Here is a 57,671-nt window from a genome sequence, read left to right on the forward strand (position 1 = left end):
AAGTCGGGTCGATATTCTTGAGGCCGGCCTTGCCACCGCAACCAATGAGGGAGAGGGAAGCTGCGCAGAGGAGAAGCGCTGCAAATTTTTTCATGATAAAGTCCTCCTAATGGAGATTTTTTTAGAAAACGACATTGTTTTCTTGACGGCACAAGATAGGAAAAATTTGTTCTAAAATTGAGAAGTTTGGACTGAAAACAGAAATTTTTTTAACTTTTCGAGCAGAAATTTTTCTATATGACTCAACCTGAGACATATACGACACAGAACGTCAAAGCAGTACAAAAAAGGATTCCTAAACCCTGTTTTAGCGATCTTACTCGTGGCAGATCGGCAGCGGGGCGAACGGCGGTTCAAGCTCGATGCTGATCGGGCAATGGTCCGAACCCATGACATCGGAATGGATTTCGGCACTCACGATATTCGGCACCAGGCCTTCGTCTACAAAGGCGTAGTCAATGCGCCACCCTACGTTGCGCTTGCGGGCGCCAAAGCGGTTGGACCACCAAGAATAGCGGTCGCGTTCATCGGGATGCAGCTTGCGGAACGAATCCACGAATCCATTTTCTACATACTTGTCCATCCAGGCGCGTTCGATAGGCAAAAAGCCGCTCACGTCCTCGTTATCCTTGGGCCGTGCAATATCGATTTCCTTGTGACAAGTGTTATAGTCGCCGACAGTCACCACATGCTTGCCATCCGCCACCCAGCGTTTGCTGTTCTCGAGGAACGCATCATAAAAGCGAAGCTTGTAGTCCAGGCGGTCGTCGCCCTGGCCACCATTCGGGAAATAAATGGAATTCAGCACCCAATCCGGGAACACGAGCTGGAGCACGCGGCCCTCTTCGTCGAATTCCTCGATGTCGAAACCGTAGTTCACACGGTCGGGTTCAATCTGCGTATAGATGCCTACCCCGCTGTAGCCTTTCTTGCGGCGGCACGGGTTCCAGTAGGCAAAGTATCCTTCGGGCTTAGCGACCTCGTCGGGAATCTGGTCCACTTCGGCACGAACTTCCTGCAAGCACAGGATATCCGGCTTCGTTGCGGCAAACCAATCCGAAAAGCCCTTCTTGAGGGCGGAGCGGAGGCCATTTACGTTCCAACTGTAAATATTCATATAAACCCAAATCTTAATCCGCGCCAAAAATACATTTTTTTACTGCACAAATGCGTAAAAACTTTTCGATATTGCCGCGAAACGGAAAACTGGCTCAAATTTCACTCAAACGGCAAGAGTGATAAACAAAATTTACAAACTTTATTCAAATTTTATCACAATTCTAAAGAAAAAATATGCCAAACTGAATAATAAAATTATATTTAGCGTATGAAATCTTCAATTTTGTTCTTCTCTGGTATCGCTTTGCTCTCCCTCCTTTCCGCCTGTGCCGGTTCAAATTCGGGCGAAAACCTGGAAGTTCCCACCAACATGCCTCCCATCTGCCGCGAAATTGACTTCGTCGAACAGCCCGACATGCGAGAAATGTGCGGGGTCCGCACGGTTCGCACTTTTGCCTATAAGAACATCCCGCAGCAGCGCTACCTGATCAAGCCGCAAGAAACCTCCATCGTCAAGTCCAACGGCCAGCTGGAGCTCCGTTTCCAGAACAACCTTCCGCTGTATCTGGACGGCCCGATTATGGACGAAATTGAATTCACCCAGCAGAAGCGACTTGAAAAAATCCGCAACACCTACGATTACCACGAAATTTACAACAAGGGTGCAGAACGCATCCGCATCTTCAAGATGGGCATCCCGACCGACAAGGGCAACACCTACGAATACTGCTTCCGCATTCCCGAAAAGAGGGGTAACGCCCGTACGCGTAGCGTCGCCATGGGTAACCACATCGAGGCCTTGAGTTGCGCCGACTTCGACAAGCTCGTTGCCGAAAACGCAAAGACGAAGTAATTTCAGATTTCTGAGTTCAGATTTCGGAATTGACGCCTACGGCGTATTTCATATTAAATTATTCCTAATTCGTCTAAGTAAAATTAGACGAATTTTTTTGATAAAAAACGAATTCTGAATTCCGAATTAACCCAAGTTCTTTTTTTATTGAATTTAGACGTTTTCTAAGTTCTAAGCTCTAAGTCCTAAAATCTAAAATGCTACATTTGTTCCCACGTCATGGCTGAAAGCAAGTACATTCATAACGCATTAAAGCAGGTTCACCTAGAGACTTCGTGCACGACCGTCTCCGGCTTTTCGATTTCGGGACTGGCGACCTACATTCAGCTTCCCGAGTTGGATTTCTGCATCGACATGGGCGAATGCCCGCTTTCGGCAACCTCCATCAACCATGTGTTCTTGACTCACGCGCACGGTGATCACGCGCGTTGCCTGATGCGTCACCACAGCCTGCGCAAGATGATGGGCGTTGAACGCGAAAGTGTCTACTACATGCCCGAATACATTTGCGACGGAGCCCGCGACTGGATCCGTTCCGAAGCCATGTTCGAAGGCGTGCCCGAAAACAAGTTCCGCTACCCCGACATCGTCCCCGTGACGGCGGGCGACATCCAGTTCCTGGAACACCGCAAGGACCTTGCATTCGAAGCATTCAACGTCAAGCATTCGATTCCTGCCATGGGCGGCACACTGTACTATTACAAGAAGAAACTCAAGGACGAATATCTGGGACTTTCTGCCGACGAAATCATCAAGTTGCGCACAAGCGGCACCGAAATCACCCGCGAAGTCTACGATCCGCTGGTGAGCTTCATGGGTGACTGCATGGGCGAAAGTCTCCTGGAAAACTATCGCGTATTCCAGTCCAAGGTGCTGATTACGGAATGTACCTTCCTCGCCCCCGAAGACTACGAAATGAGCCATAAGAAAGGACACACGCATATCCGCCAGATAGCCGACGCCCTGAACCGCATGGGTGACCGCGTAGAATGCGAAAAAATTATCCTCGCGCACTTTTCGATGAAGTATTCCGAAAAATACATCCGCGAAATGATCGCTAAAGAAATCCCGGAGAGGTTTATAGATAGAATCGTAGCATTTATTTAAAAGAGACCAATCAGGATCCCCTCCCGTTGGTCAAGGATGACGCATCTATTTAAGTCATCTTAGAATGTAGCGAAGCAAAATGACGGGATCCACAGGTGAACGATTTTTTTAAGAAAAAGAATATGAGCGATATCGAAAACATTGAAGACGTTGAAAAGGAAGTCATCATTCCCGAATTCTACCGCGACCTGAAGGAAGATCCGGAATCGAAGGGACTATGGCACTACGTGTTCCGCACGCACGGCGACCGAAAGCCGATTGCAACACCCGACGGACTCCCCCACAAACTTGACTTTGAGTGGAAGGACATGTTCCCGCAAATCGCAGGCAAGGCCGACGCCCGCGTGGAAGTCGAAATCGGAAGCGGCAAGGGCGGTTTCCTTTCCGAATACGCCCCCAAGCACCCGGACCTCGTAATCATGGGTAGCGAATGGGACTACACCTGGGCCAAGTTCGCCCAGCGCAAGATGGACAAGGCGGGCGCACTCGCCAACGCCACTATGCTCCGCGGAGATGTTTTCTACTTCTTGCGCGACTGCGTCAAGGACAACACCGTCGACGCATTTCACATGTATTTCCCGGACCCCTGGCCGAAAGAACGCCACCACAAGAACCGCCTCTTGCGTCCTGATTTTCTCAAGGAAGTCGCTCGCGTACTTAAGCCGGGCAAGCGCATTTTTTACTGGGGAACCGACCATCAGGAATACAACGAGGTCGCCCTCGAGGTTTTCGACAACTTCAAGGGCTGCAAGATTTTGCAACGCAACACGGCCGAACCCACCGAAGGAATCATGACCGGCTTCGAAAAGAAATATCGCAAGGAAGGCCGTCCCATTTACAGAAGCGTCATTGAGTTCGAAAAATGACACTTCGTGTCAAACGAATTTGCTAGTTTATAGTCACCATGCTCAAGCACCTGTCGATTAGTGGATTTACTTTGATTGCGCAAGCGGAAGTTCCCTTCCGCGAAGGTTTTACAGCGATTACCGGCGAGACCGGCGCTGGAAAATCGGTACTTCTTAAAGCACTCCGCATCGTATGCGGCGACAAGGCCCAGGCCTCGATGGTCCGCACCGGCGAAGAGAAAGCCGTGGTCGAAGCGTCCTTCGACATTTCGAACGAGCCGCAGGTGAAGAAGGTTCTTGAAGAACTGGAACTGGACGAGGGCGACGAACTCATTATCCGCCGCGAAATCCAGGAGAACGGCAAGAGCCGCGCCCGCGTGAACGGAGCGATTGTCGCACTCCCCGACTTGCAGCGTCTGGGCGAAGAACTTATCCAGATGCACGGCCAGAGCGAACAGCTCCTGCTTCGCGACACGCGTACCCACACCAAGATGCTTGACGACTTTGCAGGGAACGGCGAACTGCTCAGGGAATACGGGACGCACTGGACCCAGTGGAACAAAATCCAGGATGAAATCAGGGTGACCGAAGAACGGGCGAAAAATCTCGCCGCGCAAAAGGATTTTTTAAAATTCCAGTTCGATGAACTTTCGAAAGCAGCCCTCAAGGAAGGCGAAGAAGAAGCCCTCGAAGAAAAAGTCAACAGCGCAAGCAAGCAGGAAGCAGAAACCCGCTACCTGAACGAAATCCAGGGAATGCTCGGCGGAGAAAACGGTCTCCTGGACCAAGTGCAAATTCTCACGTCCAAGCTGCGCTCCTTGGCGACAAAGCTTCCCGACTACGAAGATTATTTGAAGTCGCTCGAAGAAGTGACCGACCCCTACGAAAGCGTCTGCAAGGACCTGCTGAGGCTCCGCCCCGCTGCGGCCATGAGTGCTGCCGATATCGACCGCGCCAACGCCCGCATCGCCGCGATCCAGAAACTCAAGCGCAAGTACCGCACCGACGTCGCGGGCCTAATCGCCTTGACCGAACAACGCGGCGAAGAACTTTCGAGTCTCGAGAACCTAGATGCCGACCTCGAAGAACTCGCAAGGCAATCCAAAAAGGCGCTCGATGCGTTGCAGGCGACCGCCCTCAAGCTGACGGCATCCCGCCAGGAAGCCGCCGCCCGTTACGACAAGGCGGTAAGCGACATTTTGCACACGCTCGGCATGCCGAAGGCCATCTTTACGACCGCGATTACAATGCAGCCCCTGTCGCCGAACGGTGCGGACAAGATTGAATTCACGCTCGCCCCAAACCCCGGCGAAGGTTTCAAGAGCCTGCAAAAGGCGGTTTCGGGCGGCGAACTTTCCCGCGTATTGCTTTCCATCAAGAGTGTCATGGCCGACCTCGACCGCGTCCCCCTCTTGATATTCGATGAAGTAGACTCCGGCATCAGCGGCGAAGTCGGCAACAGCATCGGCATCGCACTCAAGAACTTAGGCAAACACCACCAGGTGCTCACGATTACGCACCTGCACCAGGTGGCAAGTCGCGCCGTAAACCAGCTCGCCGTCAGCAAGGACGAAATCGACGGACGCACTTACACGCATGTAAAGGAACTCGACCACGAAGGCCGAGTGAATGAACTTTCTCGCATGCTCGGCGGCGAAAGCGACACCGTTCGCGAACACGCAAGACAACTTTTAGAGGCTTAAATGACAGAAGAACAGACATCCGACATCCGGTTACGCACTCGCATCTGGAGCGTATTGCGCGCGGCAGTCTTTATCGCGGTCATCGTATTTATCTGGATGGGCATGGCCAAAATCGCCTGCGCCCTGGTCGCTGTAGCCCTTATTATGGGTTGGGTTAACTTGTACCAACTCCGTTCGCAGGAAATTGAAAAGCCCTATTACAGACTTTGGCTGAACGTAATCGATGGTTTCCTTTCATTCGCCGTGATGACAAGCATTTTCGTGCGCGACCTGTTGCAAAACGACCAGACCGAAAAACTGCTCGCCGTCGGATGTGTATTCCTGCTCGCGCGCCTAGTCGCCCACACACTGTTCAGCCTCGGGGTTCTCCGCGAAGGAAAGTCGCTCCCCCGCAAGCGACGCTGGAGCAAGCTTTCGAACATCGTCATCACCATTACGATGGGCGTCTACCTGCTGAACCTCGAAGACTACCAGCAGATTTGCATGGTATCCTCGATCCTCCTGATTATCGCATCGACCGTCGCTTACGCCTACTGGTACTACCGCGATCCTGCTCACCGTAAGCCGCTTTCAATTGCAAGCCAGCTCACCATGAGCCGCATCGTACTCACGCCATTCTTTTTGTGGGTATTCTTCTACGACAACGACCTCGATTACAGCAACAACAGCATCGTTTTCAAGAGCCTAGCCCTCATCATGGTGCTAGGGTTCATGCTTACCGATTTTCTCGACGGAAAACTCGCCCGTGCAATGGGCGAAGTCAGCACGCTCGGCAAGTACCTTGACCCGTTCAGCGACAAAATATCGAACATGACGATTTTTATGTGCTTTATCGCTACGGGATACGCCCCGGTGTGGATGGTCGCCCTGATTTACTTCCGCGAGTCGAGTGTAGAGACGCTCCGCACGCTCGCCGCAAGCGAAGGCCTCATCATGCCGGCCCGCCGTAGCGGAAAATGGAAAACGGCCCTGCAAGGCATCGGGATTGTCGCCATTCTCGTTGGGGCACTCAACCCAATGGAATCAATTATCCCCAATTACCAGGCTTTCTGGAACGTATTCCCGAAGACCGTGATGGGGTGCATAACAGCGATTACCATCATTAGCGGAATCGACTATTTCGTCGCCAGCAAGCACATTCTGAAAAAATTCGTTTAGCAACCCTTGACATGGGTATTAAAAATTTCTATATATGGGCTAACTTCGACGCGGGGTAGAGCAGTTGGTAGCTCGTCGGGCTCATAACCCGGAGGTCGCAGGTCCAAGTCCTGCCCCCGCTACTAATAAGAAATCCGTCCTTCAAGGGGCGGATTCTTTTTTAATTATTGTATTACTTTAGACTGTACACCTCTTTTTTTTCACCACGAAAATAGACATTTCTGTTCTCACCCGCTTTTTTGTAAATTTACACCATATATGTCACGCCTTACAGAATCCGAAGCATTAGACTTATTCTTGAACGCCCCGCTCGACGAACTCTGCGTCCGAGCAAACGCAGAAAAAGAACGTCGCCACGGCAAGTCCGTGTACTGGGTGAATAACCGCCAGATTAATTACACCAACGTGTGCGTGCTACACTGCAAGTTCTGCGCGTTTTCAAAAATCAAGAAGGATTCCCCTACCGCCTACGACTGGGACTACGATACGATTCGAAACAAGGCTGCCGAAGCGATTGCAGGCGGAGCCCGTGAACTGCATATTGTAGGAGGGCTCCATCCGGACCATCCGTTCGACTACTACATCGAAATGTTGCGCAAGCTCCGCGTGGAATTCCCTAAAGTGAACCTGAAGGCGTTTACCGCCGTAGAAATTTGCCACTTCGCGAAACTTTCGGGGCAGACGCCGCTGCAAATTATGACGACGCTGAAAGAAGCAGGCCTTGACGCACTGCCTGGCGGTGGCGCCGAAATCCTGGTGCAAGACGTCCGCGACCAGATATGCCCTGGCAAGGAAACCGGCGAGGAATGGCTGGATGTTCACCGTGCGGCCCACAAGATTGGCATTCCGACAAACGCGACGATGCTTTTCGGGCACATCGAAAAAATTGAAGATCGCATTGCCCACATGAAGATGCTTCGCGACTTGCAGGATGAAGCTCCGGGCTTTTTCGCCTTCATTCCGCTGGTGTACCACCCGGAACATAACGCGCTGCACAAGATTGTCCCGAACATCACCAGCGAAGAAGACATTCTGCGTACGGTCGCCGTCGCAAGGCTTTTCCTCGACAATTTCCCGCACATAAAAGCCTACTGGATTCAAATGGGCATCGAGACCGCGATGAAGGCGCTCCACGCCGGCGCCTCTGATTTGGACGGAACGATTATCGAAGAAAAGATTACGCACGCCGCCGGCGCCACGGTCCCCGTGGGCATGAGCCCCGAGCGCATGAAGTCCCTGATTTTGAATGAAGGATTGGAACCGGTCGAACGCGATGCATTATATGAAAGATTCTCTTAACGAGAATCGTTCGTAGAAAAAAATGCGTAGAATTTCATCGAAAAAGGCCGCGATTGTTTCGCGGTCTTTTGTATGTAATCGTATGGATTCCCTCGTGCATAGCACTCGAGAATGACGCCAAAGGCGGCACTTCGGCAATGCTTCGACAAACTCAGCGCACCGGCACAGTGACCTTACTTCACGCTGGCGGTCAGCAGTTTTGTAATCGCGGACACGTATTCAGCCGGGTTGGGGAGCGGAGTGCCTTCGGCAAGCAATGCCTGACCGTAGAGGGCCTTCGGCCAATCGCCCAGGTCTTCCTTGGCTTCGGCTTTCTTCTTGAGCATTTCGCAAATCGGGTGCGTCGGGTTGATTTCCAGGATGCGCTTGCTCTTCGGCAAGTTCTTCTGGCCCATGGCCTTCATCATGCGTTCCATCTGGGCGCTCATGGCGTCTTCGCTGGTCACGAGGCAGCAGGGGCTATCTTTGAGGCGGCTAGACACGCGGACTTCCTTGATATCTTCGTCCAAGACCTTCTGCAGGTTTTCGCAGAGTCCCTTGAAGATGCCCTTGTTAGCTTCTTCGGCCTTCTTTTCGTCTTCGGTCTTTTCGAAGTCCACGTCGCCGCAGGCGATGTCGTGGAACTTCTTGTCGCCGAATTCGGTGAGGCTCGACATCATGAATTCGTCGATGCCGTCGCTCATGAGCAACACTTCGTAACCCTTGGCCTTGAAGGCTTCGAGCATCGGGTTAGACTTCACGGCGTTCTTGTCGCCGATGAGGTAGTAGATTTCCTTCTGGCCTTCCGGCATGCGCTTCACGTATTCGTCGAGGCCCACGAGAGCGTCGCCTTCCGTCTTGGTGCTTTCGAAACGGAGCAACTTCTTGAGTTCGTCAAGATGTTCCCAGTTCATGTAGAAGCCTTCCTTCAGCACCATGCCGAGTTCGCGCCACCAGGCATTGTACTTGGCGGCATCCTTGTCGGCCATGTTCTGTAAGGTGTCGAGCACCTTCTTGATCACGTGCTTACGAATGTTGGTGATAATCTTGTTGTTCTGCAAGATTTCACGGGACACGTTCAGCGGCAAGTCTTCACTATCCACCACGCCGCGCACAAAGCGGAGCCACGGCGGCAGCAAGTCCTTGCAGTCGTCCATGATAAAGACTTTCTTCACGTACAGCTTGAGGCCGTGCAGTGCGTCGTTGTGCCAGATGTTGAACGGGGCCTTCGACGGAATGTACACGAGGCTCCAGAATTCCTGGGAACCTTCGGCGTGGCTGTGGCTCCAGGCGGCCGGTTCGTCGGCTTCGTGGCTGATAACGTTGTAGAAGTCCTTGTACTGTTCCTCGGTGACTTCCTTTTCGCTCTGGCGCCACAAGGCCTGCTTTTCGTTCAAACGTTCTTCGGGCTTTTCTTCGAGTTCGCCCTTGTCATTCTTGGTCGGCTCCGGGTGGAAGTAGATGCCGTAGCTCACGAAGCCGCTGTACTTCTGGACGATGTCCTTGATCTTCCATTCGCTGGCGAAGTCGACCGCGTCTTCGTCGTCCTTCAGGTACAAGGTGATCTTGGTGCCCACCTTGTCGCGCGGGGCTTCAGAAATCTCGAATTCGCCTGTGCCTTCGGAAGACCACAGGTAGCCCTGCTTTTCGCCGGCCTTGAGCGTGAGGACTTCGACCTTCTTCGCGACCATGAACACGGAGTAGAAACCTACACCGAACTGGCCGATGAGATCGACGCTGCCCTTGTCGCCTTCCTTCAAATTCTTGATGAAGTTCTTGGTGCCGCTACGGGCAATGGTACCCAGGCAGTTGATCAAGTCTTCCTTGTTCATGCCGATACCGTTGTCTTCCACAACGATTCTCTTGCCTTCCTTGTTCACCGAGATGTCGATGCGGAGCTGCGTGCCCTGCGGAAGCAAGTCGGCGTTAGAAAGCGAGAGGAAACGGCGCTTGTCCAGTGCGTCCGCCGCGTTCGAAACGAGTTCGCGGAGGAAGATTTCCTTGTTGCTGTAAAGGGAGTTGATCATCAAGTTCAGCATGTCGCGAACTTCGGTCTGGAATTCCATCTTCTCTGTTGCCATATAGATCTCCTATTTGGGTCGCACTTCGTGCTTTGAGGTCGCTGCGCTTTGAGGTCGGACGTTGACCCTTTGAGGTTTGGGCAGCGAAAAGCTCTATTCGCGAAGGCTTGATGTTTAATTTTCGAGCGGTCTAGGCCACCATAATGTTTCAAAATGAAACAAAATAACGGTCCTGCCTTGTTTTCGCTATAGAAGATGCAAGAACCGTGCCAAACGAGACGTGAGAACGGGTCTGCGCCATGTCATCCTCGATACGATGCGGAGGGAATCTTTAAAACGATAAACGTGATTATTATTTTAAAGATGATAATCATAAATAGGATAAAGAGGGGGAGGAATCCCCCTCGCTTCTGCCGCCTGCGGCATACGCTACCCCTACTGCGGGTCTCAGATGCCGACCCGCAACGCCCGGCTTATCGTTTTCCTCTGCTCACAAAGAGCCTCTATAAGACCAAAAATAAAAACAAAATGTAATGTTTATCATTTTTTACTTTTTGTGTTTTTCAATAAACTTTTCTTTTTGCTTCCCCTATTGAATAATTCAAATATAAAAAGAAAAGGTGCTTTGTCAGCACCTTTTAAAAATTAGTTTAATGATTATACTTAGTTATAAAACTGTATTCTTTCAACACCCCTATCAGAACCCCATTTCCAACCAACAAAATTACTTTTATCATTTTCCGTAGCTGTAATGTTTTTTATTTCACCTCTACAAGTTTCTGCATTATTTTTAATTTCATAAATTGCTTTTTCCTTTACACTATTTGCTTTAATTGTGTACATAATGGTACTATCAGCAACACCGACTAAATTGCAACCAATTCTATAAGTTACATTGATTTGCATTGTGTAATTAGTGTTATTTTCCCAAGAAAGATAGGCTATGTTATTTTCAACTCTAAACCCATTAAGTTTCAATTCATCTAATTCTACATAATGAGGTTCTGTACTCTTCGGTTCATTTTCATCAATATAATCATCATTATCACTAGAAGAACTATTCACAATTTTTTCCGAAGAACTACTTTCAACAATTTTACTAGAAGAACTGCTTTCTACTTTCTTTTCGCTAGAACTACTTACAATAAGTTCACTAGAAGAGCTACTTTCAACATTCTTTTCACTTGAAGAACTAACGGTAACCTTTTCACTAGAAGAACTTACATTTTTCTTTTCCATAGAAGAACTACTTTCTTCTTTCTTATCATTGATACTGCTACTGCTTTTATCTTCAACCTTGCTACTACTACTTTCAACCACCGTATCTTTCTTTGTGCTACTACTTGTAACTTCGTTACTATTGCTACTTTCGATGCTGGATGAGGAAACTATTGTCGTTGACGAGGATGTTCCGATACTAGATGAAGATTCAATGGCACTGGAGAAGGATTCATTTGCGCTAGAATAAGATTCTGAGACATTGGATGGCACCGAGGATTCACTAGAGATAGTGTGCTGCCTGGAACTACTTTCGACAGAGTCGGAGTCAGCTGAACTATTGATTGTGGGCTCAATGTATTCTATGCTGCTAGAAGATTCTATTGGCGAATCTGTGGCACTGGAACTGTTATCGTCTCCGCATGCAGAGATAAAAATTGCAGACATCAGTGCGATACAAGAACTAAGAAATGGTCTACTTGAAATAGTCTTCATATAAAGATCCTTTTCTACATATAAAGTCTATTTCATGAAAATCAATCCGAAGATACCCACGGCCCATACGTACCAGGCGAAGTGCTGGAACTTTCCCTTCTGCAAGAAGGTCATGAGCCACTTGAGGGCGATGATGCCGAAGATGAAGGATACCAACATCCCCACCAGAAGTTCGGGGGTAAAACCACCGGCCATGGCGCACCTCATCGCCTTTTCAGAAATGTCCTGCGCCTGTTCCGGCGTCGCATTTTCAAGCGCAAGCTTGACACTTTCACCGGTCATCGACTGGCATTTGATCCACTTGATGCAGTCGAGGAGTGCGGCACCACCCACGGCAGGGATACTCATCAGGAAGCTGAATTCACCCGCGTACTTGCGGTTCACGCCCATGAACATCATCGCGCTAATGGTAGAGCCGCTGCGGCTGATACCCGGGATGCAGGCAATGCCCTGCACGACGCCCGTCACCAACGCACGCCACCAGTTCATCTTGACGCCTTCGTTATCCGGATGCTTGGCACCGGTTGCGCCCCACTGCGAGGTAAACAGGAGCAAGCCCGTAAAGAGTTCCGCCACGCACACGGCACGCGGATTTTCAAACAGGCCTTCAAGCAAGTCCTTGAAGCCGAGGCCGATCATCGCCGTCGGAATGCTCGCGAGAACGATGTAGCCCGCTTCACGGAGCTGTTCGGGATTCCTACGGATACAACCCACAATGATGTCGGTAATCTTCTTGTGGAACACCACGAAGATGGAAAGAAGCGTTCCGGCGTGGAGCATGATGTCGAAGAACATGCCCGCTTCGTTCATGCCTAAAAGTTCGTGTCCGATAACGAGGTGACCGGAACTGGAGATGGGTAGAAATTCAGCGAGGCCCTGCAAGAAGCCGAGAATAATAGATTCAATCATAAGTGGAAATTTAGCAAAAGTTGGTAGAACTTAGTTGGTAGAGCTTAGAATAATAATCTAAGTTCTAAACTCTAAGATCTAAGCTCTAATTACTATATTAATTGCATGGCTCGTAAATTTCTTCTCTGCTTTCACGATTTCAGCGTCTGGAATTACCAGAAGGTGACCCCAATCCTCGAAAAGCTCAAGGACCTTGCCGGAGCCCCATTCAGCATACTCGTCATTCCCGACACCGAGACCGCCCCTTCGGACACCGTCCGCGATTTTCGAGCCACACTCACCCAGCTAAAATCAGAAGGCTTCGAGCTCGCTCTCCACGGATTCAAGCACAAGGCAGAATTCAGCCAGGGCCGCAGCTACGCCGGGCTTATCGCCATGAATCTTACCCAAGGCGAAGCGGAATTCGCGGGCCTCAGCGAATTTGAATCCAGCAGACTCCTACATGCAGGACTCGACGCCTGGGAAAAACTTTTCGAGGTTCCGGGTCAGGTCCGGAATGACATTGAAAAGCCCACCGCATTCATTCCTCCGACCTGGTACAGCAACAAGTTCCTGCCCACGCAAGTCCACGCCGAAAAGATGCTCTACGAGGACAGGTTCGCGCTCGTGACTTCTCGTGGCAAACGCTACGCCTCACCTGTCGCAAGTTTCGCAGGCATCCCCGATTTCATGACGAAGACCGCTTTCAAATTCGGAGACATCATCCTGAAAGTTCCGGTGGGCCTCCCCCGCATCGCACTGCATCCGGTGGACTTTCCTCAGCACGAGATTCAAATCAAGAACCTCATCCGCACGGCCCTCGGTTGCGGAAGAAGACTTACACAATACAAAGACCTGTAATCAAGGACCAATTATCAGCAAATAGAAAAACCGGCTGCGAGAGCAACCGGTTTTCAAATTTCAAGCGAGACTAGATTACTTAACCAGGAAGTAGTAGGTCTGCAAGGTCTTGCCATCCTGAGAGAGCTGAATAATCTGCTTGCCCTTCGGAAGGTTGCCCGTCACCTGGAACAGGTTTTCAGCCTTGTATTCCACGTTCAGAGTCGTGCCCTTGGCCTTGTCCACAAAGAGACCGGTCTTTTCGTCGGCACCGAAGCCCTGGCAGTCAGCATGGTCAGCCACCTTGCCTTCCACAGCCGGGAAGGAAGTCACGACCAGCGGAGAAGTCACGGAGCTAGCATTCACGTAGAACACGTTGAGTGCTGCGTCCACAGCCAACGGAGCCGGGAGGTTAGAAACCTTGGCGCCCTTGTCAGCCTTTTTCTTCTTCTTGTCCTTCTTGCCCGGAACCTTGGCGGCATCCGTAGCAATGGGCATCGTCAAACGGTAACCGGCAACGGATTCGCTGCAGCTCGTAGAATAGACAACCCACTGGTTATCAATCTTTTCGGGGCCTTCGGTCGTGCCGCTCTTGTAGAGACCCGGCTTGATCTGGTCGCTGTATTCGTACAGAGTCACAGAGAGGTTCGGGTTCTTTTCGTCGGTCGTAATCTTCTGCTGGCCGAGAATATACTTGGAACGGCGAGCCTTGATCAGGTATTCGCCAACGGGAACCTTTTCAAACTTGAACTTACCCTGCTGGAGATCAGCCTTGTACGGGTACTTCGGGTTCTGCGTACCGAAGATGGTAGAATCCATCCAAACGGTCGGCATTTCAACAGCCTTGCCAGTAAACGGATCGAGGACGACACCTTCGATGGTGCCGGTCTTCTGGCAACCGGTCATAGCCATGGCCACGAGAGCGGCTGCACCAATAAAGAGTTGCTTCTTCATGAGAATCCTTTTTGAAAAAAAGGCCCCCTTCACTTAAGCAGGGAGCCCAATTTGTATGTAATTATTCGGCGTCTTCAGCCTTGGCGGGCGCAGCCTTGCGGGTCTTGCGCTTTGCACCAGTGATGTTGCCAGCGAAACGCTTGTTGAAGCGATCGATACGGCCAGCCGTATCCACGCGATGCTGCTTGCCCGTCCAGAACGGATGGGTATCAGCCGTAATTTCGAGAGAAATTACGCTATATTCAACACCATCGATAGTCTTCTTTTCGGCGGAAGACTTCGTGGAGCGGGTGATGTATTCTTTACCCGTATTCGCATCGACGAACACGACCGGTTGATAGTTAGGGTGGATACCTTCTTTCATTTTAAACTTCCTATGAAGTAGTTGATTTTGAGAGCCTAAATTTAGAAGAATTTAGCCATTTTGGCAAGGGAAATAGTATTTTTGGAAGCATGAAGACATTGTGGACGGCACTTTTTATTGGATTTCCAGCGATTTTCACCGGCTGCGGGAACGAAGCTCCCGTGGCAAAAATCATCGTCACAGATCAAAAGATGCCTCTCACCGAATGGCCCGACAGCGCCTACGTTGCAGGACTAGATTCAATTCTCGCCCTGGAGCCTATCAAGAAGAACGCCGAAACCGAAGCGAACATCAACATGAACGTTTTCGAGGTACCCGTCTTCAAACTGCCGGGGTCGGTCACCGGCAAAAAAGAGGCTTCCGCGAAGGCGAACCACGCAGGGAAGTCGGCGGGAACAAAACAAGCGAACGCAGCAAAGCCGGCCGACAACAGCGCCGAAGCGTTTGCCGACAAATTCGCCACGGCACTTTCCAAGTTGCAGTCCGATCCGAGTAACGCTAGCTTATACAAAACGGCCACCGCAAACGAAGGCGACGACCTGTTCAAGCTGTTGAAACGCACCTACGGCGCCGGAGTCCAAGGACTCCCCCGCTTCTATGTACTCTCCGCCCTACAATCAGTAAACGCCGGCGTCGTGCTGGAGCGCTTGAACGCCGGCGATAAAGTCAGAGTACCTAGGATATAGTATACAGTGGTTAGTAAACAGTGGTTAGTAAACAGTGGTTAGGCCGTCAGGCCGTAAACAGGATAAAATCCTAACCACTAACCACCAACCACTAACCACTAAAGCACGCCTTTGCTGCTGGGGATGCCTTTCACGTTGCGGCTCGGAGCAATCGCCATCGCAACGGCACGGGCAAATGCCTTGAAGATCGATTCCAGGCAATGATGGTTGTCGTTGCCGTAGAACAGTTCCACATGCAAGTTCATGCGGGCATTTTCGCACAGGCTCTTGAAGAAGTGTTCAAACATCGAGGCTTCGATACCGCCAGCCATGGCAGCCGGGAGTTTCACGTTCCACACAAAGCCGATGCGGTTGCTGAAGTCGATGCATACGCGACTCAAGGCTTCGTCCATCGGCACAAAGTAGAAACCGTAGCGTTCGATTCCCTTCTTGTCGCCGAGGCATTCCACTAACGCCTGGCCAAGCACAATCGCGATATCTTCCATGCTATGGTGCATATCAACATGCACATCGCCCTTGCAATTCAAATCCAGGTGAATGCCTCCGTGAATTTGGAACAAGTTAAGCATGTGATCCAGGAAACCATTACCGGAGCTGATCTGCCCCGGCGTAGAATCATCCAGATTCAGGGACAACGTAATGTCGGTTTCGCCGGTCTTACGAGAAATCGTCGAACTGCGCATAAACAAGGACCTCAATTATTTAACGATACGGCCACCGAACACGCGGAAACGCGTAACACGGCCAAACTTCATTTCGGGAAGCGGAGTTTCGACTCCGTTCAGGTACATTTTAGCAATCGCCTTGGGTTCGCCGATGGTCACGCACAAAGTATCGTTCGTGTTGTACACCATCTTGACACCCGCCCTGGAGATGTTCGCTTCCTTGAGGAAAGAATTCGAATCTTCACGGCGCTTGAGCCCAACCCAAGAAAGAGCTTCACCCGAACCGACCAGCAAGAAATTCGTCTTCTTGGTCTTCGGAGCTTCTTCAACTGCAACAGAATCCTTCTTGGAATCCGAAGAAATGAAAATCGTTGCAGATGCAGGCAAATCAGACTTTTTCACCGCTTCGTCTACCACCGCCTGGCTCACCGTCGCATTGACCGCAAAACGGTCTGCAGCGGAGTCCTTTGCGGCAGAATCATTCACCAGGGAATCGGCGGGCACCGCTTCGGCACCATCAGGAATTTCCTGAGTCATCGAATCTTCAACAGCGGCAGGAACATTTTCAGCGGGCTGCTGCTCGCTAGACTGTTTCGTCGCCAAAGATTCCAAATCAAGGAAGTGAGACGCAACTAGGAATGCCAGTACGAGAAGCACGAGCACCACAGGCACGGCCATGCTCTTTTTCTTGATTTCGCCATCCTTGAGGGGAGCAAGCTTCTGGCCGCCCGAAACGTCTTCAAAATCATTTTGAGCCGGGGCACCGCTTTCGGCATTGTAAGCCTTGAGCACCTGCTGCTGATCCAAATTCAACTTGTTACTAATGGAATGCAGATAACCGCGAACGTACGCCGCTACCGGGAAGGCCTTCCAGTCTCCCGCTTCAATGGACTTGATATAAGCGACAGACACCTTGGTCGCCGCAGAAAGTTCTTCGACACTCATGCCGCGTTCTTCGCGGACTCTTGCAATAAACGCGCCCAGCTTTTCATCGGGGCTTTTTTCTGCCGGATTCGACATTATACCTCTACCTTCAAATCACCCAACATCTGGAGCATCCTCGCCACAGGGAGTCCCACAACGTTGTAATAACACCCCCGAATTGCCTTGATAAGCCTTGCGCCACCAGTCTGAATTCCGTAAGCGCCCGCCTTATCCATCGGGTCCCTAGAATTTACATATTTTTCGAGTTCCTGATCGGAACAGTTTCTAAAAATGACCTCTGTTTCCTCGCATTCCGCCTTGAGAATTTGCCCACCATGGGCAATGGCGACACCGGTAATTACTTTGTGCGAACGATTGTTCAACTTTCGTAGCATATCCAGCGCCTCCGCTTCGGAGTGAGGCTTTCCGAGGGGCACTCCATCCAGAAACACGAGCGTATCAAAGCCGAGAACAATTTCAGCGGGCATCTTGCGCGAAACGGCAAGCGCCTTGATTGACGCATTTTCTTTCGGAAAATCGAGGGGATTCGTCGAAGTCGGCTTTTCTTCTTCGTTCGAAACAACCACTTCAAAATTGACGCCGATCAACTGCAAAATTTCTCTGCGTCGCGGCGACCCACTCGCTAAAATCACTTTCGTTTTTCCCATCATAGCATCCTTTTTTACTCAGAGGGAGCTTTCTGCGACCGACCTCACTGCTCAAAGCACCGCAGGTGCGCCCTCATCGCTAATTCGTCTCCGTACTACCCGCATTCAGCTTGATGTCCGGCAAATCCCTCACGTAAATCGAGAAACTCCAGCCTGCGGCAGGCCCCGTAGGCGTCCAGCTAAAGTCAAGCTGCCAGCAATGCAGCGTTCGGTTAAAGGTAAAGCTATGCGTCACGAAGCGGCCTTCGTTATAGTTGTAACGGGTGCTGTAAGTCATTTCCCAGTTGCGTGTCGGCTGCAGGCTCGCGCTGATTCCCGTCGAATGCGTCACACGATCCTGGAACAAGTCGCGCGCTACGCGAGTGCTGCTAAAGCTATAGCTATAGTCGAAGCCGAAGGTCCACTTAAGCATTTCGTACTTGCCCATCTGCGACGGAAGGCCTCCGTTGAAATCGCCACTCCAACTAAAGCGTTTCGAAAAATCGTAGCCCCAGTAGGTCAGCTCCGGCACCTGCACCTTGTTCGGCTCGTCCGTGAATTTATGGTAAACGCTATGACGCGTATTAATCGTAAACAGGTAATCGGGCAAAATCTGAAAACCGAAAGAAGATGTGATATCCGAGAACTGCAGGGAATCTGCCGCGAAGTTATACGAGACATTATGGCGAGTGGTGAGCAAGCGACGAGTCCCATACTGATCCTCGACCGCCTTCGCCGTATCGCCCTTGGTGGTATCGGCCGCATGTCCCACCACCTTCAGGTACTTGATGTCGAAATCGTTGTTGAGGCCAAAGCCCACCGTTTTCTGTTCAATCTGGTAAGGCGTCTGTCCCAACAGCGGATGCGGCGCAAATTTTTTCACCGTATCAATTTCAGGCGCATACGTATAGGACACGCTCGGCGAAAGCACATGTCGTGCCCCGGTAAACCGTCCGATTTCAGGGACCCAAATACCGTAAAGTTTTGTATCCGCCGTGATGCTGTAATTGTGGTTGTAGGCCACCTGGCCATATTCATCGTGTTCAGGATCAAGGCTCATATAGCGCTTGCGGTACTTCAGCGAATCCTCGGGATTGATCCACCCCGTTCCCGTCCAGTAACCCGTAAAGCTTGCGCGCGGCGTAATGTTGATGACATCGAAAAGCGAGCCCGAATAATCCAAGGAATATGTTCCCGTGTAGCCCACATATTCAGCAGTCGTATCGACCGCATTCACCGTGTCGCGCGCCCGCTTGGTGTAATAGTTGAAACGGTTGTTGAAGCTATAGTTGAACTTTTCCATGTAGCTGATGAACGAACCGTCCTCGTAGGCTTCCTCGTCCTCGTCGACCTCGAAGGTAAAAAGCTGACCGCTCATACGGTACTGGATATCAGGGATTTCGCGTTCCATCATGTCGGTCACCAGGTTGTGGCTCTGACGAGCCTTAATCGTCAGGCTCTTGTTAGTACCGAACTTTCCCGAATAAGTCAGCTGAGCGTTCGCCTGCTGGTTCAGGATGGTTTCCGCATCAAGCGCCTTGTCCTTACGGATACTCTGGCTCGAAACGAACGAGCCCGAACCGCTCAAGGTCTGCTTGCCGTCGGGAGTCAAGTTCTGGTTATGCGTAAAGCGGATGTCGTACCCACTATTTCCCAGATCAAACTCTTCAAGATACGCCGTATAGGAGAGGTTTCCATCGAGCACGTAGCGTTTCTTGTAGCGGACTTCACCTGTGAGTGTCGAACGTTCAAAGCGAGCTTCGTCGCCTTCAATAATGTCACCCTTGACCGTCGCATCCCAGTAGTCGTTCGGTGCATAATAGAAGCCGATATTACTCATGTAGTAACCCTGCTTCTGGTCACCGCCGAACTTAGGCGTCAAAAGACCCGACTTGCGCCCGCTCTTCAAGGGAGCAACAATCATCGGGAGCACCGCCACGGGCACATCGGCAATATTCAACACCACCGGACGCGCGGTAATGGTTTCCTTGGGCTTCACCACCATACGGCGGCCGTAGAAATAAAAGTGCTGGTGCGTCGAATCGTTACAGGTACTAAAGTCTCCGCGCGCAATTTGAATTCGCTGGTCCGGAAGCCTACGCACTTCCATGCCGTTCAGTTGCTGGTTGTCCTGATAAGTGGTCGCATAGTAGATTTCACCGATGCGACTTTTCATGTTGTACTTGAGTCGCATGCCCGAAAGCGACGGATTCTTGGTTTCGCGAAGGACCGGATCACCGCTCGCCGCCAAGATGCTGTTCTCCTGGTCGAACATAATCGTATCGGCATCCAGGGTCGCCGTGCGGTACTTGAGCTGAGCGCTATTGTTCAAGTTAAAGGTCGACTTGTCCACATCGTAAACGAGGTCCACCGCACGGTACTCGATCGTGTCGACACCGGTCGTGTCATTCATCCAGTCGACCTCGGTCGTGTCCTCTTCTTCCTGCACCCGTTCTTCGAGTTCAAAGCGGGTCATCTCCTGGCCGAAGGCGGTCGGAGCGGCGATGGACATAATCCATAATGCCAAAAAGGCCCACAGAATACGATGGGTTCCAGATAAAATCACGTTGCGGCATAATGTAGCAAATAGGAGACCATTAAAAACAACAAAAAACACTTTGTTCCCTAAGAATGAGCTTCTTGGAGGCCTCCAAAAGGGCATTTTTCCAACACTGTACCTATAAACGCAACCAAATGACAGCATTTATAGGCACGATATTACTTTGTACAAACTTGCCATGAGCATTGCATCATCTTTTTTTACCTATAAACAGCTAAAGATTCCGGTTTTTATAGGTACAACATTTCATTTCCTTTACAATAGGGCTTACAAAGAGCTGTTAGTTTATTCAAAAATTCTAAAATGTACCTATAAGACTCCGTGTTCAGACCATTTTATAGGTACACCCTGCCAAAAACAGGTCTTTTTTTTCCAATTACCCCCTCAACCAACACCATCCCAGCAGTTCGTACAAAAATGAGGCCCCCGACTTCGTCGGGAGCCTACATCAATAGCGACTAATCAGCAATTAAAGGCGATCAACTACTTCAGAACGGCGTTCTTGCCAGAGACAGAGCCGTTGTGGTCAATACGAACAAGGTAGCGGCCGCTCGGGACATTTTCACCGTTCCAGCGGAGCGTGTTGAAACCCGGCTGGGCGTTGTCGGCGCGGAGGGTTGCCACTTCAGCACCATCGGAGTTCAAGATCGTAACGACAGCATTCCCCGCAGAAGACAGGTTGAAGCTGATAGACTTGCGGTTGAAGCCCTTAAGCGAAGAAGAGGCAGGCTTGTTCAGCTGCTTGCTCGCCTTGGGAGCGAATTCATTCGCGCGTTGCACATAAATGCCGTTCAGGTTCGTGGCATTCACGTTCTTGTCGGTAGCGACCAGCGAACCCTGCTGGAGCACGGCAACGAGCTGCTTGCTATTGCTTTCGGTAGCGGCAGCATAGGTTTCAAGTTCCTGAGCGTTGAACTCAGACTTCTTGTACCAGGATTCCACCTTTTCGCTTTCCAGATCCTTCACGGTAATCTGGGCGCGGCGGATGACAGTCGTATAAGATTCACCTTCGCTCGTATAAGTAATTTCGAGAGGCTTGTTCACCTGACCGCGGAGCATAGACTTGGACTGTTCGATGTCGTTGCCCTTGAGGCTCACACCGTCGACGGCAGTAATCACGTCGCCGGCCTGAAGTTTGGTTTCGGCGGCGGGAGTGCCCGGAATAACTTCCGCCACCTTGACACCGTCGCGAGTCTGGTAAATTGTCACGCCGATACCGCCGAACTCTTCGTCAGCCATAATCGGAGCCGCAAGCATCGCTGCAACAAGAGAAGCCTTGATAAACTTGTTCATAAATTCTCCTTGAAAATCCATTCAACCTAAATATATATTATTTAATCGTTTCGGCAACTCCATTTGTCAAGAAAACATCCCAAAACGGCAAACAGTTGACAAAAACGAAAGAAGAAACGCATCCTTTATTCCATAACCGATCCTCAGGGGCCGGTTTTCACGATTTTAGGTCGCTTTTTTACAACAAAATCGACAAGTGTCATCTTTTGCCATTCCAAAAATCTATATTTTGGATGAAAATAGAGTTTTTGCTCTTGTTCTCCTCTTGAAAACTAGACACTTTCATGGTTGCGGAGAATGGGGCGGACGCTCACGTCTGCGACCGGCGCAAGCCTGCCGCATCGTTTTGGTACATGCATATTTTATAAATCTGCCTGTAGGCAAGCGGCCTTTATGGGGCGTGAGTTGTTTGCGCTTATTGTAACCAGGCAGTCTAGGCCTTCAAGAGGTAAGTGCATTCAACTCCACGCCTTTTTTATATCCAGAAAAAGCTTGGAAGAGTCTGCAAGAACGAGGGTGAACGCTCGTTGAGTATCGCTCTTGTTCTTCTCTTGAAAACTAGACACTTTCACGGTTATAAGAATAAGACAATGACTCGCCGTCGCCCATGGATTGCATGGGCGTAGTGTACCCTGGGCGTATTGTATCCGCCTGGGATGTTTTGCAACGTCATTGCGAACCCTGAAAGGGTGAAGCAATCCATTGCAAGATTGTGCGGGTGTATTGTATTCTTTTGAAAATGTCGCGCTTTTAGGCGAGGAGTGAGTCGGCTCCCCGCCTTTTCTTTTTTGCCCGCACCCCGGTCACGCGAATCGGCTAGAACCGCTCCCGCGAGAGTGAACTCGTTCACTTTCAAAATGGAGCGAAAAGTGCCGAGTAAAAAGGTTGTCAAGGACGACAAAAGCAAACCGAAGTTCAAGTTCATCGATTTGTTTGCTGGTATCGGAGGATTCCACACAGCAATGCATTCCGTTGGTGGGAAATGCGTTTTTGCAAGTGAATGGGACAAGAACGCTCGCATAACTTATGAAGAAAATTACAAGGCCATTGAGCCATCTCTTTTTGAAAAAGATAGCGAAGGTAATTACAAGTTTTTTAATGCTGACATAAACGACGTTCAATTGGATAAGGTTCCAGACTTTGATGTTCTGTGCGGCGGTTTCCCGTGTCAAGCTTTTTCGATTGCGGGGAAACGCAAAGGTTTTGAAGACACTCGTGGAACTCTCTTTTTTAACATCGCCGCTATAGTTGACCATAAAATAAAGACTGGAAAAAAGCCGAAAGTACTCTTCCTTGAAAATGTCAAAGGTCTGAAAAATCATGATCATGGGAAGACTCTTGAAACATTATTACGAGTGTTAAAAGATGATTTGGAATATGAAGTCAGAACGATGGTTTTAAATGCCAAGTATTTTGGCGTGCCGCAAAATAGAGAAAGGCTCTTTTTTGTTTGTTGGGACAAAAAGCAATGCCCCGTAGATGACTTTATGTTTCCGATTGGTTTAGATTCGAACTTGAAATCCATCTTTGATAAGGATTCTTTAGATAAATCCATACCGACAAAAGTTGGTGATATTTTGGAACCGGATGCATCCCTTCCTGAGAAGATGACCATCAGCGATAAAATGTGGATAGGACATCAGCTCAGGAAAGAACGAAATCGTGCAAACGGGAAAGGCTTCGGTTATTCGCTGTTTAAGGAAAACGCGACCTATTGCAGCACCATTTCAGCACGCTACTGGAAAGACGGTAGTGAAATTCTTATAGATCAATCTGATAAAAATAAAAATCCTCGAAAACTAACGCCTGTTGAGGCCGGTCGATTGCAGGGCTATAAGATTGTTGGCAATGGTTGGAAGTATGCTGAAGCGGCAGAGAATCAGAACAACAAGAATCGGCTGCCAACGATGAGAATTGTTGTATCGGATAAAGAAGCTTACCATCAATTTGGCAATAGTGTCGCTGTTCCTGTGATTAGAACGCTTGCGAAAGAAATTAAGAAACAATTACTGAAGGTGTAAGATGAAAACACTTGCAAACTATTTAAATGAATTGGAAAGCCTGTTTCCACTCAATATAACAACAACCTCTTTTTGTCTAAGCATGTCTAATAGCGGACGACGTGGAGCAGCAAAGGAATTTTATCTTACATCGGGAAGTCTTATGACTTCTTTAAAAGACATTCGAGATCATCTTGATGCATTCCCAGAGAATTATATAGAATCTCAATGGCGAGATTCTTCTGAAAAATATTTCTCAGATAATCATGCAAAATCATTATGTGGTGTACAGACAAGACCTTTTTTTGAAACGGTCAATAAAGTTGTTTCTTGGGCGAATGATTTAGAGTATCGTGAAGGTGTAATCCAATTGTCGGTAGAAACCGTTGACAAGGCCCTGCTGGAAATAAAAAAATGTAGCCATCAAAAAATTTTTAAGTATCCGTTGGTCGATGATTCTTTTCTTAATGGATTGAATGAAGATCAGGTTGTTGATGTTCTTGCGGAAAGATTAAAAGAAGCAAGAGAAACATCTCGAGGGGCTCAATATTATGGTTTTAAATATTCGCAAATTTTAGATCGATTTGAAAAAAAAGTAATAGATAAAACAATCGCTAAAACGGGAATATCCGATAAATTATATTCCGAAATAGACAAAGGTCGAGGTGTTTTTAAAAGGGCTGTTCAAGAAGGAGAGCTAACAGAATCTTTTTATCAAAATAGCGGCATTGTTTATCCTGATATTCAAGTACAGAATGATGATTTTGATGAAGATGATGAAATCGAAAATGATAATTCGACTTTTCAAGTTCCCTTCACCCCCACCCAAACCATCTACTACGGTGTTCCGGGATGCGGCAAGAGCCATGAAATAAAGAAAAAACTAAAAAATGTTCCTGATTACAACAAAATACGAACGGTCTTTCACCCGGAATATAGCAATGCAGATTTTGTAGGACAAATTCTTCCCGAAGTCAACATCGATACAAACGGTCGCTCGATAGTCGAGTATAAATTCAAGCCAGGTCCATTTACGGAGATTGTTCGTCGGGCCTACCTCAATCCCGATGAGAATTTTTACTTAGTAATTGAAGAAATTAATCGTGGTAATGCTGCTGCCATATTTGGCGAAATGTTCCAACTATTGGATCGACTTGATGCTGATGAAAATGCAGATGAGGTATCTTCGGAACACATCTATGGAAAAGGATGGAGTTCTTATGGCGTAGATAATCAGGATGTAAATGCATATATCAGAAGTCAAGTTGTCATTTCACAAGAAAAACCTGAGCATTGTTCGAATGTTACCGGCTCTGCGGGAGACTTAAATCCAAGACTTTATAAATCCATGGATATTGAATCTGAAAATGTGACGGTCACATGGAGAGAAAAGAACGAAAATGGCTTTACACCCAAATCTAAACATATTCATTTTACGGCCAATACGGCCATTCGTCTTCCGCCGAATCTTTCCATCTATGCAACGATGAACACCAGCGACCAGAATGTGTTTACGCTTGACAACGCATTCCAGCGCCGTTGGGAAATGAAACAAATCCCGAATGACTTGAAAAATACAGGAGATTCTGCTGCTCAATACGGTCGAATAATTAAAAAGGTCAAAAAGACCGAAAGCGGAGAAGAAACTATTGACACAAATGTCCAGTGGGGCGACTTCCGTAAGGCGATAAACGAAGTCATCATGGATTCCGCACAGGCGAATGGCCTTTCTAGTATGGAAGACAAGCGGCTTGGCGGATGGTTCTATACGGAATCGGACAATTTTGCCGAAAAGGTGCTCAAGTACCTTTGGGACGATGCGTTCAAGTTTGATAGGCCGAACCAATTCAATGATGTAACTACATTGGAAGAACTGGTTGAGAAATTCAATGGGGATGATGGATTCAATGTGTTTAAAGATGGGCGCATAAGCGAATTACAGAATGATTCTTTGACTACGCCTGACACCCCCGCTCAAAATGATACTTCCGTAACAAATGGCTAATCAGGAACCGAAACATTCCCGTCCGAAACTGAGCGATGTTTGTGTCTATGGACTCAAGCAGGAGGACGAGTTTGTCGGCATCCGTTATAATGACGGCGACTTGAAGGTCTATTTCCCATTCGGCTATTCAAGACCATCCTCTGATGAGGAACAAAAATATCGTGACGACATTTTGAACCTTGTCTCGGTGCTTTCCGCATATTCCAAGGAAAGCTTGGGCGTAGGTGAAAATCGCATGCTGAATGACGAAAATGTCCACTTCCCGATACATGCCTACATCCACGTCTTCAACTATTTTCTGAATCATGGCTATTACGTGGAAAACGAGCCGGTTTACAAGCGTGCGAAGGGCGGAAAAATAAATTGGTCGAAAACAATCAAGCAGGTGCGTCCGCAAATTGCCGGAGATTTTCCGAACGAGAGCGTTGTCTATCTTGATTTTGTGACAAAGAAGTCAGCTCACAATGAAAATGAACTGATAACGCAGATTCACAAGTTCTGCGTCTATGAGGCGTACGAAAAGATTGGCTGTCTTTTTGGCTTTATGCAGCCCGAGAAGGCGATCGTGCCGTTCAACGCGGAGCTTTTTGTCTCAGTGCTGCGCACGCGCATGGCGAACACTTTCAACGAAAAGCATCTGCTGCTATTCCAGAACATGCTCGACATCATCTGCTATATGGGCAAGCGCGAGGATAACCGCAAGGCGAGTTTCGGCACGAACGACTTTGAATATGTATGGGAAGGTCTGATTGACCATGTGTTTGGTATAGATGACAAGGATAAGTATTTCCCGCATTGCACCTGGAAAATCGACAATGATGAAAAATCGCTTGACTGGCGGAGCGAAAAGCGGACCGCCTTGCGGCCTGACACGATCATGGAGTTGACTGACGATTGCAAGAAGATATTTATTCTCGATGCGAAATATTACCAGTATCCAAGAACATTGCCAGGAACAGGGTCCATTCTCAAGCAAATCGCCTATGCGGAATTTATTGAGACCCAGTTAAGGGATATTCCCGACCAAGCCGGGAATGACATCTTTAATGCGTTTATTTTGCCGTATGCGGCAGAAGACGGGCGTAATGTTGAGACCAGTTATCGTCTAGAAAATTTTGGTTATGCGGAATGTGATTGGCGAAAGGGCGATGCGCAAGACGCAAAGCCCTATGAACGCATCTACGGGATCCTGCTAGATGTCCGCTCCATTATGCAGCGGCATCCCAAGTCCTCTGACAAGGATATTGCGGAGCTTGCCGCAAAAATTGACAACTATTCAAACATCATGCCTTCGTCTTCATCGCTTTCGCCGTCGTCGTAGTCATCCATAGACTTGTCGCCGCCGGGGACGATAATAAGGCCGAGCGTCACGGGATCGCCCTTCATGTTCAAGTAAGCTTCGAGCCACAAATTCGTGGAAAGGCGGAGTAGGCGCAAGTCAAGCATGGTGCCGCCCTTGTGGATGCTTTTCGGATTCAAGTTGAAGAAAAGGAACTTCTTGTTAATGTACTCGAAGCGATCCTGCTCATAGTTGATTGCCCATTCGGAGTTGCCGTCGTTTTCCTGGCGGTAGGTGCAGCGGTCGTTATCGAAGTCACATTCGAAGCTTGCACTTTCGTGGTAGCGCTTGTTCCATTCGCGGCTAAAGGCGCAGCTCTGCACGCGGCCAGCCCCGTTGCGTTGCTTGTTCAGCTGGTCGTTAATGACCACATAGTCCATCTTCTGATTTTTAACTTGTTCGTAGACATTCATCAAGATGATATACGCTTCGATATCCTTGGGGCATTTGCCGGTCAAGTTCACGTCTTCGTGGGCTTTCAGGAGCGTCTGTTGCAAGTCGATATCGATAGCATCGGGAATTTCGCTTTCCTTGATTTTATCGAGCACTTTCTTAGGCGGAACAAAGACAACCTTGTCACCTTTCTTGATGGCGTAACCAAGTTGGTCTCGCACATAATCCAGGCACTGCTGCACGTGAATGTGCACCGTATTGGAACCGCCAGAAACAAAGTCCACGCCAATGCGCACGTTCCACTCGCCGGCGGTATTGCCTGCATTCTTGTCAATTTCGCAGAAGGGGTCTTCGCGAATACCGTCAATAAAGATGACTTTTGCGTTAAGCTTGGTTACAAGAGAAGCTTCCTTGTCGAGCGCGCCACCCAAACTCCAAAAATTAGGATTCAGGCGAAGCACCTCGGCAAAGGCCTTGTCGCCATCAAGGGCAGGCAATAGTGAATCGTTGCGGGCATTCTTTTCTTTTAAAAGTTCAGAATACTCCGTCACGACAGTCATGTTGCTAAAGCCGTTGCGCTTAGCAGGTTCAGGCATTGCGGCGGCAAAAGACACCGCCAAAAGGCAAATTACAGCAAATAGAGTAGAAAACTTCATACAGGAAATAAAATACAAAATCTTGGATCCCGTCGCTACGCTCCAGGATGACTGAAGCTAGGCAATTCAGCCCTTCGGCCTCGCACTCGCTCCAGGATGACTGAAGCTGGGCAATTCAGTTCTTCGGCCACTCCACACTCCAGGATGACTGCATATTAAAAAGTCATCCTCGACAGAAACAGCCCGCACCTTCCCCGAAACGTCATCTTCGACCAAGCGTCAGCGCGGGAGGGGATCCACACTGGATCCCGTCGCTACGCTCCAGGATGACTGATGCTGGGCAATTCAGCCCTTCGGCCACTCCACACTCCAAGATGACTAATGCTAGGCAATTTGTAAATCGCGTAAATTGAGCAAATGCGGAATGTGATAATCCACCCAATCGGGGGTGTCAGGGGTCGGATTCACGAAAATCGTCGTCCAGCCGCGTCGATGTGCAGGTTCCAGGTTACGGAGCGAATCCTCGAGCAGCACAATTTCGCGCGAATCCTTGGGCATTTCAACCCCCATATCAGCAAGCCTTTCGGCAAGCCACTTTTCCATTTTTTCGTAGGCGCTGTCGTGGGGCTTTCCGACCCAATCAAGCTGTTTTAGATCAAATACGCCATCAATCGCCGAATCGATTCCCATGTGAGCCATGCCCGCTTCGCTCCAATCGTGACGGCCGTTCGTAAAAACGAAATGCGGTCCCTTAAGACTTTGTAACAAGGCGAGCTTTTCGGGCGATTTTTTCGGGTAAATCAAATATTCCGGCTCATGAATGAAATCAAAAAAATCGTCGGGATCCGTACCATGCATCGCCATCAGCCCCGAAAGGGTCGTGCCAAAACGTTCCAGGTAATCGGTGCGCACCTTATGGGCCGATTCAAAATCACCACCCACAGTCTTTTGCACAAACAGCGAAATACGGTGGTCCAAGGAATTAATGACACACCGTTCCTCGGTTCCGTATAAAGTTAAATCGTAATCAAACAGCCAAACCATACGGACTTAATATCCCATGGCAAGGCCGCCAATCTGGCGCGCCAGGTAAGTCGCGTAGTTGTCCGTCATGCCACTCACAAAGTCGAGCACCTGGTGGTAGGCCTCGGCAACCGTCACGCTTTGGCCAATTTTCGCCTGACCAATGAGTCGCACAATGCGGTCGGCGCGGTAGGAATTATTTCCGTTCAGGCGGTAGTCGTAAACGCCGTTGATAAAGGCATCGAGCACGGTGGCAAGCGTCGTGTAGCTACCGACTTCGAGTTCGGTCTTGCGGCGGTCGGGGTAGATGCGTTCGACACCCAGGCGTTTCGCAATGCGAATCCCTTCCATCACGTCGGAGCGGGAAAGATTCGTCAAATGCTTGACGCGTTCGCCACTCATAATCGCTTCGTAATTGTTCACGAAGGTGACCGCCACATCGTCAATCAAGTTCTGAATTGCTAAACCGCGCACGCTGCTCAAGAAGTCGCGGAAATTCTGACCGTTTTCCTGGAACTCGCGGTCAATATCCACGTCGGGGCCGCACAAATAACTGAACATGCCACGCACATCGCCGTAACTCAAGATGCCAAGCTCGATGGCGTCTTCCACATCCAAGATGCTGTAGCAGATGTCGTCGGCAGCTTCCATCAGGTAAACCAGCGGATGGCGCACCCACTTGCCCGTTTCCACTTCGGGAATTCCAAGTGTATAAGCGGTCACTCGATAAAGATCCGCCTCTGTCGAAAAAAGACTTGTGGGCTGACCAAACTTAGCCAACTGCGGATACTTAATCATGGCACCCAAAGTCGCATAAGTCAAGCGCATGCCGCCATCTAAAAAGTGGTATTCCAGCTTGCTCAAAATGCGGTGGCCCTGGGCGTTGCCGTCAAAGTTTTCAAAGTCGGCGATTTCGGTTTCACTCAAGTCACGAAGCGGTGCGGAATTACGGTTCTTGCGGAACCATTCGCGAATGGCCGCTTCGCCGGCGTGACCAAAAGGCGGATTTCCGATATCGTGCGCAAGACAGGCGGACTGCACGATCGTTCCGAAATGGTATTCGTTAATGTACTTGGGCAGATACTTTTTAATCAAATGATACACCGTAATCGCAAGGCTGCGGCCCACGCTCGACACTTCAATACTGTGCGTAAGACGGCTGTGTACATGGTCGTTCACCGAGAACGGGTGCACCTGAGTCTTGCGGCCAAGGCGCCTGAACGCTGTCGAAAAAACAATACGGTCGTAATCGCGGTGAAAGTCAGAACGGTTCGGGTCCAAATCGGCGGGGTGCCCGTAGCGCGTCGCAGAAAGCAAAGTATCCCATTGAAGCATACGTAAAAAGATAGTAATTCGCATTGCCCAACTTAGGATTTCGCCGTGCATCTTTTACTAAATTACTGTATATGATATTCCACCTTCTAAAAATGACCCGTCCCGTCAACATCGTCATCGCCATGGTGACGCTCGCAATCGGCTACTACCTGCTTTCGGCCATGCCGACCCAAAGTGCGGGCATCAGCTGGACAACGCTGATTTTGCAGAGCATCGGGTTCGCCTTTGCGATTGGATTTGCAAACATCCAAAACGACATTCTCGACCTGGATAGTGACCGTCTGAATCGCCCGGAGCGCCCCCTTGTAAGCGGGAAAGTTTCGGTGAATGTGGCGCGGAGGGCGTGGATTACCCTGACTGTCTTGACTGTTGTTTGCGGAATCGCCGAAAGCCTAGTCGCAAAGACAGGTTTCACTTCTACCCTTTTCTTTATCCTGCTCAGTCTTGTTCTAACAGCCTACAACAAGTGGCTTAAGCACATTCCCCTACTCAAGAACATGACCGTAGCCTTTTTATGTGCGACCCCCCTTATCCTTTGCCTGTTCTATCCCACCGGATACAAGGAAACCGAAGATTTTGCGATGGATTTTGCCGACAAAATCGGCTTTCTCTATCCCGCTATGTTATTTGCATTTTTATTAACAACATCTCGCGAAATTTACAAGGATCTCGAAGACGAAACCGGAGACCTCAAGGCAGGAATCATGACATTCCCGCTGATTGCAGGAACAAAAACGGCAAGACGCCTCGCCGCCTTTATCACCATTTTCTGCTGGGCAATCCTCCCGCTCCCCGTCGTTCAAGGGTACTACCCGATGCTGTTCCTTTATATCACGGGAGCAGCCTTTACCCCGATTCTTGCAGCCATACTCGTATTTGCGCACAAGAGAAACTACCGACGCGCCCAAAAACTCGTAAAGGTCGCGATGTTTGCCGGCCTCGTCGCACTCGTCGTCAGCTGTTAGGCTGACGAACGGTTAGCTACATCCATTAGCGGTGTTCGTTCGTAGTCGGATTCAGCCCGCGGAAAAAGGCCAATCCGTCAAAATCATTTTTCAAGGCCTGAACCGTTTCGCCTATCATATAGAGGCTCCCCGTCACCAGCACGGGGACATCTTTATTTTCGGCAGAAGCAGTCTCTGCGACTCGATCTAAAAATTTGCGGCTGAGTTCGCCTTCGCTAGCCACTTTCAATCCAAGGCCTGTCAGCAAACCACGCAAATCATCCAGTTCCCGGAATCTCGGATACGGAGTCTTGGTAATATGCCAATGACTCACGTGCGGGGCCATGAGCTTTAACATTTCTCCCACGTCCTTGTCCTTGAGCGCACCGAAAACGCAGTGGAATTTGACCCCGGGATAATACTCCGCCAATGTTTCTACAAGGCGCTTGACTGCATGGGAATTGTGCGCTCCGTCAAGAATATAGCAGACACGCCCCGAGGCATCCGTCAATTTCTGCATGCGCCCTGCCCACGAACGCGTCCTGAGAGCGGAAAGCGCAAGGGCATCATCATAGGTGCAACGACCGCTCCCGTTTATAAAACGCTCCGCAGCCGCCAAAGAAAGGCTTGCATTCTCGATATAATGATGTCCCAAGTTCGGGAGTTCGATATCGTCGCGGATTTTCGGGACAATACAGTCGGCATTGTGCGAGGTGGCAAACTGACGTGCTTCGGCAAGCAGGCTTTCAGAAAGTCCCCCTACAATAAAAGTCTTCCGGATTATTTCGCTCTTCGAGCCCGCCACGACGCTCTGTTCAGAAGCATCCACAACGGCCATTTTTTCCTTAAGAATGGCGCTTTCGGTAGGTCCCAAAACCTCGGTATGTTCAAGTCCGATACTCGTAAGCACCACAAAATTGCCGCATGCCACCGCCGTACTGTCTAGACGCCCGCCCATTCCCGCTTCCATGGCCACCACGTCTACGCCCTGTTCCGCATAATACAGGAACGACACTAGGGTCAGCACTTCAAAAAAAGTCGGTTCCACTTGAGCCTTTGCGGCAGCATCGCGCACGCAGAGCAGTAGGCGATCCAAATCTTCGTCGCTGATGGGCGCATCGTTGACACGGATGCGTTCACGGAGACTGACCAGGTGCGGGCTCGTAAAAAGGCCGGTCTTGAACCCGTGCGCCTGCAGAATACCCGACAGATAATAACTCGTGGAGCCTTTGCCGTTCGTACCGACAATGTGAATGGTCTTGAACTTGGCTTGCGGATTTCCGAGGATTTCGCAAAGTTTTCTTGTTGATTCAAGCCCCGGCACCATACCGAACATAAGCCGGGAATTCAAATAATCCATACCGAGAGATTGCATACGACAAATGTAGAAAAGATTTTAGCCGGTAGAACTTAAAAAAAAGATGAAACTCTAACCACTAACCACCAACCACTAACCACCAACCACTAACCACCAACCACTAACCACCAACCACTAACCACCAACCACTAACCACTAGTATTCTATATTTCTAACGTTACTACATAGTTTTTATATGAAAAGAATTGGTACATTACTGCTTTTAGCGGTTTTTATTGCTATCGCCTGGTCACGCGTCGATCCCGAAGAGGCGCCGCATCACTACAACTACAAGCAGGCTTCGCAGCAGATGCGCCGTATTTATTACGGCGACCTTCAAGAAACCCTTTACTGCGGCTGCCGCTACCAAGACAAAAAACACGTCGATTTTTCTACCTGCGATTTTGCACCGCGCGACAATCCGAAGCGCAAGAGCTTTAAGCGGGCCCAGTCTATCGAATGGGAACACATGGTAACCGCCCACAATATGGGACAGCATCTCCCTTGCTGGCGCGATGGAGGACGCAAGAATTGCAGCGCGAACGACACGACCTTCAAGCTGATGGAAGGCGACCTTCACAACCTCTACCCCGCCATTGGCGAAGTGAACGGCGACCGAAACAATTTTATGTATAGCCAGTGGACCAACAATCCGGAACCCATGTACGGCAAGTGCAAGACGATTGTCGATTTCAAGCTCAAGAAGGCTCAACCCCGTGAAGAAGCCCGCGGAATTATCGCGCGCGCCTACTTTTACATGGAAAAGACATACGGTGTTAATTTGTCCAAGCAAGACCGCAAGCTGTTCGAGGCATGGGACAAGATGTATCCCGTCACCGAAAAGGAATGCGAGCGCGACCGCCGCATTTTCAAGGTGCAGGGGGACCACAATCCGTTCGTGTACGAAAAATGCAAGCAATAATTAATCTTTTTTAATTGGTGCTTAACTTCATCCATAGCCCAAGACCTGCGTATTCGCCTTCATTTTTCATTTTTAATTCTTCATTCTTCGTTTTCCTCATACCCACCCCTCTTTTTTATATATATATTTACATTAGAGGTCTGTATGAATAAAGCCCTGTTTCTTTTTATTGTCTTTTTTGCGATTTCGGCGTTCGCCCAGGTGGAATTTCCCATGGGCTCCAAGATTGTCAATGTCACTAAAGATCCCTATTTTGCAAAGGGTGACGGCAAGAACGATGACACCGAAGCCATTCAGAAAGCTCTGAACGACCATCCCGACGGCGACTACATTATCTACCTTCCGCACGGCATTTACAAGATTACCGACGGTCTTGTCTGGCCCACCACCAAAAAAGAGGAATCGTCCAGCAGAAGGACCATTTTGCAGGGACAGAGCATGGGCGGAACAATTATCCAGCTCGCCGACAGTACCTACGGTTTCGACAATCCCGATTTTCCCAAGGCACTCATTTTTACAGGCGAAGGCCCCTCTCCCAAATACAGAAACGCCATCCGCGACCTCACCCTGCGCACCGGCAAGGCAAACCCCGGTGCCATCGGTATTCAGTTTAACGCGTCTAACCAGGGCACCATCAACAACGTGAAGGTTTATTCCGGTGACTCCACGGGTGTTTACGGCATCGACCTCGGCTTTACCGAGGGAATCGGTCCCCTGCTTTTGAAGAACGTAGAAGTCCGCGGATTCAATGTCGGCGTCTATGCCAAGGGTGAAAACGGGGTCGCAACCCTGGAACACGTGACACTGGGCGGGCAACGCAAATACGGACTTGAAAACGAAAATATGAACCTGTCCGTGCGCTCGTTGCGTTTCAAGGGATACACTCCCGCCGTATTCAACCACGGTGAATACGCCATCATGAGCCTGGTCGACGGCCTGCTCGAATTCGACAACGACAAGAAGAAAGTCAAGCCGACCACCGCTATCGTCAACGAGAGCCACCTGTTCGCAAGATCCATGAAGGTCTCGCGCTACAAGACCATGATCCAGTCCAAGAAAAAGGGCTATAACGAAGAAATGATCCAAGGCGAGATCGTCGAATTCGCTACGCAAGAAACTCACCAGCTCTGCCACAGCCCGAAACAGTCCATGAGACTCGCCGTTGCAGAAACGCCGAACTACCCGGAGCAGAAAGCCGACAACTGGATTACGATCGCAGGCGACTACGGTGGAAAATCGAATACGGGTGCCGACGATTCCAAGGCCATTCAAGAAGCGATTGACGACGGTGCAGAAACGATCTATTTCCCGCCCGGCGGCCGCTGGACCATTAACCGCGATATCTACATCCGTAACCGTGTCCGCCGGATTTTGGGTATCGAAGGACGCATTGACGGCAAGGGCAAGTTCATCATCGAAAGCGGAGCTTTCGGCGAACTCACGATTGAACGTTTCTCGGAATTCGGAAGCGGCATCATCCTGAAATCCAAGCGCAACCTGTTGCTCAAGAATATGATGGTACGCGCCCTTGAAACCGACGAACTCGGTGGAGGCGATGTCTTCCTGGAAGACGTGACCATCGGGACCATCCAGCTAAACTACCAGAAGCTCTGGGGCCGTCAGGTGACCATGATGGGCGACACCAAGGGGCCCAAGATTACGAATAACGGTGGAGACATTTGGATTCTCGGTCTCACCGCCAAGAAGGGCAACACGATTCTCCAGAACTTCAACAAGGCGAACGCCGAACTCATCGGTGTCGAGATTGTCGCAAGCGACAAGGCGAAAGACCGCCCCATGTTCATCAACGACAATTCCGGACTTTCGATTATGGGTCTCCGCGAAACCCTCACCCGCGGAAACGCCTACCAGAAAATCGTCGAAGAATCGAGAAAGGCATCCGCCATCAAGTCGCTCTACAGCACGGACCTGTTAAAGACGCCTAACGGAGGCACGCTCCTTCCGCTATTCGTCGGATATGCCCCCAAGCAAGGCGCCAACGAAAAGCCTATCGCAAAGATTCCACACGAAATGCTTATCGTGCAGCCCGACCTGCTCCGCATCAAGGGTAGCATCGAAGATGACGGACGCGGCGACGGCCTCTGTGAGGACCCCGTGCGCTGGAAAAAGGGCCTGGGCCCCGGCAAGGTCGTTTTCTCGGACAGTATGGCCTACGAAACGGATGTGTCATTTACCGCCAGCGGCCGCTACAACATCATCTTTACCGGCGATGACGGTTACCAGACCGGCTCCGACACCGGCAAGGTCTACGTATTCGACAAGCGCTACACCACGCTCGACAACACCGGCGACGGTCTCCCGAGCGGACGCGGAGCCGCCACCTGGATTTCGGAATTCGACAACTACAGCCCGCACAATTCCGACCCCGAAATCCATATTGCAAACGTTTCGGGAGGCAATGCAGGCAAGCTTTACCTGCGCTTCGATCTTTCCGCACTTCCGGGAGCCCTTTTCGACGCGGCCCTGAAGCTGGAATTCAACCAGGACTCCGTCAAGAAGCCGATTCAGCTCAACATTTTCGGATTGAAGGAAAATTCCAAGGAAATGAACTTCGGCGACCAGAAACTCGGCGTCGACTGGGCGGACTTCGAACTCACATGGGAAAACGCCCCGGCAAACATCCCGCAGGCGGGCGGCCAGTTCAACATCCGTAAAAATTCGGGTGGCGGCGTCGATACCAAGTACGCCGACTTCCTGGGCATCATCACCTTGAATCCGAAGGCTCCGCTGGGCGCATTCCTGCGCACTCCCTCGCTCACGGAATTTTTCAAGCGCAAGCACGCCTCTAACCTGTACACGCTGATTTTGACCGCTGTCGAACAAGGAGAAACCATTCTTCCCTCTGCCGCAGCAGGCAGGGAATTCGCGCCGTCTCTTTATATCGGCTACTTCGACAACACGCGTTCCGTCGGTGGCGAAGCCATGGACGGCGGTTACACGCTTTCGAAAGTGAACATAGACATCTACAGCCTCGAATGCAATTTCGACCTGACCGTGGGTTACCCGCAGTTCGTGCAGATCGAAATCGTGAACGAATTCGGCAAGCGCATGCTGACCGTTGCGGCCCGCGACTTGGCTGGCGAAAAGAAAACCAACTTCAAATTCAAGGCGATGGCATTCCCGACCGGCAAATACGTGCTGCGAGTCATTGGCGAAGCCTTTACCGCCGAACAACCTTTCTACATCTTGAACTAGGAGAACCATGAAAATCAGTCCCATTTTTCCACTCGGTTTCGTCATTTCCAGCCTCGCCCTTTTCGCGGCCTGCGGAGATGATTCCAGTTCTTCGGCCAGCGACGAAAGTAGTTCGTCCGTAGCTTCCTTCAGGTCCAGCAGCTCACTCTCGACCCGTGCGGACATCAACTACAAGGACACCCTGAAACTCGGCGACACCACCCGCGTTTACATAGAGCTCTTTGACGGCGACAGTTCCAAGATGGACGAAAGCGAAATCTACATCGACAGTTTCGCCACAAGTGTTCCTCTGTACTTGGGAGAATTCACCAAGGGCAGCCGCATCAAGGTTTACGCCTACGCATCGGACATCGGCGAAGACCGTATACGCATCAAGAGCGAATTCGGCGACTATATGCCGGCATTGACCGCCGTTCCGAAAAAGGAAGCCGGCAAAGACTCCGTCTACGGCAATTATCTTGCAGCAAGCCTCGGTTCCGACACGAGCGCCATATTCAAGGATTCCAACCAGTTCGTTATTTTTAGCGACAACCACTATTACCTAGAAATCGGCGGAGCTTTCAACAATGAATCCAGCCTGCGCCTCAAGGTAACGGTCGATACCGCCTACTATAAATATACAGGCGATGAAGAAAACATCTCAATGAAAATGAGCGACACGCTACGCGGCATCATTGACATCGACAACAGTCCCGAAGATATTTCCATCGAATTCTCGGCAACCGAAGGCTACAGCATCAACCTGAAGACAACGGGCAGAAGCATTGTTCAATACAAATTAACAAGCAACGATTCCCTACTCAGCGAATTCGCAAGCAACATCGACACAATGCTTGTTACCAAGGACTCCATCCGCTGGAACCTCAAGGTTTCCGCAGAATCATTCTCCAACTTCTTAACCGGCCCCTACGCCTTCTTCGAAGCGACAACCAAGGCGCGCGAACTGGAACAGGGCGAATACTTTTCGAAACCAGATTCCATCCCGTATCCGGGCGAAGCCTACTTACGCTCCCGTCCCAAGGACGACCCCAACAAGGCCATTTACAAGTATAACCTGCGTCAGGAACAGTTCGTGTGGATTGGCGACTATAAGAAGGGCGATTCCGTCCTCGTAAAGCATTGGATTGAAAATTACAGCGACGACGGATTCACAAGCCCGGTCACCTACGAAATTCTGGACAAGAACCAGAAAGTTCAGGGAACCATCAGTAGCACCTATGGCGGAGCCTTCTCCGTCAAGGGAGACATGCCCGACGGCCCCTACTACCTGCACTACCTCCGCCTGAATTCCGATCCGCTCGACCAGGTTTACGACAGCCTGCGTTACGTGTTGCAGCTTTACACCATGGTACAGCAGCCGGGCCTGCTCAAGACACTAGAATTCTACAACGGCGAAACGGACAATACCTACGACAAGACGACACTTTCTGCAGGTGACACCATCCGTTTCAGCAACATTGAATTTATGATGGAACCCGTCAAGGAAACCGGATGGAAAATCATCGGGTCTGACATTTCCTGGTTCGTGCCTTGCGAATCGCTCGCTTTCCTGAACAACAGCAGCAACTACAAGGCGGAAAACTGCGAGGTTGAACAGGATATTTCTTCGGATTACCTGATTGCGCAGGAAGCTGGCATCGGAGAAACGGCTATTCTCATCGCCCAAAGCGTTGCGGACCCCGCCAAGCGAGACACGCTGAAAATTTCGATTATCGCCAAGGCGAATTAAAAAGCGAATTAATCTTCCCAGATCTGGTTCGGAAGTTTACCGATATCGCGGAAGTCTAGAAGTCCCGTCGACGGAGCATTCACGCTTACGAGGCGGGCCAAGGGCTTACCCGCACGCTCGATAACAATTTCCTCGTCCTTGATTGAAACCTGATTCAAGAGCGAGCCGAAATTCTGGCGGACTTCCATGGCAGAAACTACTTTAGACATGCCCTAAAAATAGTATATTCTGCGTATGGAAACCGAAAACAAGTCCTATACCGTCACCCAATACATGAAGGCCCTGAAGCAGAAGGTGGAATCGACCCCTGCCGTTTGGGTGCGTGGCGTGATTACCCAGATTAACGAGAAGGCGCGCGTCGTCTATCTGAGCATTGCGGACTTTGAAGAAGGGAACGTGAACCCGCTTGCGACGGTTCCCCTGTATTGCTATTCGGCAAAATTCGCCGCCATTCGAGCCAAGGTTGAAAATTACCCGCAGCCGTTCACGCTCAAGGAACAGCTCAAGGTGAGTTTCTTGATCAAGGCGGACCTTTATGTGCCTTACGGAAAATTGCAGGCACAGATTCTGGATATTGACCCCGTTTACACGCTCGGGGAACTAGCTCTTACCAAAAGCGCCATCTTAAAGAGGCTCGCGCTCGAAGGCTTGTTAGAAAAGAACAAGGCGTTGACACTTGCCGATGTTCCCATTCGCGTGGGACTTATTACCGGCGAAGGGACGGCCGCCTACAAGGATTTTACCACCAAGCTCGCTGAATCGCCTTTTAATTTCAAGGTGAAAACGGCTTATGCCAAAATGCAGGGCGCAGACACCGAGCCCACGGTACTTGCCGCCCTCGAGGAACTCGCCAAGGATTCAGAACTGGACGTCGTGTGCATTATCCGCGGAGGTGGCAGCAAAACCGACCTAAACTTTTTCGACAGCGAAGCATTGTGCCGCGCCGTTGCGAACTTTCCGCTACCGGTGTTTACCGGAATCGGTCATGAAATTGACCGCAGCCTTTTGGACGAAGTCGCCTACCAGTCCTGCATTACGCCGACCGATACCGCGAAACGCCTGATTGACCGCGTCACCGACAGTTGGAACCGTATGCTTTCGCTTGCGCAAAGCATTGCATTACAGACAAAAGAAACACTTGTCTCCGTCAACCGCGACCTGACCTACAAGGGGAACCGCCTGCAGCAAAAGGTGAACGCCCTTATTCAAAAAGAAGCGATGAAACTTTCGCTGTACAAGGGCAACCTACAAAAAGACTTGCAGTTTATCTTTAGAGGCGAACGCGAACGCATCGCCCGCGACACCGAAGGTCTGCACCAAGGATCCCGCAAAATTCTGGACCTTGAAAAATCTAAATTCAACCTCATCGAACTCCGCGTCAAAAACGCCGACCCCGAGACCACGCTTTCTAAAGGCTACACGCTTACGCTTGACGCCAACGGCAAGTTCATACGCAACAAGAATCAGCTAAAGCCCGGCGACACCCTGACCACAAGGTTCAAAGACGGCTGCGTACAGTCAATCGTGAAATAAAATATGCCCCAAAGTCATTCTGGAGCCTTCGGCGACGGAATCCAGCACCGACATTTAAGCACTAAAAGCGGGAAGCTTATCTATTTTCTGGAAACGCTTGGTGGCGGCATCCAGCGCAAAGTAGCGCACGGCATCGCCTAGCGATAGCATCACGTACTTAGGCGTCAGTACCTGCAAATACTTGTTCAACTGCACCTGGAGCGCTTGCCACGTGTACTCGCCCGGAGCCTTGCATTCCACCAAAAGCCACGGATGCTTCAAGTCTGCGCCATCCTTAAAGTCCTGCACCAGAATGTCCACGCGGTCATCTGTAGAAGACTCCACCGTCGAAAGTGCAAACTCCACCGCAATCAGGTTCTGCGGCACCTTGACTTCATCCATCAGGAATTTAACCGTCGCCTGACGCACGAGTTCTTCGGGCGTAGCGGGCACCTCTTTTTGGCGAATGGGGTCGAATAAGGTTTGATGCTTGAGGTTGTTCACTTTGCAGAAGGAATGTGGAGTGTGAAGTGTGGAGTGTGTGATGAGAGGTGAGATGTGTTTTTTCAGTAAAATAAAAAATTCCTATAGACTTGACAATTTCCCTATTTTCAAACTATATTTGATTATATGAATAAAATCTTTGGACAGAACATCGCAGCAGCAGCCATCGTAGCAATGGCAGCAAGCCCGGCAGCAGCCCGAGCTATTGTGGGGCTGTCCAGAGAAACCAAAATCTGTAAAGCGTAACGCTAAAATCCAGATTAAAAGTTTCAAGGGCAGCCCCGTAAAAGGCTGTCCTTTTTTTGACCGCTCGTTCTCACGAGCTAACGTTTTTACCCCAATTTCAACCATAAACCACAAGGAACAACGAAAATTCTAAAAATTATATTCTATTATTACATTGTAAAATAATGAGAATTTTCGATCCCTATACAGGAGCTTAAAATGCGCAGAAGACTATTGAGCGAAGGTGCCAAGGAACTCTCTTACGAAATCCGTGAGATCGTGAAGAAGGCAAACCAGCTCAAGGCACTCGGCCTCCCCATTCATTGGGAAAATATTGGAGACCCCATTGAAAAGAAATGTCAGATTCCTGACTGGATTAAGGATATTGTAGTTGACCTCGCCAAGACAAACCGCAGCTACGGTTACTGTCCGTCCAAGGGGATGCTCGAAACCCGCGAATTCCTGGTGAAAGAAAACAACAAGCTGGGCGGCGCCCAGATCAATGTCGATGACATTCTGTTCTTCAACGGCCTCGGCGACGCCATCGCCACGATTTACGGTCTTCTTTCGATGACGACCCGCATTATCGGACCGGCACCGGCCTACTCCACTCACAGCTCTGCTGAAGCGGCTCATGCCCACACGGCCCCGATTACTTACCGCTTGCAGCCAGAAAACCACTGGTATCCGGATTTGGAAGAACTCGAAAACAAGGTGAAGTACAACCCGAGTATCGCGGGCATCTTGATTTTGAACCCGGACAATCCGACAGGCATGGTCTACCCGCTCGAGATTCTCCAGAAAATCGTGGATATCGCCAAGCGCTACAACCTGTTCATCATCTGCGACGAAATCTACAACAAGATTACATACAACGGAGCGCACGCTTACGCGCTCGCCGAATACATTGGCGACGTGCCGGGTATCGCCCTCAAGGGCATTTCCAAGGAATACCCGTGGCCGGGCGCTCGTTGCGGCTGGGCTGAATATTACAACCGCGACAAGGACGAACAGTTCGACGCATTCTGCCGCGCTTTGGACAACGCGAAGATGGTGGAAGTCTGCTCAACCACGCTACCGCAGATGACGATTCCCCGCGTGCTTGGCGACAAGCGCTTCAAGGAACACCGCGATGCGTTAAACGAAAAAATCGGCCGCCGTAGCGCCATCATCAACGAAATCCTTTCCGATATTCCGGAGCTGTATTTCAACCCGACTTATGGTGCCTTCTACAACACCATCATCTTCCGCGAAGGGACGCTCAACAGCCACCAGACCTTGAAGATCGACAACCCGATTATCAAGAAGAAGGTGGAAGAATGGTGCAGCAAGACAACGAACCTCGACTACCGCTTCGTGTACTACCTGCTGGGCGCGAAGGGAATCTGCGTGGTGCCGAGCACGAGTTTCTGTACCGACCTCAAGGGCTTCCGCGTGACGCTTCTCGAAGAAGACGAAGAGGAACTGAGGGAAGTGTTCACCACGATTCACGATGCAATCGTGGAATACTTGCACAGCTAGATTAACGGATCAAGCTTCAATTCAATTTTACACTGCCTGTAACAAGGCAGTGTTTTTTTTTAAAAGGGTACATATCCTATCTAAAATTTACAGAAATAGTGTGATTTAATGTCAAAGTTTTCTTATATTCTTGTTACATTGAGGATTTTTGACATGAAAACGCGATTTTCTACACTACTCATTGTTTTATTTTGTTTTTGGGCAACAATTCTCTTCTGCGGTTGCGGTGATAAACATCAGCATCATCCCAAGACTATTTCCGTCTTGACCTATAGCGAATACTTCGCCCAAGAAATGATTACGGACTTCCAGATGAAAACGGGCTACCAGTTGCAACTAGACCTCTACGAAGCCCAGGAAGAAATGATAAACAGACTTCGCACCAAAGGGACCAATAAATACGATCTCATTATCGCATCTGACGTCGTCATCCAGGAAATGGTGCGGTTAGGGCTCATCGCCCCCATCGACACGAACAAGGTTCCCAACAGAATCAACATCGCCGACCAATTCAAGAAGCCCGCCTACGACCCCACCAACACCTATACGCTTCCCTACTTATGGGGAACCACGGGTATCCTTTACCGCGACACCACCATCAGCGTAGACAGCGTAACCTACGACATGTTGTTTGATTCCAAGCAGACCAAGGGTAACTTCAGCCTGCTCGAAGAGGAAAGGTCCATGCTTTCGATGGCGCTGCTAGCAAAAGGGTTTAGCGCAAACAGCACGAAAATGGACGAAATCAACCAGGCTGTCGAACATATCCTTCATGCAAAGAAGGACCCCCATTTTATTGGATTCGACCCCTCCGAAATTTCCAAGGACAAGGTTCTTGCCAAGATTGACTGGGCAGCCATCGTCTTCAACGGCGAAGCCATGGACGCCATTAACGAAGACTCCACGTTGCAGTACGCCATTCCGAAGGAAGGAAGCTTTATGTGGGTAGATGCCATGACCCTCAGCAGTAAAGCAGATAATCCTGAAGGGGCTTACGCCTTCATGAATTACATTCTTGATGCCCAAGTCGGAGCCTACCTCGCCAGGTCGGTCAACTTCGCAAGTCCCAACAAGGCGAGCAGCAAGTACCTCAACGAGCAGTTCAAGAAAAACCGCGTCATTAACCCGACCAAGGAAGAAATCGACCGTATGGTATTCCTGCGCGACCTGGGCGACGCCTCCAAGCTCTTCGATGCAGCTTGGACAACCGTCAAGACGCACTAAATAACGAAGCCAGAGTATTTTCTAAATTTGCGGTCGCAATAAAGGGACCGCTATGAATTTTAGAGATTTTGGCAAATACAACCAATTCAAGGAACAGTTCGCCGGCATGTCTCCCGAAATGAAGGAGCAGATGATGCGCATGGCGAAAGAACAGATGAAGGCGCGATTAAACGCCTTTGCGCAAAAGTGGCTTTCGCAGCCTGTACTGATTATAGTCGCCCTATTCCTCGGAGCCCTAGTCGGAGCGCTGACAGCCTTCTTCGGTCAGGTGCTGCTAGCTGTTTCTGCCTTGCGCGACGCGCATCCTATCTACTGGATTCCTGGACTTGCGCTCATCGGCATCGCCATCGTTCTTGGATACAAGAAGTTCGGCAAGGGCACCGAGCGCGGCATGGACATGGTCTTCGGAGTCGCTCACGGAAAAGAAAGCGAAATTCCCCTGCGCATGATTCCGATGGTTGCCGTAAGCACCTGGCTTACGCATTTGTTCGGCGGTAGCGCCGGCCGCGAAGGAGTCGCGATGCAGATTGGTGCGACGCTCGGGCACAACATCAGCAAGAAAATCCATGTCGAAAAAGCGGGTAAGGTCCTGCTGGTTGCAGGAATGGCGGCCGGCTTCGCGGGACTTTTCCAGACACCCCTTGCGGCGATTGCGCTCGCCCTTGAAGTATTGTTAGTCGGTTACCTGGAACTTTCCGCGCTGTTGCCAGCTGCGGTCGCCGCTTTCACGGCCTACAAGGTTTCCGAAATGCTCGGACTCGAAAAATTTTCCGTTGATTTGCACACGCTTTTCCCTGATTATAATGTTGCGAATTTGCTCTGGAACGAAAACGGATTCGACATCCATTTTGTGTTGAAGCTTGCACTGCTCGGCGTACTGTTCGGAATCGTAGGAGGCGGGTTTGCCAAGTTGCTTTCACTCGCGAAAAAATTTGCGGCGAACAAGTTGCCGAACCCGGTCAAGCGCATCGCCTTCGTCGGCATTGGAATCAGCCTCTTACTGTTGGTATTTTGGCAGGGCCGCTACGCAGGGCTCGGAACTAACCTGATTGACCTTTGCTTTGCTGGCTCGCAGGCCGCAGATGTAAATGCCGCGGGAAACGCCGCAACAGTTTTCGCCTACGACTGGATTCTGAAATTTGCACTTACGATTGCAACAATCGCCGTCGGATTCAAGGGCGGCGAAGTCACGCCGTTATTCGCCATTGGAGCCACATTCGGTGCGTGGGTCGCCACGATGGTCGGTGTTCCTCTGCCGCTTGCAGCAGCCCTCGGATACGCAGCCGTCTTTGGCGGAGCAACCAATACGCTGTTTGCCCCCATCTTTATCGGTGCAGAAATTTTCGGTTTCGACACCTTGCCCGCATTTTTCATCGTATGCGTAGTCGCCTTTGCCTGCAACGGCGGCCAAAGCATCTACGCGCAGAAAAAACTAAGACTTAAATAAAGCATGAATGCGGTCTATATCGAAATCACGGACGTTTGCAACTTGAATTGCAGCTTTTGCCCTTGCGGCAAGGCGAATTCATCGGCAGTATCCCTTTCGACAAAAAGACCCCGCGAATTCATGAACACGGAGCTTTTCAAACGTTGCATCACAGAGGCGGCGACCGTTGCCGAAAACGTCTACTTTCATGTGCTTGGCGAACCCACGCTGCACCCGGGATTCGGGCATTTCCTGAAAAAACTGGAAGCGACTCCGCTCAAGCTGAACCTGACAACTAACGGAACCACGATTGCGCGGGTTTCGCAACGACTTTTGGAATGCCCCGCCGTGCGGCAGGTGAACTTTTCAACGCACGCCTACACCGAGCTACCACAGGAAACGGCACTTGCGCACCTTCAAGACGTCCTTGACTTTTGCAAAATGGCAAATGCGGTGCGTCCCGACCTGTACATCAACTTAAGGCTCTGGAACGTAGGCGATGATTCCAGCGATGCCTGGAACCGCACCATGCTCGCCAAGGTAGGCGAGGCTTTCGGTTCCAATATCGAACTAGGTCATTTCTGCAGCCGCCACAAAAGTTTCAATGTCACCGGACGAATCTACCTGCATCAGGACAGCCGATTTGAATGGCCCGCCGCGTCATCCTCGACCGAACGATTACCCGTCACGTCATCCCCGACTGAACGAAGTGATGGAGGGGATCCGTCAATTACAAGCACAAATTATAGTGTATGGATTCCGTCGGGGCAAAGCCCCTCCAGAATGACTGCTGCGGGAACATGCCGCGCGCTTGACACCCATGTAGCAATCCTGCACGACGGCCGCGTTGTCGCCTGTTGCCTAGACCATAGCGGACAAATAACTCTTGGAAAAATCACCGACCAAAGTCTTGCGGAAATTCTTGACTCGCCCATGGCAACAAACCTCCGCGAAGGTTTCGAAAAACACGAATTGCGCCACCCGTTTTGCCAGAGTTGCTCCTTCTGCAAGCGTTTCGGAAAATAATAGAAAGCCAAGTTCTTTATCAAGCGGCATCTTTCCTTTTTGATTTAAATAGACTTTGCTATATTTCTTTTCAAAGAGGAGTTTATACAAATGAGAAAAATGTTCTTTACCATTATCGCCGGAGCCCTTTTGCTTGCGGCCTGCGATGACAGTTCCACCTCGGCAAATTCAACAGATTCGCCACAATCTTCCGGTACAAACACATCTATTTCTTCGGATTCAAAGACGCCGACTTCCAATTCGGGCGCTGCAAAATCTACGGGAAAATGTTCCAATGCCTCGGATGATCTAGTGGATTCTCGCGACGGTCAAATTTACAAGACCGTAAAAATTGGCGACCAAATTTGGATGGCCGAAAACATGAATTATGCAAGTCCTAATAGCTGGACAAACGACAGCCTCGACAAGGACGGATCCATCTTCGGCAGATTCTACTATAGGGGAACCTCCTTGGAAGCATGCCCAGAAGGATGGCATCTGCCCACTAAAGAAGAAATGAGAACGCTCATTGAAACTGCCGGGGGAATCGAAAATGCGGGCAAGCAATTAAAAGCGACCTCGACATGGAACAAAAACGAAGACGGCAAAGACGGTAACGGAGACGACAGTTTCTGCTTCGGCGCAAAAGCCGCAGGAGAATCGCAAGAGGAGACAAAAGGAGCCTATGATGTTGGTGAATACACCACTTTCTGGACTAAAGACGTCTACACTGAACCGCCTCAAGTAGACTTTTATACGGGCATGCAAAAAGTCACCTTCGATGAATACTACTACTTGAAGATTAGGAACGATTCCGCATGGATTGAAAGAAGTTCGTCCCATGATGGCAGAAATATACGATGCCTAAAAGGCGACCCGGAACCCGAGCCGCCACTCCCAGAAAACATATCCGCACCACTCCCCGATTCAGTACAGAAAGAACTTGATAAGGCCATACGAATAGAGCGCCTCAACAATCAAATTGCAAAATTGACGAACTTATCGGAATGTGAAACCATCGAGTCCATCACCGAAGATGAAATCGCATATTGCAGGACAAGATTCTGCTTACTTCATCCTGAATTGTTTGAATGTGAAGAGTATTAAAATTACCGTCCAAGATTTCACTGGCGTTTACGCAGAGCAGCCCTTTATGCAGGGGCTGCGAAAAGCTGCCTCAACTGACGGCGAAATCCGCTGGTTTGACTGTACCCGAATTGACGGTACCGATTGCTACTGCGACGACGAAGCGCAGGCAATTCTCCGCAAGCAAATTGAATTCAGCAAAACACCGGCCCTTCGACAGGCTCAGGGACCTAGTTCAATAAGTACGCCGGGCATTCATTTTTTTGACAACGGCAATTACCATTACATGAGCAAGCTCTGGACGGATTCAATCCGCGAGCCGTTTGACCTTGTGGTGTTTGACCATCACCCCGATATGCAACCGCCCCGCTTCGAAGGAATATTAAGTTGCGGAGGCTGGATAAAAGAAGTTCTCGACAACAATAAATTCGTGCAGAATGTCACCGTTATCGGAGTCGCCGACCACCTGATTGAGGAAATCCACGAAGACCTTTCGCAAGCAAACGCCGCCGACATTTTGGATCGCGTCACTTTTATCCGCGAAAGTGAACTAACCGCTGTCACCCTGGAGGGGCGTAGCCCCGATAGGGTCCATCTCACATCACACACCACACCCGTCTACATTTCTATCGACAAGGACGCCCTCAACACGCAAGAGGCCGCCACGAACTGGGACCAAGGTTCACTCACCTTTGAACAACTCGCCGAAACACTCCAAGCGCTCGCCCAGAACCGAAAAATTCTAGGAATCGACATCTGCGGGGAACGCGCCCGCGACATGGGTTTCGAGGATACCGCCGCGGCAGACGCGCTGAACAACACGCTAAACGAAAAACTGTATAATCAGCTTCAAAGCATCCATTACATCATATAAACATAAACTTGACAATAGGGACAACGCATATTTTATTTCTACGGGATCTCCCTTGTTAGTGTAGTGCCATAAAAAATCTATCTAAATGTTATGTCACCATATATAAAAATACTATCTGTTTTCATTGAGCTTTGATTAGCCAAATATAACTTAAAGCCATAACTTTTTCCCCAAGAAGAATCGGTGCCGACAATAACGGACTTTTGCTCTGTACTTTGATAATTGCATGCAAAAATACCCTGACATAAGCTATCATAAATTCTATGGGTACTACAATAAGGACACGCAATTGAAATTTCGGTAGTCCCATTTTCCGGCATTTTTATTTCTACGGAATCGCCTTTGAATGTGTAGGAATGGAGTATTTCGGAAAGGTCGATGTCATACGATTTTTCAACATTGTTCTTGTCAAAAAGCGAAAAACGGACATGCTCGTCAGAATCCAAAATGTTGTACAAGGTACTATTTTTATGGATTTTTTCTGTTGTATTTTTTGACACAAATTTATATTCGTAATCTGCGTAACATAAATGAGAAGAATCAGAATGGTATACTGACCCAAAAAACAAAGACGAATATATTAAATCTATTCGAAGTTGTAACATTTGAGGATGAATTTTCAATGTTCCTTTACATTCCCACGCAGGAGGAGGGTCTACACCTACCGTAGAAAACAATTCGGAAAACCCGCAGGAACAAAGGCTTATGAATAAACTCAAAATTAAAATAAAACGTTGCATAAAAAAATCCTTTAGTTATTGGCGTAGTAAAATTATGTTTGCAGGCAAGTAAATAGAATTATGTTTTCGAGAAACCGCAGAACCATTTAGTTTTTCGTAAAGAAATGTCCTTCGGGATAATTTTACTGATTTCAATTTGACTTCGCTCCCATTTTCTTCTGTAGTCAACTCGCCATCCAAGATTAAGTCTAAATTTGAAATCCATTCTTTATTTGACGATTTAACGAGCATCGTAATTGCAGAAGACTTTCCGTTGTCGGTACATTCATTTTTTGGCACAGCATCACACAATTCAAATTTTTCATTCAATGGAGGAATTATTATACGCTTATCCTTGGTGCTATTTTCAAAACATTTGCAAGAAGTGGGACAATTTTCAGTTACCTTGGCAAAAACACTATCAACTGCGTAGGTCATTACAAATGTATTCGTATTTTTGTCACGAACAGAATATGAGTTAAGAGTCAAATCTTTTGTATTTTTCTCTTTATCCCAATAATCATTTCTTGCCACCTTTTGATCGATCTGTATGGTTTCTACAGCCACCTTGCTAGAATCGATTTCAGAAGAACCATAAAGATGCAATCCAGCATTATTTATATCAGTCCATTTTACAATCGGAGAATTTGCAAGCCACGTGAGGTCTGTCGTATTCGCGCGGTCAATTACCCAGAAACTTCCGCCAAAATATAAAATGGAACGATGGTTTTCTATTTTGGTGGGGTTGCTACCATACAAGTGGGTTGTTGCTGTATAACCCACAACGCCTTTTTCAGGGCTATCTATGAAATGTTCGCCAACAGAAGCTTCGGCACCGCCGGCAACGGCAATAGAATAATCCTTTTCCTTAGAAAAAAGTCCTTCAAAAAGCAGGTACAGATAAGACAAACCCGTTTGTGTTCCACCAGAAAAATTCTTTGCAAAAGCCTGCACCCGTTTTCGTATTTCCGAACCGGAAATACGTTCGTTGTCTGGTTGGTCATATCCCTTCGGAATGACTACATTATGGTTTGAATATCGATGGAATTTTTTTTGTGTTCGTTCCCCGAAACCTGTATACCCCCTATCCTGGATAATAAAGCCGCTCTTGTTACCGGCCAGCGTTATCGACAGGTTATCCTGCTGGTCATGGGCCTGGCCATTCTCCCACAGATCTCCCTTTTCTGCAACCATCGAAAGTGCAACCGTATCGGCATCTGAACTATCTCCGTGTACAGCAGTAATCATGAGCAGGCCGTCCTTGTTGCTCCCCCAAAGTTTACCACGCTTTGGTATTTGTATTTTGTTCACTTGTTGTTCTGCATACTTAACAAGATTGGGAAAACCAAATGCCACCAGCACATTCTTTTTTTCGGCATCACGCAGGGGGGCATATTCACTCATCGCCAAATACCTGGAATCATTCTTCAATTTCGCCCATACCCGGTAATCAGGATTGTAGGTACACCCGTCATCGATTTCCACGGGAATAAAGCCATAGTAAGAACCATCAGCACTTTTGCCGACTGGCCTTGAGAATTCAAATATGTAGTCCGGAGATTTCAGGAACTTTTCTTCAATTTTCAGTTTTTCTCCATTCGAGGCATAAGCGTCCTTCAATGCGCCCAACACGTATGGAACATCATCCCAGATATACTGGGAATAGCCCATCCCCTCCGAGTATCCACCGTGTTCGCCATAGTGTTTCTTTAAGGATTCGTTCAACAGGTTCATCTTCGTCGCTCCTCCCGTAAAAATATACTCATAAAGCGACAAGCTTGCGCTTGCCTTTGCAACGATGTTATTACTAATCAAGAACGGATCAGCCAATTCAAGCCATTCATGCAAGCCGTCATAAGCTCTTTGATAGGCTAAATGCAGAAAATCTCTAAAAACGGTTTTATCCAGCCAGGCTAACAGGGACACTCGAACCATCACCTCAGATATGGCGATAAGTTTATCGTCTTTTTTATCCATCATTTCACCGGATCCATATTCCCGCCATACATTTTGCAACGAGAACTGGGCACAGCTAAAGCCATTGTCAGCCACCTCTTCCGCGGTTCCCGCCAAATCGGCAGCCTTGAAAAAAGCCTGGCATACGGAAGTATAGTTTTTGAAACTGCTTGTAAAATCAATCCATTTCTGTACCGCAATCCCGTCCGCATTTACGAACCCCAGGCAGTCCCGGAGCCCCTTGACAAACCAGCCGGAACGTTCTACGAAAGGACTTATTGTCTTAAAATAATCCTTGAATACTATTGCATTTCCTGCATTATTTTTCAGGAGGAATTGCTTTTTATTCGTATCGTAATAAGCTTGTTTGTATTTTCTGGCGAACCCTTTGGGTTTCAGACCGTCAGCTCTTTGCGCAATAATGACTTCCGCCAAAAGTATGTCTAAATTATCTCTTGTCGTCCTCCATTCGCAGACTTCCTTGTCGTCACTATTTTTACATGCATCTTCCAAATTTTGAGGAACATCATTCATCCTGGAAATCAATATGTTGTAAATTTCTAAAAAGCCTGGGTCGTTTCCCGGCCAAATAGAATTGAAATCCAGACGTCCTGCCGGGACGCCGATCCACTCATCCGTCTTTTCATCTTCAAACAACCGCTTAAATCCATCCTTGTCAAGACAGACCGCATCGGTCCCCATGTCCTTTAACTTCTCGTAGAAGAAGTCCGTGGCCGATTTGAAGTCTCTTACTGGTTGAGTAAAATCGCCTGCCGCATCACGACATGTCTCCGAAACAAGGTAACTAAAAGGGCCTCCTGCGCTACACGCGGCGTTTTTGCCTTCACCATATAACCAGCTCCATGGAGAGAATCTAGTCGTCTTGAAGTAGGCAAAGCCATTAACGACGCTATCGACAGGAACCGTAGCCCACTTGTCATTCTCCTGGTGCATCATGACAAGGGAGTCTTTTTCCGGATTATACTTAAAATCCAGTGGCAGGGCAAAGGTTACAGGTTCGGGGTTTGCCAGTTCCGCGTTTATATCATATACATCGCCGGGACTCACATACGATTTCAGAGAATCAACCCTAAACACGCCATTAGGATTGAATTCCAATTTTTTTACCGTAGGAATTTTTCCATTAACAAAATCGTCTTTGCGGAATCTTAAGGCCACATTCCGGTTATGATGAGTTGAATTTTCAAACGTGTAAACAGCTTCAACAGAATCCCCCATATCCTTTGCGACCAATTTGACAGGTTCTTCTTTTGGAGAATCTTTCTCGGCCCACCACTTCAACCTGACTTTTCGATATTCGGGGAAAACCAGTTCGAAAACAACAGGAAAATCAGTTTTTAAAATCAGGGGGATATTGGCAGACCATCCGGCAACCTTACTTTGTTGCGACCTCGAATACAGGTATCCATCCAGTTCGCGACCATCCATCGGCTCCACCTGAATATAAATGCGGTTAAAGTTCCATTCAGGGAGAGACGTTATCTTGAACATGCCAGACGGGCCTTCGAAGCCGGTAGTAAATTCTACAGGGCCTAGATCTTTATATTTGGCAGTCTTTGTTGCAAACAGAAACTTCATCCGATCTTTTTCGGCTTGCCACAAGGAATCCTTTTTCAGTACATTTTCTGCATTTTCGCATTTAGCCGTCAAAGATGCGGAATCAACCCACCCCTGAATTTGAATTTGTTGAGTCGGTCCATAATACCTTGCTGAGACGCCATTCTCAATGCCAAAGTCAACCAGTTTATAATAGCCATTTAATCTATACGCACAATTTCTAACAACAAAACGTCCGGTCAATTTGTTTGGGGAGACCGAATTGACTCCTAAGGCGACACGAGAAAAGTTCCAGTCCGAAGGCAATTTCGAAAGAGTGATTACATCCCCGTCTTGCAAGACAATAGTCGAAGGCGAATTCATTTCAACAAAATGGTCAAATGCAAAAACATTTGACGCAGCCAGAATAAAAGCAACAAGAAGGAGCACTTTACTATTCATTTCAGAAACTAGTTTTCAGATAAAGTGATCGACATGATCGGACAATGTATTGAATAGGGAATGTCGTCAACGCGATTCACATAGCACTGTTGGCTCTTGGTATTCGCCTTGTAGCTGCTTTCGTTCTTGAGCAGCTTTGCCGCCGGATTCATAAAAATAACTTTCACGGAAGCCCTTGATGCATAGGCCGTATGAATCAATGACATCGCAGCATTGTAGCCAACATCGCTCGAGAGAATAAAAAAACGTATGGGTAAGACGGGTGCATTTTGGTCCAAGGGAACACTTGCAGACGAAGGCAATGCATCCTTGGAAATCAGCAAGTCCGCAACATCGAAGAAAAACATGTTTGTACCACTAGTGCCAAAATTCTGGCCAAAACTAAACCGAGAAAACGTTATCGAACAGGAATTTTGAGGATTTCCGACAATATTGCAATCGGCATTTTCAAACACTGTTTGCGAATGTGCGAACAGTACGGATAGCAGCACTAGCAGAATCGCCTTCTTCATATCATCTCCTTCTGTTATTTTTTTATAAAATAAAAAATATTCATTTTCTTGGCAAAGAAAAAAATTATTTTTCATGTATGGATTTTCACTGCAAGCATAGCAAAGCAAGTAAGCAAGGCGCCCACGGCGTCGCCCGCGTGATTTCCAAGCGCGGGTATTGTAGCCGGAGCCAGGCGGAAAAGCTGGTTCGCGAAGGCCACGTAATTCTCCGGGGCAAGCCTGTGCGCGACCCCGAATCGCCCGCCTACGAAAACGACGAAATTCTCGTCAACGGCAAGCCCGTCACCGCAAGCGATTTCGTCTACTTTGCCATGAACAAGCCTCGCGGAATCGTCACCACCGCAAGCGACGAGAAGGGGCGCAAGACCGTGATGGATTTATTCCGCGAAGAATACGCCAAAATGTTTCCCGGCAAACCCATGCCGCACATTGCGCCCGTAGGGCGCCTCGACGCTGCAAGCGAAGGCTTGCTGCTATTTACCAACGACACCAAGTGGGCAGATTCGATGCTACAGGCGAGAGAGTCTCGCGATTCAAACATCATCCTGAGCGGCCCTTCGGCAAGTTCTTCAACCTTCTGTCATTCTGGAGCCGAAGGCGATAGAATCCATAAAACGCAACATCTCAAAATCTACCGCGTACAAGTCAAGGGCAAGCCCTCCGCCACCGAGCTTTCTCAAATGGAAAAAGGCTTCAACGTCGCGCCCCGCGTATTCGGCGAAAAAAAAGAATTTATGCACGCCGAGCGCGCCGTACTCCACAGCGACGGAGAAAAGAACTGCTGGCTAGAAATTACTTTGTCCGAAGGCAAGAACCGCGAAATCCGCCGGATGCTCGCCCACTTGGGTTACGAGGTTCTGCGCCTCATGCGCATCCAGTTCGATAAATTTAAATTGGAAGATTTAAAGCCCGGGAAAATCAAAATAATTCAGAGTTCATAATTCAGAACTAATTCGATTCCGAAATTCAACATCTGAATCCCGAATTAAATCAAATCTCTGTTCAAGAGTTCGCCGTGGTCAAGCACCAGGCGGCGGAAGGGGCTGTTCAGGTAAAAGTCCGGATTATGCGTCGCCATCACCACGGTGGTGCCGCGGGCATTGATTTCCTTGAAAATCTTGAACACTTCTTCGGCATTTTTAGGGTCCAGGTTACCGGTCGGTTCGTCCGCCAAAAGCAGATACGGGTTGTGCACCATGGCGCGCGCAATCGCCACGCGCTGCTGTTCACCGCCCGAAAGCGTGTAAGGCATCGCAAAGCGCTTCTGGCTAATGCCCACGAGCGCCAAGGCATCGAACACCGCGGCATTAATCAACTTGCTCGGAGTTCCTACGATGCGTAGCGCAAGCGCCACATTCTCGAAAACATTGCGGTCCGGCAGCAGTTTGAAGTCCTGGAAGATGATTCCCATCTTGCGTCGAAGCGACTGGATTTTGCTATCGGGAGTGTTCTTGCTGTCATACAGACAATCGCCCGTAAACTTCACCATCACCTGGCCGCCGCGTTCTTCGTCGGGGCGTTCGTCCATGTAAATCAGCTTCAACAAAGTCGACTTACCGGCACCCGAATGCCCCGTCAAGAAGACAAATTCACCTTTATGAATACGCAACGTCACATTGGAAAGCGCCTTCCAATTATCCTCGTAGGTTTTAGTGACGTGGTTAAAGTGAATCATAAGAGCCTTTTAAACAATGGATTGCTTCGCTGCGCTCGCAATGACGTTTTTACTCCGTCATGCGGATTTCGATGTGGACTTCCTCGCGCCATTTCTTCACGAGCGCCTGGAGCTTCTGATTTTCAAGATGCGTTGCCGCCATCTGTTCAATCTTGCTGTAATCTTCGTCGAGGTTCAAGTCGCGGGTCTGGCGGGAATCGTCAAGACGGAACAAGTGGTACGCACCGTCAATCAGCACGGGTTCCGAAATTTCACCCACGTTCAAGTTCGCCACCGGATCCACATAGGCAGGTTCCATTTCATTACGCTGGAACCAACCGAGGCGTCCACCGGCAAAGTTGCTGGACTTGTCTTCACTATACTTCTTGGCCGCAGCGGCAAACGCTTCGGTCGTCTTAAGGTTCTTCTGCAAGGAATCCGCAAGCGCCACCACCGCCGCAGAGTCCTTCGCCGTCGGAATCGTACGGAGCAAAATCTGCGCCGAACGGACACCGTCTTCCTTACGGCCCAGCACACGCGGAATATGCCAACCCAGCTTTGTCTTTACCGGGTTAGAGGCATACTGACCATTTTTCAGAGCATCAAGCGCGCGTTCAAAGGCGGGGTCCAGCTGACCGCGCTTAAAGTAACCGAGGTCGCCGCCCTTGGCCGCAGACGTATCCTGTGAATGCGCCTTCGCCAAAAGTTCAAAGCTCATACCCAGGTTCAGCGTATCGATCAGAGCATCGGCAACCTTGCGTACCGAATCCACGATGGCAGAATCAGGAACAATCGGAAGTTGGATATGGCTCAGCAACACGCAGTTGAACTGCTGCGGGATGGAATCCTTGTATTCGGCAAAGAACGCATCCACTTCCTTTTTCGTCGGGGTAATGACACCCACATGACGCTGGCGCACGCGGGTCATTTCGATGTGTCCGCGAATCTGCTTGGCGAGCTGGTCACGATATTGCGCCATGCTAATCCCGAGCTGTGCGCGAATGGCCTTTTCAAGTGTCGCCAAGGTCGTATTCTGGCTGGCAGCAAGCTGCGACAAGTGAGCGTTTACGCGCTGGTCCACTTCGGCATCCGTTACCACGATCGAGTCACGGTCGATTCTACTCAGCAAGACCTTTTCTTCAATCAACTGGTCCAGCACATACTTGCGCTGATCCGCTTCCGACATCGCGTTTCCTTCGGGAGTTTCCTGGTAGCGGTACAGGGCATTCAAGAATTCCGAACGCATAATCGGCTTGCCGTCCACGACGGCCGCAACGCCTTCCATCAGCACAGGTTCAGCCATCGCAAGCGAGGCCACGCAACCAAATACAAAAGCAATCCGTTTGGCAAAGGACTTCATTATTTTTCCTTTTCACTAAACACGTTCATCTGCGAGAAAATCGGGCGAGCCTTTTTCCATTCCTTTTTCAAGCGAGAAAGCACCGTTTTCTGGTGTTCCACCCAGGCTCGCGCCGCCACATCTTCGGCCACCTCGGCATAAGGCAACACATCGGCGGAATCCAGCCTCGACACGACAACCGCCATCTTGAGAGCCCCACCACAGACCTTCATCACCGAAAGTTGACCGAGCGTGGCATCCTTGATAGAGGGAATCATGCAACTATCGGGACTTACCGTCACCGAATCAAAGGTCTCAATCTTTTTCACAAGCCAATGTTCTGCCGGCAGGGAATCATAGACAATCTTCTTGTGTCCCCTGTAATACTGGTCCGCCGACTGCCAGTCCCTAAAATAGAGGATCGCCCCCTTGACCATCGTTTGCCCGCGCAAGAACAGTTCCGGATGCGCCTGGTAAAAATCGAGCTTTTCGGCATCGCCAACCATCATGGTATCGGCAAAACTCTGCAAGAAATGGTCGACCGTCATCTTGCGTTCGGTACGGCGGATTTGCGCCTGCAAGTCCTCGTCCTTCAGCATGCCGTTCGCCACAGCTTCCTGATAAATGGTCTCTTCGTCAATCCAATGTTCCAGGAACGTCAATTTTTCACGATCAGTCCAAGAATCCCATTCCGGAGCAACGCGGCGGATTTCCGATTCACGGAGTTTCGCTTCACCCACAGAAACAACAACAGGATCTTCCTTCGTAAACGGGACCTCGCATCCGGTCAATACGACCAGCGAACACGCGCACAAAGTCAGCAAAAAACGGGAAATAAAATTCATCGAGGCATAATTTAGAAAATTTGCAGGCCAGAGCCCATCAAAAAGGGAACTTTAAATCCCCAAACCCTACTTTCGAACCACCTTGATTACGAGACCGAACGACTTGGTGTTGAGCGGGACATCGTCAGCAGGCATATTTTTGCCCCTGTATTCGTCGCCTTCCTCGTTGTTAAACGAAAGGACCGTCTTGAACGCAATTCCCACAAAGAAGTGTTCCGTAAACCCCCAAAGGTAACCCAGCTCAAAGCGGAATGTCATTTCCCAGTCTTCGTAATCCATCCCGTATTTCTTTTCGGCCTTGTCCTGCCCATACAGGAATGTCGGTCCGAACGAGAAACCCGCATAGGTGCCGTTCAAGAAAGAATACGTCGATGTCGAATCAAAAATCAGGTTAAACGGAAAGAAAACCGATCCGGGACCTAAAAAATATCGGAGTCTGGAATCATGTTCCAAAAAATCTTCCTTATCCCGCGAATAGTACTTGTACCGGTAATCACCCTTGGCCAAGAACACATCGTTATCCAAGAATACACCCCAAAACCGAAACAGGTAAGCGCCCGCACGGAACCCCACATTGTACGTCCATCCATCAAACTTCACAATATTGTAATGAAGGTTCTCATCATAGACCATCTCGTCTTTTTCCAGGTCGTGGTAATAGTTGATTACGGAAGCGGTCTCATTCCTTGAATTCGAATTCATCGCACCGCCGCTGACTTCAAAATAAGGCGAGAAGAAATCCGAGAGTGTATGGCGTTTACGCGGAGGAGCCTTTTCCGATGAATAGACGCTTGCTTCCGCCACGCATAACAGACAAAGTATTAGCAAAGCGA

47 protein-coding genes and 1 tRNA gene (1 of these 48 running past the window's edge) are annotated in these 57,671 nt (G+C 49.3%); 24 read left to right on the forward strand and 24 right to left on the reverse strand.

What is annotated here, in order from left to right; translation table 11 throughout:
• Positions 1 to 316: 316 nt before the first annotated feature.
• Complete coding sequence (locus BUA93_RS02790; RefSeq protein ID WP_072978056.1) at positions 317 to 1,117, reverse strand: exodeoxyribonuclease III; 801 nt, start codon at positions 1,115 to 1,117, stop codon at positions 317 to 319.
• A 210-nt stretch (positions 1,118 to 1,327) separates the two neighbouring features.
• Between BUA93_RS02790 and BUA93_RS02795 the strand changes: the two genes are divergently transcribed.
• The 7 genes from BUA93_RS02795 to mqnE all read left to right on the forward strand — a co-directional run bounded on the left by BUA93_RS02795 (position 1,328) and on the right by mqnE (position 8,024).
• Entirely contained in the window at positions 1,328 to 1,912 is a 585-nt protein-coding gene (locus BUA93_RS02795; protein WP_072977281.1) for a hypothetical protein, read from the forward strand.
• A 219-nt stretch (positions 1,913 to 2,131) separates the two neighbouring features.
• Entirely contained in the window at positions 2,132 to 3,019 is an 888-nt protein-coding gene (locus tag BUA93_RS02800; protein WP_072977283.1) for an MBL fold metallo-hydrolase, read from the forward strand.
• A 122-nt stretch (positions 3,020 to 3,141) separates the two neighbouring features.
• Positions 3,142 to 3,885 (forward strand): tRNA (guanosine(46)-N7)-methyltransferase TrmB, encoded by a 744-nt coding sequence (gene trmB / locus BUA93_RS02805; protein WP_254793818.1) that lies wholly within the window; start codon positions 3,142 to 3,144, stop codon positions 3,883 to 3,885.
• Between the two features lie 38 nt (positions 3,886 to 3,923).
• Entirely contained in the window at positions 3,924 to 5,567 is a 1,644-nt protein-coding gene (recN, locus tag BUA93_RS02810; protein WP_072977284.1) for a DNA repair protein RecN, read from the forward strand.
• A complete protein-coding gene (pgsA, locus tag BUA93_RS02815; RefSeq protein WP_072977286.1) occupies positions 5,568 to 6,725 on the forward strand; it encodes a CDP-diacylglycerol--glycerol-3-phosphate 3-phosphatidyltransferase in 1,158 nt (385 codons plus the stop codon).
• Between the two features lie 49 nt (positions 6,726 to 6,774).
• A tRNA-Met gene (locus BUA93_RS02820) sits at positions 6,775 to 6,847 on the forward strand.
• Positions 6,848 to 6,983: 136 nt separating this feature from the next.
• On the forward strand, positions 6,984 to 8,024 hold the full coding sequence (gene mqnE, locus BUA93_RS02825) for an aminofutalosine synthase MqnE (RefSeq protein WP_072977288.1): 1,041 nt from the start codon (positions 6,984 to 6,986) through the stop codon (positions 8,022 to 8,024).
• 173 nt (positions 8,025 to 8,197) lie between these two features.
• Here mqnE and htpG read toward each other — a convergent pair whose 3' ends face one another.
• The 3 genes from htpG to BUA93_RS02845 form a co-directional block, all read right to left on the reverse strand.
• Positions 8,198 to 10,084: a molecular chaperone HtpG gene (gene htpG, locus BUA93_RS02830; RefSeq protein ID WP_072977289.1), complete on the reverse strand. Its 1,887-nt coding sequence runs from the start codon at positions 10,082 to 10,084 to the stop codon at positions 8,198 to 8,200.
• Between the two features lie 603 nt (positions 10,085 to 10,687).
• Positions 10,688 to 11,737, reverse strand: a complete 1,050-nt coding sequence (locus BUA93_RS15830; RefSeq protein ID WP_139257719.1) for a hypothetical protein — start codon at positions 11,735 to 11,737, stop codon at positions 10,688 to 10,690.
• Positions 11,738 to 11,764: 27 nt separating this feature from the next.
• Positions 11,765 to 12,646, reverse strand: coding sequence for an undecaprenyl-diphosphate phosphatase (locus tag BUA93_RS02845; RefSeq protein WP_072977294.1), 882 nt, complete (start codon positions 12,644 to 12,646; stop codon positions 11,765 to 11,767).
• A gap of 105 nt (positions 12,647 to 12,751) precedes the next feature.
• Here BUA93_RS02845 and BUA93_RS02850 point away from each other — a divergent pair, with 105 nt between their 5' ends.
• Positions 12,752 to 13,486, forward strand: a complete 735-nt coding sequence (locus BUA93_RS02850; RefSeq protein WP_072977296.1) for a polysaccharide deacetylase family protein — start codon at positions 12,752 to 12,754, stop codon at positions 13,484 to 13,486.
• 75 nt (positions 13,487 to 13,561) lie between these two features.
• Here the strand turns inward: BUA93_RS02850 and BUA93_RS02855 are convergent, their stop codons facing one another.
• A complete protein-coding gene (locus BUA93_RS02855; RefSeq protein ID WP_072977298.1) occupies positions 13,562 to 14,419 on the reverse strand; it encodes a hypothetical protein in 858 nt (285 codons plus the stop codon).
• A gap of 61 nt (positions 14,420 to 14,480) precedes the next feature.
• Complete coding sequence (locus BUA93_RS02860) at positions 14,481 to 14,783, reverse strand: type B 50S ribosomal protein L31 (protein ID WP_072977299.1); 303 nt, start codon at positions 14,781 to 14,783, stop codon at positions 14,481 to 14,483.
• An 89-nt stretch (positions 14,784 to 14,872) separates the two neighbouring features.
• On the opposite strand from BUA93_RS02860, the gene BUA93_RS02865 reads away from it, so the two are divergent.
• Positions 14,873 to 15,469 (forward strand): hypothetical protein, encoded by a 597-nt coding sequence (locus tag BUA93_RS02865; protein ID WP_072977301.1) that lies wholly within the window; start codon positions 14,873 to 14,875, stop codon positions 15,467 to 15,469.
• 98 nt (positions 15,470 to 15,567) lie between these two features.
• Here the strand turns inward: BUA93_RS02865 and hisB are convergent, their stop codons facing one another.
• The 5 genes from hisB to BUA93_RS02890 all read right to left on the reverse strand — a co-directional run bounded on the left by hisB (position 15,568) and on the right by BUA93_RS02890 (position 21,558).
• Positions 15,568 to 16,152 (reverse strand): imidazoleglycerol-phosphate dehydratase HisB, encoded by a 585-nt coding sequence (gene hisB / locus BUA93_RS02870; RefSeq protein ID WP_072977303.1) that lies wholly within the window; start codon positions 16,150 to 16,152, stop codon positions 15,568 to 15,570.
• Between the two features lie 15 nt (positions 16,153 to 16,167).
• Entirely contained in the window at positions 16,168 to 17,154 is a 987-nt protein-coding gene (locus tag BUA93_RS02875; protein ID WP_072977304.1) for a helix-turn-helix domain-containing protein, read from the reverse strand.
• Positions 17,154 to 17,729: a Maf family protein gene (locus BUA93_RS02880; protein WP_072977306.1), complete on the reverse strand. Its 576-nt coding sequence runs from the start codon at positions 17,727 to 17,729 to the stop codon at positions 17,154 to 17,156. The genes BUA93_RS02875 and BUA93_RS02880 overlap by 1 nt, the downstream gene beginning before the upstream one ends.
• Positions 17,730 to 17,805: 76 nt before the next feature.
• The gene (locus tag BUA93_RS02885; protein WP_254793820.1) at positions 17,806 to 20,271 is read right to left on the reverse strand and encodes a putative LPS assembly protein LptD; all 2,466 of its coding nucleotides are present in this window, start codon (positions 20,269 to 20,271) and stop codon (positions 17,806 to 17,808) included.
• Between the two features lie 477 nt (positions 20,272 to 20,748).
• On the reverse strand, positions 20,749 to 21,558 hold the full coding sequence (locus BUA93_RS02890) for a PDZ domain-containing protein (protein WP_072978061.1): 810 nt from the start codon (positions 21,556 to 21,558) through the stop codon (positions 20,749 to 20,751).
• 857 nt (positions 21,559 to 22,415) lie between these two features.
• Here BUA93_RS02890 and dcm point away from each other — a divergent pair.
• The 3 genes from dcm to BUA93_RS02905 are packed head-to-tail and all read left to right on the forward strand — an operon-like array spanning position 22,416 to position 26,884.
• A complete protein-coding gene (gene dcm, locus BUA93_RS02895) occupies positions 22,416 to 23,579 on the forward strand; it encodes a DNA (cytosine-5-)-methyltransferase (RefSeq protein ID WP_072977307.1) in 1,164 nt (387 codons plus the stop codon).
• Position 23,580: 1 nt separating this feature from the next.
• Positions 23,581 to 25,563, forward strand: coding sequence for an AAA family ATPase (locus tag BUA93_RS02900; RefSeq protein ID WP_072977309.1), 1,983 nt, complete (start codon positions 23,581 to 23,583; stop codon positions 25,561 to 25,563).
• The gene (locus tag BUA93_RS02905; protein WP_072977311.1) at positions 25,556 to 26,884 is read left to right on the forward strand and encodes an LlaJI family restriction endonuclease; all 1,329 of its coding nucleotides are present in this window, start codon (positions 25,556 to 25,558) and stop codon (positions 26,882 to 26,884) included. Before BUA93_RS02900 ends, BUA93_RS02905 begins: the two co-directional genes overlap by 8 nt.
• Here the strand turns inward: BUA93_RS02905 and BUA93_RS02910 are convergent.
• From BUA93_RS02910 to BUA93_RS02920, 3 genes are all read right to left on the reverse strand, one after another.
• Positions 26,836 to 27,951: a hypothetical protein gene (locus BUA93_RS02910; protein WP_254793821.1), complete on the reverse strand. Its 1,116-nt coding sequence runs from the start codon at positions 27,949 to 27,951 to the stop codon at positions 26,836 to 26,838. The genes BUA93_RS02905 and BUA93_RS02910 overlap by 49 nt on opposite strands.
• 324 nt (positions 27,952 to 28,275) lie before the next feature.
• Positions 28,276 to 28,935, reverse strand: coding sequence for an HAD family hydrolase (locus tag BUA93_RS02915; protein ID WP_072977312.1), 660 nt, complete (start codon positions 28,933 to 28,935; stop codon positions 28,276 to 28,278).
• 6 nt (positions 28,936 to 28,941) lie between these two features.
• Positions 28,942 to 30,249 carry a deoxyguanosinetriphosphate triphosphohydrolase gene (locus tag BUA93_RS02920; protein WP_072977314.1) on the reverse strand — a complete coding sequence of 436 codons (1,308 nt, stop codon included), beginning with the start codon at positions 30,247 to 30,249 and terminating at the stop codon, positions 28,942 to 28,944.
• A 92-nt stretch (positions 30,250 to 30,341) separates the two neighbouring features.
• On the opposite strand from BUA93_RS02920, the gene BUA93_RS02925 reads away from it, so the two are divergent.
• Complete coding sequence (locus BUA93_RS02925; RefSeq protein ID WP_254793822.1) at positions 30,342 to 31,214, forward strand: geranylgeranylglycerol-phosphate geranylgeranyltransferase; 873 nt, start codon at positions 30,342 to 30,344, stop codon at positions 31,212 to 31,214.
• A 25-nt stretch (positions 31,215 to 31,239) separates the two neighbouring features.
• Here BUA93_RS02925 and BUA93_RS02930 read toward each other — a convergent pair whose 3' ends face one another.
• Positions 31,240 to 32,568: a bifunctional folylpolyglutamate synthase/dihydrofolate synthase gene (locus BUA93_RS02930; RefSeq protein WP_072977317.1), complete on the reverse strand. Its 1,329-nt coding sequence runs from the start codon at positions 32,566 to 32,568 to the stop codon at positions 31,240 to 31,242.
• Between the two features lie 178 nt (positions 32,569 to 32,746).
• Here BUA93_RS02930 and BUA93_RS02935 point away from each other — a divergent pair, with 178 nt between their 5' ends.
• From BUA93_RS02935 to BUA93_RS02945, 3 genes are all read left to right on the forward strand, one after another.
• Positions 32,747 to 33,472 (forward strand): endonuclease, encoded by a 726-nt coding sequence (locus tag BUA93_RS02935; RefSeq protein ID WP_072977319.1) that lies wholly within the window; start codon positions 32,747 to 32,749, stop codon positions 33,470 to 33,472.
• Positions 33,473 to 33,616: 144 nt separating this feature from the next.
• A complete protein-coding gene (locus BUA93_RS02940; protein ID WP_072977321.1) occupies positions 33,617 to 36,688 on the forward strand; it encodes a glycosyl hydrolase family 28-related protein in 3,072 nt (1,023 codons plus the stop codon).
• A 7-nt stretch (positions 36,689 to 36,695) separates the two neighbouring features.
• Positions 36,696 to 38,417 carry a hypothetical protein gene (locus tag BUA93_RS02945; protein ID WP_072977323.1) on the forward strand — a complete coding sequence of 574 codons (1,722 nt, stop codon included), beginning with the start codon at positions 36,696 to 36,698 and terminating at the stop codon, positions 38,415 to 38,417.
• Between the two features lie 8 nt (positions 38,418 to 38,425).
• Here BUA93_RS02945 and BUA93_RS02950 read toward each other — a convergent pair whose 3' ends face one another.
• Positions 38,426 to 38,626, reverse strand: a complete 201-nt coding sequence (locus BUA93_RS02950) for a type II toxin-antitoxin system Phd/YefM family antitoxin (RefSeq protein WP_072977325.1) — start codon at positions 38,624 to 38,626, stop codon at positions 38,426 to 38,428.
• Between the two features lie 25 nt (positions 38,627 to 38,651).
• Between BUA93_RS02950 and xseA the strand changes: the two genes are divergently transcribed.
• Positions 38,652 to 39,950: an exodeoxyribonuclease VII large subunit gene (gene xseA / locus BUA93_RS02955; RefSeq protein WP_072977327.1), complete on the forward strand. Its 1,299-nt coding sequence runs from the start codon at positions 38,652 to 38,654 to the stop codon at positions 39,948 to 39,950.
• A gap of 54 nt (positions 39,951 to 40,004) precedes the next feature.
• Here xseA and BUA93_RS02960 read toward each other — a convergent pair whose 3' ends face one another.
• Entirely contained in the window at positions 40,005 to 40,433 is a 429-nt protein-coding gene (locus BUA93_RS02960) for a type I restriction enzyme HsdR N-terminal domain-containing protein (protein WP_072977329.1), read from the reverse strand.
• A 444-nt stretch (positions 40,434 to 40,877) separates the two neighbouring features.
• On the opposite strand from BUA93_RS02960, the gene BUA93_RS02965 reads away from it, so the two are divergent.
• The 6 genes from BUA93_RS02965 (at position 40,878) to BUA93_RS02990 (ending at position 47,794) form a co-directional block, all read left to right on the forward strand.
• The gene (locus BUA93_RS02965) at positions 40,878 to 42,179 is read left to right on the forward strand and encodes a pyridoxal phosphate-dependent aminotransferase (RefSeq protein ID WP_072977330.1); all 1,302 of its coding nucleotides are present in this window, start codon (positions 40,878 to 40,880) and stop codon (positions 42,177 to 42,179) included.
• A gap of 153 nt (positions 42,180 to 42,332) precedes the next feature.
• A complete protein-coding gene (locus BUA93_RS02970) occupies positions 42,333 to 43,403 on the forward strand; it encodes a polyamine ABC transporter substrate-binding protein (protein WP_083597151.1) in 1,071 nt (356 codons plus the stop codon).
• Positions 43,404 to 43,455: 52 nt separating this feature from the next.
• Complete coding sequence (locus BUA93_RS02975) at positions 43,456 to 44,850, forward strand: chloride channel protein (RefSeq protein WP_083597101.1); 1,395 nt, start codon at positions 43,456 to 43,458, stop codon at positions 44,848 to 44,850.
• 3 nt (positions 44,851 to 44,853) lie between these two features.
• Positions 44,854 to 45,855, forward strand: coding sequence for a radical SAM/SPASM domain-containing protein (locus tag BUA93_RS02980; RefSeq protein ID WP_072977334.1), 1,002 nt, complete (start codon positions 44,854 to 44,856; stop codon positions 45,853 to 45,855).
• A gap of 90 nt (positions 45,856 to 45,945) precedes the next feature.
• Positions 45,946 to 46,941, forward strand: a complete 996-nt coding sequence (locus tag BUA93_RS02985) for an FISUMP domain-containing protein (RefSeq protein WP_083597102.1) — start codon at positions 45,946 to 45,948, stop codon at positions 46,939 to 46,941.
• Positions 46,928 to 47,794: an arginase family protein gene (locus tag BUA93_RS02990; protein ID WP_254793823.1), complete on the forward strand. Its 867-nt coding sequence runs from the start codon at positions 46,928 to 46,930 to the stop codon at positions 47,792 to 47,794. The genes BUA93_RS02985 and BUA93_RS02990 overlap by 14 nt, the downstream gene beginning before the upstream one ends.
• A 77-nt stretch (positions 47,795 to 47,871) precedes the next feature.
• On the opposite strand, the gene BUA93_RS15835 is transcribed toward BUA93_RS02990, so the two are convergent.
• The 3 genes from BUA93_RS15835 to BUA93_RS03005 are packed head-to-tail and all read right to left on the reverse strand — an operon-like array spanning position 47,872 to position 53,000.
• Positions 47,872 to 48,534, reverse strand: a complete 663-nt coding sequence (locus BUA93_RS15835; RefSeq protein ID WP_139257721.1) for a hypothetical protein — start codon at positions 48,532 to 48,534, stop codon at positions 47,872 to 47,874.
• Positions 48,535 to 48,549: 15 nt separating this feature from the next.
• Complete coding sequence (locus tag BUA93_RS03000) at positions 48,550 to 52,488, reverse strand: hypothetical protein (RefSeq protein ID WP_072977342.1); 3,939 nt, start codon at positions 52,486 to 52,488, stop codon at positions 48,550 to 48,552.
• Between the two features lie 8 nt (positions 52,489 to 52,496).
• Positions 52,497 to 53,000: a hypothetical protein gene (locus tag BUA93_RS03005; RefSeq protein WP_139257723.1), complete on the reverse strand. Its 504-nt coding sequence runs from the start codon at positions 52,998 to 53,000 to the stop codon at positions 52,497 to 52,499.
• Positions 53,001 to 53,077: 77 nt separating this feature from the next.
• Here BUA93_RS03005 and BUA93_RS03010 point away from each other — a divergent pair, with 77 nt between their 5' ends.
• Complete coding sequence (locus tag BUA93_RS03010) at positions 53,078 to 53,941, forward strand: pseudouridine synthase (protein WP_072977345.1); 864 nt, start codon at positions 53,078 to 53,080, stop codon at positions 53,939 to 53,941.
• Between the two features lie 44 nt (positions 53,942 to 53,985).
• Here the strand turns inward: BUA93_RS03010 and ftsE are convergent, their stop codons facing one another.
• The 4 genes from ftsE to BUA93_RS03030 all read right to left on the reverse strand — a co-directional run.
• Positions 53,986 to 54,675, reverse strand: coding sequence for a cell division ATP-binding protein FtsE (ftsE, locus tag BUA93_RS03015; protein WP_072977347.1), 690 nt, complete (start codon positions 54,673 to 54,675; stop codon positions 53,986 to 53,988).
• 49 nt (positions 54,676 to 54,724) lie between these two features.
• The gene (locus BUA93_RS03020) at positions 54,725 to 56,014 is read right to left on the reverse strand and encodes a peptidylprolyl isomerase (RefSeq protein ID WP_072977348.1); all 1,290 of its coding nucleotides are present in this window, start codon (positions 56,012 to 56,014) and stop codon (positions 54,725 to 54,727) included.
• Complete coding sequence (locus BUA93_RS03025) at positions 56,014 to 56,838, reverse strand: hypothetical protein (RefSeq protein WP_072977350.1); 825 nt, start codon at positions 56,836 to 56,838, stop codon at positions 56,014 to 56,016. Before BUA93_RS03025 ends, BUA93_RS03020 begins: the two co-directional genes overlap by 1 nt.
• Before the next feature lie 66 nt (positions 56,839 to 56,904).
• Positions 56,905 to 57,671: the 3' portion of a hypothetical protein gene (locus BUA93_RS03030; RefSeq protein WP_139257725.1), read on the reverse strand. 10 nt of this gene lie beyond the right edge of the window; only the last 767 of its 777 coding nucleotides appear in the window; its start codon lies off the right edge, out of view — the gene reads right to left on this strand; its stop codon occupies positions 56,905 to 56,907.

This window comes from Fibrobacter sp. UWH4 (assembly GCF_900142475.1).
Taxonomy (GTDB): domain Bacteria; phylum Fibrobacterota; class Fibrobacteria; order Fibrobacterales; family Fibrobacteraceae; genus Fibrobacter.

What these genes read in the sequence shown, in the direction of transcription:
- BUA93_RS15830 (WP_139257719.1), bottom strand. Translation starts at nt 11,737, where the DNA reads ATGAAGACTATTTCAAGTAGACCATTTCTTAGTTCTTGTATCGCACTG.
- BUA93_RS02880 (WP_072977306.1), bottom strand. Translation starts at nt 17,729, where the DNA reads ATGATGGGAAAAACGAAAGTGATTTTAGCGAGTGGGTCGCCGCGACGC.
- BUA93_RS02950 (WP_072977325.1), bottom strand. Translation starts at nt 38,626, where the DNA reads ATGTCTAAAGTAGTTTCTGCCATGGAAGTCCGCCAGAATTTCGGCTCG.
- BUA93_RS02790 (WP_072978056.1), bottom strand. Translation starts at nt 1,117, where the DNA reads ATGAATATTTACAGTTGGAACGTAAATGGCCTCCGCTCCGCCCTCAAG.
- BUA93_RS02920 (WP_072977314.1), bottom strand. Translation starts at nt 30,249, where the DNA reads ATGCTTCAATGGGATACTTTGCTTTCTGCGACGCGCTACGGGCACCCC.
- BUA93_RS02900 (WP_072977309.1), top strand. Translation starts at nt 23,581, where the DNA reads ATGAAAACACTTGCAAACTATTTAAATGAATTGGAAAGCCTGTTTCCA.
- xseA (WP_072977327.1), top strand. Translation starts at nt 38,652, where the DNA reads ATGGAAACCGAAAACAAGTCCTATACCGTCACCCAATACATGAAGGCC.
- BUA93_RS02970 (WP_083597151.1), top strand. Translation starts at nt 42,333, where the DNA reads ATGAAAACGCGATTTTCTACACTACTCATTGTTTTATTTTGTTTTTGG.
- BUA93_RS02935 (WP_072977319.1), top strand. Translation starts at nt 32,747, where the DNA reads ATGAAAAGAATTGGTACATTACTGCTTTTAGCGGTTTTTATTGCTATC.
- BUA93_RS02910 (WP_254793821.1), bottom strand. Translation starts at nt 27,951, where the DNA reads ATGAAGTTTTCTACTCTATTTGCTGTAATTTGCCTTTTGGCGGTGTCT.
- BUA93_RS15835 (WP_139257721.1), bottom strand. Translation starts at nt 48,534, where the DNA reads ATGCAACGTTTTATTTTAATTTTGAGTTTATTCATAAGCCTTTGTTCC.
- BUA93_RS02975 (WP_083597101.1), top strand. Translation starts at nt 43,456, where the DNA reads ATGAATTTTAGAGATTTTGGCAAATACAACCAATTCAAGGAACAGTTC.
- BUA93_RS02980 (WP_072977334.1), top strand. Translation starts at nt 44,854, where the DNA reads ATGAATGCGGTCTATATCGAAATCACGGACGTTTGCAACTTGAATTGC.
- pgsA (WP_072977286.1), top strand. Translation starts at nt 5,568, where the DNA reads ATGACAGAAGAACAGACATCCGACATCCGGTTACGCACTCGCATCTGG.
- dcm (WP_072977307.1), top strand. Translation starts at nt 22,416, where the DNA reads ATGGAGCGAAAAGTGCCGAGTAAAAAGGTTGTCAAGGACGACAAAAGC.
- BUA93_RS02865 (WP_072977301.1), top strand. Translation starts at nt 14,873, where the DNA reads ATGAAGACATTGTGGACGGCACTTTTTATTGGATTTCCAGCGATTTTC.
- BUA93_RS02850 (WP_072977296.1), top strand. Translation starts at nt 12,752, where the DNA reads ATGGCTCGTAAATTTCTTCTCTGCTTTCACGATTTCAGCGTCTGGAAT.
- ftsE (WP_072977347.1), bottom strand. Translation starts at nt 54,675, where the DNA reads ATGATTCACTTTAACCACGTCACTAAAACCTACGAGGATAATTGGAAG.
- BUA93_RS03010 (WP_072977345.1), top strand. Translation starts at nt 53,078, where the DNA reads ATGGATTTTCACTGCAAGCATAGCAAAGCAAGTAAGCAAGGCGCCCAC.
- BUA93_RS02915 (WP_072977312.1), bottom strand. Translation starts at nt 28,935, where the DNA reads ATGGTTTGGCTGTTTGATTACGATTTAACTTTATACGGAACCGAGGAA.
- BUA93_RS02890 (WP_072978061.1), bottom strand. Translation starts at nt 21,558, where the DNA reads ATGAACAAGTTTATCAAGGCTTCTCTTGTTGCAGCGATGCTTGCGGCT.
- BUA93_RS02985 (WP_083597102.1), top strand. Translation starts at nt 45,946, where the DNA reads ATGAGAAAAATGTTCTTTACCATTATCGCCGGAGCCCTTTTGCTTGCG.
- BUA93_RS02905 (WP_072977311.1), top strand. Translation starts at nt 25,556, where the DNA reads ATGGCTAATCAGGAACCGAAACATTCCCGTCCGAAACTGAGCGATGTT.
- BUA93_RS02930 (WP_072977317.1), bottom strand. Translation starts at nt 32,568, where the DNA reads ATGCAATCTCTCGGTATGGATTATTTGAATTCCCGGCTTATGTTCGGT.
- BUA93_RS02945 (WP_072977323.1), top strand. Translation starts at nt 36,696, where the DNA reads ATGAAAATCAGTCCCATTTTTCCACTCGGTTTCGTCATTTCCAGCCTC.
- htpG (WP_072977289.1), bottom strand. Translation starts at nt 10,084, where the DNA reads ATGGCAACAGAGAAGATGGAATTCCAGACCGAAGTTCGCGACATGCTG.
- BUA93_RS02845 (WP_072977294.1), bottom strand. Translation starts at nt 12,646, where the DNA reads ATGATTGAATCTATTATTCTCGGCTTCTTGCAGGGCCTCGCTGAATTT.
- BUA93_RS02940 (WP_072977321.1), top strand. Translation starts at nt 33,617, where the DNA reads ATGAATAAAGCCCTGTTTCTTTTTATTGTCTTTTTTGCGATTTCGGCG.
- BUA93_RS03025 (WP_072977350.1), bottom strand. Translation starts at nt 56,838, where the DNA reads ATGAATTTTATTTCCCGTTTTTTGCTGACTTTGTGCGCGTGTTCGCTG.
- BUA93_RS02800 (WP_072977283.1), top strand. Translation starts at nt 2,132, where the DNA reads ATGGCTGAAAGCAAGTACATTCATAACGCATTAAAGCAGGTTCACCTA.
- BUA93_RS03000 (WP_072977342.1), bottom strand. Translation starts at nt 52,488, where the DNA reads ATGAATAGTAAAGTGCTCCTTCTTGTTGCTTTTATTCTGGCTGCGTCA.
- BUA93_RS02795 (WP_072977281.1), top strand. Translation starts at nt 1,328, where the DNA reads ATGAAATCTTCAATTTTGTTCTTCTCTGGTATCGCTTTGCTCTCCCTC.
- BUA93_RS02855 (WP_072977298.1), bottom strand. Translation starts at nt 14,419, where the DNA reads ATGAAGAAGCAACTCTTTATTGGTGCAGCCGCTCTCGTGGCCATGGCT.
- BUA93_RS02875 (WP_072977304.1), bottom strand. Translation starts at nt 17,154, where the DNA reads ATGTCGAATCCGGCAGAAAAAAGCCCCGATGAAAAGCTGGGCGCGTTT.
- mqnE (WP_072977288.1), top strand. Translation starts at nt 6,984, where the DNA reads ATGTCACGCCTTACAGAATCCGAAGCATTAGACTTATTCTTGAACGCC.
- hisB (WP_072977303.1), bottom strand. Translation starts at nt 16,152, where the DNA reads ATGCGCAGTTCGACGATTTCTCGTAAGACCGGCGAAACCGACATTACG.
- BUA93_RS03020 (WP_072977348.1), bottom strand. Translation starts at nt 56,014, where the DNA reads ATGAAGTCCTTTGCCAAACGGATTGCTTTTGTATTTGGTTGCGTGGCC.
- BUA93_RS02965 (WP_072977330.1), top strand. Translation starts at nt 40,878, where the DNA reads ATGCGCAGAAGACTATTGAGCGAAGGTGCCAAGGAACTCTCTTACGAA.
- BUA93_RS03005 (WP_139257723.1), bottom strand. Translation starts at nt 53,000, where the DNA reads ATGAAGAAGGCGATTCTGCTAGTGCTGCTATCCGTACTGTTCGCACAT.
- trmB (WP_254793818.1), top strand. Translation starts at nt 3,142, where the DNA reads ATGAGCGATATCGAAAACATTGAAGACGTTGAAAAGGAAGTCATCATT.
- BUA93_RS02860 (WP_072977299.1), bottom strand. Translation starts at nt 14,783, where the DNA reads ATGAAAGAAGGTATCCACCCTAACTATCAACCGGTCGTGTTCGTCGAT.
- recN (WP_072977284.1), top strand. Translation starts at nt 3,924, where the DNA reads ATGCTCAAGCACCTGTCGATTAGTGGATTTACTTTGATTGCGCAAGCG.
- BUA93_RS02925 (WP_254793822.1), top strand. Translation starts at nt 30,342, where the DNA reads ATGACCCGTCCCGTCAACATCGTCATCGCCATGGTGACGCTCGCAATC.